45 protein-coding genes, 2 tRNA genes and 2 pseudogenes (2 of these 49 running past the window's edge) are annotated in these 57,671 nt (G+C 37.3%); 23 read left to right on the forward strand and 26 right to left on the reverse strand.

All coding sequences use genetic code 11. From position 1 onward, the window contains the following. Together D1092_RS03285 and glpX are read left to right on the forward strand one after the other, a co-directional pair. Window positions 1-339, forward strand: partial view of a homoserine dehydrogenase gene (locus D1092_RS03285; protein ID WP_120122166.1) — the 3' end only. It extends 978 nt beyond the left edge of the window; only the last 339 of its 1,317 coding nucleotides appear in the window; its start codon lies off the left edge, out of view; its stop codon occupies window positions 337-339. Window positions 340-475: 136 nt separating this feature from the next. After that, on the forward strand, window positions 476-1,462 hold the full coding sequence (gene glpX / locus D1092_RS03290; protein WP_120122167.1) for a class II fructose-bisphosphatase: 987 nt from the start codon (window positions 476-478) through the stop codon (window positions 1,460-1,462). A gap of 114 nt (window positions 1,463-1,576) precedes the next feature. Here glpX and D1092_RS03295 read toward each other — a convergent pair whose 3' ends face one another. Then, window positions 1,577-2,683 carry a branched-chain amino acid aminotransferase gene (locus D1092_RS03295; protein WP_120122168.1) on the reverse strand — a complete coding sequence of 369 codons (1,107 nt, stop codon included), beginning with the start codon at window positions 2,681-2,683 and terminating at the stop codon, window positions 1,577-1,579. A gap of 309 nt (window positions 2,684-2,992) precedes the next feature. Between D1092_RS03295 and D1092_RS03300 the strand changes: the two genes are divergently transcribed. Further along, the gene (locus D1092_RS03300; RefSeq protein ID WP_120122169.1) at window positions 2,993-3,268 is read left to right on the forward strand and encodes a hypothetical protein; all 276 of its coding nucleotides are present in this window, start codon (window positions 2,993-2,995) and stop codon (window positions 3,266-3,268) included. A 158-nt stretch (window positions 3,269-3,426) separates the two neighbouring features. Here the strand turns inward: D1092_RS03300 and D1092_RS03305 are convergent, their stop codons facing one another. The 3 genes from D1092_RS03305 to D1092_RS03315 all read right to left on the reverse strand — a co-directional run bounded on the left by D1092_RS03305 (window position 3,427) and on the right by D1092_RS03315 (window position 9,082). After that, window positions 3,427-5,940, reverse strand: a complete 2,514-nt coding sequence (locus D1092_RS03305) for an SPOR domain-containing protein (protein ID WP_120122170.1) — start codon at window positions 5,938-5,940, stop codon at window positions 3,427-3,429. Window positions 5,941-6,091: 151 nt separating this feature from the next. Further along, the gene (gene argS / locus D1092_RS03310) at window positions 6,092-7,849 is read right to left on the reverse strand and encodes an arginine--tRNA ligase (protein ID WP_120122171.1); all 1,758 of its coding nucleotides are present in this window, start codon (window positions 7,847-7,849) and stop codon (window positions 6,092-6,094) included. A gap of 30 nt (window positions 7,850-7,879) precedes the next feature. Continuing rightward, complete coding sequence (locus tag D1092_RS03315; RefSeq protein WP_148255604.1) at window positions 7,880-9,082, reverse strand: deoxyguanosinetriphosphate triphosphohydrolase; 1,203 nt, start codon at window positions 9,080-9,082, stop codon at window positions 7,880-7,882. A 111-nt stretch (window positions 9,083-9,193) separates the two neighbouring features. Here D1092_RS03315 and D1092_RS03320 point away from each other — a divergent pair, with 111 nt between their 5' ends. The 5 genes from D1092_RS03320 (at window position 9,194) to glmS (ending at window position 14,749) form a co-directional block, all read left to right on the forward strand. Further along, entirely contained in the window at window positions 9,194-9,517 is a 324-nt protein-coding gene (locus D1092_RS03320) for a HesB/IscA family protein (RefSeq protein WP_120122173.1), read from the forward strand. A 40-nt stretch (window positions 9,518-9,557) separates the two neighbouring features. After that, on the forward strand, window positions 9,558-10,541 hold the full coding sequence (locus D1092_RS03325) for a carboxypeptidase regulatory-like domain-containing protein (protein ID WP_174767381.1): 984 nt from the start codon (window positions 9,558-9,560) through the stop codon (window positions 10,539-10,541). Between the two features lie 25 nt (window positions 10,542-10,566). Further along, window positions 10,567-11,373: a cytochrome c biogenesis CcdA family protein gene (locus D1092_RS03330; RefSeq protein ID WP_120122174.1), complete on the forward strand. Its 807-nt coding sequence runs from the start codon at window positions 10,567-10,569 to the stop codon at window positions 11,371-11,373. A 14-nt stretch (window positions 11,374-11,387) separates the two neighbouring features. Next, window positions 11,388-12,752 (forward strand): bifunctional UDP-N-acetylglucosamine diphosphorylase/glucosamine-1-phosphate N-acetyltransferase GlmU, encoded by a 1,365-nt coding sequence (gene glmU, locus D1092_RS03335; RefSeq protein WP_120122175.1) that lies wholly within the window; start codon window positions 11,388-11,390, stop codon window positions 12,750-12,752. Between the two features lie 173 nt (window positions 12,753-12,925). Further along, complete coding sequence (gene glmS, locus D1092_RS03340; RefSeq protein ID WP_120122176.1) at window positions 12,926-14,749, forward strand: glutamine--fructose-6-phosphate transaminase (isomerizing); 1,824 nt, start codon at window positions 12,926-12,928, stop codon at window positions 14,747-14,749. 295 nt (window positions 14,750-15,044) lie between these two features. On the opposite strand, the gene recG is transcribed toward glmS, so the two are convergent. After that, window positions 15,045-17,153 carry an ATP-dependent DNA helicase RecG gene (gene recG, locus D1092_RS03345; RefSeq protein ID WP_148255605.1) on the reverse strand — a complete coding sequence of 703 codons (2,109 nt, stop codon included), beginning with the start codon at window positions 17,151-17,153 and terminating at the stop codon, window positions 15,045-15,047. A 379-nt stretch (window positions 17,154-17,532) separates the two neighbouring features. Between recG and dnaE the strand changes: the two genes are divergently transcribed. Then, window positions 17,533-21,021, forward strand: coding sequence for a DNA polymerase III subunit alpha (gene dnaE, locus D1092_RS03350; protein WP_120122178.1), 3,489 nt, complete (start codon window positions 17,533-17,535; stop codon window positions 21,019-21,021). A gap of 183 nt (window positions 21,022-21,204) precedes the next feature. On the opposite strand, the gene D1092_RS03355 is transcribed toward dnaE, so the two are convergent. Together D1092_RS03355 and D1092_RS03360 are read right to left on the reverse strand one after the other, a co-directional pair. Then, the gene (locus D1092_RS03355; RefSeq protein WP_120122179.1) at window positions 21,205-22,452 is read right to left on the reverse strand and encodes an FAD-binding protein; all 1,248 of its coding nucleotides are present in this window, start codon (window positions 22,450-22,452) and stop codon (window positions 21,205-21,207) included. A gap of 46 nt (window positions 22,453-22,498) precedes the next feature. Next, window positions 22,499-22,747: a zinc-finger domain-containing protein gene (locus D1092_RS03360; protein WP_120122180.1), complete on the reverse strand. Its 249-nt coding sequence runs from the start codon at window positions 22,745-22,747 to the stop codon at window positions 22,499-22,501. A gap of 325 nt (window positions 22,748-23,072) precedes the next feature. Between D1092_RS03360 and D1092_RS03365 the strand changes: the two genes are divergently transcribed. After that, entirely contained in the window at window positions 23,073-25,256 is a 2,184-nt protein-coding gene (locus D1092_RS03365) for an RNA degradosome polyphosphate kinase (RefSeq protein ID WP_120122181.1), read from the forward strand. A gap of 6 nt (window positions 25,257-25,262) precedes the next feature. After that, window positions 25,263-26,780 (forward strand): exopolyphosphatase, encoded by a 1,518-nt coding sequence (ppx, locus tag D1092_RS03370; RefSeq protein WP_120122182.1) that lies wholly within the window; start codon window positions 25,263-25,265, stop codon window positions 26,778-26,780. A gap of 499 nt (window positions 26,781-27,279) precedes the next feature. On the opposite strand, the gene rnd is transcribed toward ppx, so the two are convergent. After that, window positions 27,280-28,434: a ribonuclease D gene (gene rnd, locus D1092_RS03375; protein ID WP_120122183.1), complete on the reverse strand. Its 1,155-nt coding sequence runs from the start codon at window positions 28,432-28,434 to the stop codon at window positions 27,280-27,282. Window positions 28,435-28,567: 133 nt separating this feature from the next. Here rnd and aspS point away from each other — a divergent pair, with 133 nt between their 5' ends. Beyond that, on the forward strand, window positions 28,568-30,361 hold the full coding sequence (gene aspS, locus D1092_RS03380) for an aspartate--tRNA ligase (RefSeq protein ID WP_148255606.1): 1,794 nt from the start codon (window positions 28,568-28,570) through the stop codon (window positions 30,359-30,361). A 1,226-nt stretch (window positions 30,362-31,587) separates the two neighbouring features. Next, window positions 31,588-33,837, forward strand: a complete 2,250-nt coding sequence (gene parC, locus D1092_RS03385; RefSeq protein WP_120122186.1) for a DNA topoisomerase IV subunit A — start codon at window positions 31,588-31,590, stop codon at window positions 33,835-33,837. Window positions 33,838-34,350: 513 nt separating this feature from the next. Here the strand turns inward: parC and D1092_RS03390 are convergent. From D1092_RS03390 to rpe, 10 genes are all read right to left on the reverse strand, one after another. Beyond that, the gene (locus D1092_RS03390; protein WP_120122187.1) at window positions 34,351-35,607 is read right to left on the reverse strand and encodes a multidrug effflux MFS transporter; all 1,257 of its coding nucleotides are present in this window, start codon (window positions 35,605-35,607) and stop codon (window positions 34,351-34,353) included. Between the two features lie 71 nt (window positions 35,608-35,678). Continuing rightward, complete coding sequence (gene grxD / locus D1092_RS03395) at window positions 35,679-36,011, reverse strand: Grx4 family monothiol glutaredoxin (protein WP_120122188.1); 333 nt, start codon at window positions 36,009-36,011, stop codon at window positions 35,679-35,681. A 95-nt stretch (window positions 36,012-36,106) separates the two neighbouring features. After that, the gene (locus tag D1092_RS03400; protein WP_120122189.1) at window positions 36,107-36,340 is read right to left on the reverse strand and encodes a BolA/IbaG family iron-sulfur metabolism protein; all 234 of its coding nucleotides are present in this window, start codon (window positions 36,338-36,340) and stop codon (window positions 36,107-36,109) included. Window positions 36,341-36,402: 62 nt separating this feature from the next. Then, window positions 36,403-38,613 carry a phosphoribosylformylglycinamidine synthase subunit PurL gene (purL, locus tag D1092_RS03405; RefSeq protein ID WP_120122190.1) on the reverse strand — a complete coding sequence of 737 codons (2,211 nt, stop codon included), beginning with the start codon at window positions 38,611-38,613 and terminating at the stop codon, window positions 36,403-36,405. Window positions 38,614-38,902: 289 nt separating this feature from the next. Further along, entirely contained in the window at window positions 38,903-39,574 is a 672-nt protein-coding gene (gene purQ / locus D1092_RS03410) for a phosphoribosylformylglycinamidine synthase subunit PurQ (protein ID WP_120122191.1), read from the reverse strand. Between the two features lie 11 nt (window positions 39,575-39,585). Beyond that, the gene (gene purS / locus D1092_RS03415) at window positions 39,586-39,825 is read right to left on the reverse strand and encodes a phosphoribosylformylglycinamidine synthase subunit PurS (RefSeq protein WP_120122192.1); all 240 of its coding nucleotides are present in this window, start codon (window positions 39,823-39,825) and stop codon (window positions 39,586-39,588) included. A gap of 65 nt (window positions 39,826-39,890) precedes the next feature. Further along, on the reverse strand, window positions 39,891-40,655 hold the full coding sequence (gene purC / locus D1092_RS03420; protein ID WP_120122193.1) for a phosphoribosylaminoimidazolesuccinocarboxamide synthase: 765 nt from the start codon (window positions 40,653-40,655) through the stop codon (window positions 39,891-39,893). Between the two features lie 192 nt (window positions 40,656-40,847). Next, window positions 40,848-41,396 carry an RBBP9/YdeN family alpha/beta hydrolase gene (locus tag D1092_RS03425; RefSeq protein ID WP_120122194.1) on the reverse strand — a complete coding sequence of 183 codons (549 nt, stop codon included), beginning with the start codon at window positions 41,394-41,396 and terminating at the stop codon, window positions 40,848-40,850. Between the two features lie 71 nt (window positions 41,397-41,467). Beyond that, the gene (gene purB, locus D1092_RS03430; protein ID WP_120122195.1) at window positions 41,468-42,775 is read right to left on the reverse strand and encodes an adenylosuccinate lyase; all 1,308 of its coding nucleotides are present in this window, start codon (window positions 42,773-42,775) and stop codon (window positions 41,468-41,470) included. Window positions 42,776-42,785: 10 nt separating this feature from the next. Then, window positions 42,786-43,460 (reverse strand): ribulose-phosphate 3-epimerase, encoded by a 675-nt coding sequence (gene rpe / locus D1092_RS03435; RefSeq protein ID WP_120122196.1) that lies wholly within the window; start codon window positions 43,458-43,460, stop codon window positions 42,786-42,788. A 143-nt stretch (window positions 43,461-43,603) separates the two neighbouring features. Between rpe and D1092_RS03440 the strand changes: the two genes are divergently transcribed. Together D1092_RS03440 and dksA are read left to right on the forward strand one after the other, a co-directional pair. Beyond that, a complete protein-coding gene (locus tag D1092_RS03440; RefSeq protein ID WP_120122776.1) occupies window positions 43,604-44,137 on the forward strand; it encodes a flavin reductase in 534 nt (177 codons plus the stop codon). A 310-nt stretch (window positions 44,138-44,447) separates the two neighbouring features. Next, the gene (gene dksA, locus D1092_RS03445; RefSeq protein ID WP_120122197.1) at window positions 44,448-44,864 is read left to right on the forward strand and encodes an RNA polymerase-binding protein DksA; all 417 of its coding nucleotides are present in this window, start codon (window positions 44,448-44,450) and stop codon (window positions 44,862-44,864) included. Window positions 44,865-44,924: 60 nt separating this feature from the next. Here the strand turns inward: dksA and D1092_RS03450 are convergent, their stop codons facing one another. Next, on the reverse strand, window positions 44,925-45,401 hold the full coding sequence (locus D1092_RS03450; protein WP_120122198.1) for a flagellar biosynthetic protein FliO: 477 nt from the start codon (window positions 45,399-45,401) through the stop codon (window positions 44,925-44,927). 215 nt (window positions 45,402-45,616) lie between these two features. On the opposite strand from D1092_RS03450, the gene D1092_RS03455 reads away from it, so the two are divergent. Next, window positions 45,617-48,160, forward strand: coding sequence for a response regulator (locus D1092_RS03455; RefSeq protein ID WP_120122199.1), 2,544 nt, complete (start codon window positions 45,617-45,619; stop codon window positions 48,158-48,160). A gap of 276 nt (window positions 48,161-48,436) precedes the next feature. On the opposite strand, the gene purN is transcribed toward D1092_RS03455, so the two are convergent. After that, complete coding sequence (gene purN / locus D1092_RS03460; RefSeq protein WP_120122200.1) at window positions 48,437-49,048, reverse strand: phosphoribosylglycinamide formyltransferase; 612 nt, start codon at window positions 49,046-49,048, stop codon at window positions 48,437-48,439. After that, on the reverse strand, window positions 49,045-50,124 hold the full coding sequence (gene purM, locus D1092_RS03465) for a phosphoribosylformylglycinamidine cyclo-ligase (RefSeq protein ID WP_120122201.1): 1,080 nt from the start codon (window positions 50,122-50,124) through the stop codon (window positions 49,045-49,047). Before purM ends, purN begins: the two co-directional genes overlap by 4 nt. A gap of 160 nt (window positions 50,125-50,284) precedes the next feature. Here purM and D1092_RS03470 point away from each other — a divergent pair, with 160 nt between their 5' ends. From D1092_RS03470 to D1092_RS03500, 7 genes are all read left to right on the forward strand, one after another. Continuing rightward, complete coding sequence (locus D1092_RS03470) at window positions 50,285-51,499, forward strand: AI-2E family transporter (protein WP_120122777.1); 1,215 nt, start codon at window positions 50,285-50,287, stop codon at window positions 51,497-51,499. After that, on the forward strand, window positions 51,496-52,185 hold the full coding sequence (hdaA, locus tag D1092_RS03475) for a DnaA regulatory inactivator HdaA (RefSeq protein WP_120122202.1): 690 nt from the start codon (window positions 51,496-51,498) through the stop codon (window positions 52,183-52,185). Before D1092_RS03470 ends, hdaA begins: the two co-directional genes overlap by 4 nt. A gap of 657 nt (window positions 52,186-52,842) precedes the next feature. Continuing rightward, window positions 52,843-52,919, forward strand: a tRNA-Pro gene (locus D1092_RS03480). A gap of 89 nt (window positions 52,920-53,008) precedes the next feature. Next, complete coding sequence (locus D1092_RS03485) at window positions 53,009-53,314, forward strand: ETC complex I subunit (protein ID WP_120122204.1); 306 nt, start codon at window positions 53,009-53,011, stop codon at window positions 53,312-53,314. A 46-nt stretch (window positions 53,315-53,360) separates the two neighbouring features. Next, window positions 53,361-53,437: transfer RNA gene (locus D1092_RS03490), tRNA-Arg, on the forward strand. Between the two features lie 196 nt (window positions 53,438-53,633). Continuing rightward, entirely contained in the window at window positions 53,634-53,915 is a 282-nt protein-coding gene (locus D1092_RS03495) for a type II toxin-antitoxin system RelE/ParE family toxin (protein ID WP_120122205.1), read from the forward strand. A 15-nt stretch (window positions 53,916-53,930) separates the two neighbouring features. Continuing rightward, window positions 53,931-54,230 (forward strand): HigA family addiction module antitoxin, encoded by a 300-nt coding sequence (locus D1092_RS03500; RefSeq protein WP_120122206.1) that lies wholly within the window; start codon window positions 53,931-53,933, stop codon window positions 54,228-54,230. Window positions 54,231-54,285: 55 nt separating this feature from the next. Here D1092_RS03500 and D1092_RS03505 read toward each other — a convergent pair. From D1092_RS03505 to D1092_RS03525, 5 genes and pseudogenes are all read right to left on the reverse strand, one after another. Then, window positions 54,286-55,324, reverse strand: a pseudogene (locus tag D1092_RS03505) (tyrosine-type recombinase/integrase). Window positions 55,325-55,326: 2 nt separating this feature from the next. Further along, entirely contained in the window at window positions 55,327-55,578 is a 252-nt protein-coding gene (locus tag D1092_RS03510) for a hypothetical protein (RefSeq protein WP_120122207.1), read from the reverse strand. A gap of 112 nt (window positions 55,579-55,690) precedes the next feature. Beyond that, window positions 55,691-56,314, reverse strand: a complete 624-nt coding sequence (locus D1092_RS03515) for a lambda exonuclease family protein (protein ID WP_120122208.1) — start codon at window positions 56,312-56,314, stop codon at window positions 55,691-55,693. 1 nt (window position 56,315) lies between these two features. Then, window positions 56,316-56,971: pseudogene (locus D1092_RS03520) on the reverse strand (ERF family protein); the annotation flags it as partial. Window positions 56,972-57,420: 449 nt separating this feature from the next. Next, a protein-coding gene (locus D1092_RS03525) for a helix-turn-helix transcriptional regulator (RefSeq protein WP_120122209.1) crosses the window boundary here: on the reverse strand, window positions 57,421-57,671 show its end. 280 nt of this gene lie beyond the right edge of the window; the window shows 251 of its 531 coding nt (coding positions 281-531); its start codon lies off the right edge, out of view — the gene reads right to left on this strand; it ends in the stop codon at window positions 57,421-57,423.

Raw genomic sequence — 57,671 nt, forward strand, 5'->3', positions numbered from 1 at the left:
CATTATGCACCTGTTTTAAGACGTCCAGCTTTAGAGCTTGCTCCTCATAAAAAAGCACGTATTTCTCATCATGCAGGGGGGTATTTTATACGTTTAAATGTTCATGATCGTGCTGGTGTTTTTGCTGCGGTTGCAAGGCATATGGCTGATAATCATATTTCGTTAGAGTCGATTGTTCAAAGACCTTTTATAGAAAATCAGATTGAAAAAACGATTATTTTAATCACGCATGAAACAACAGAAGTGAATGTACGACAGGCACTTGCAGAAATTGAAAAAGATGGACATCTTGTTGCAAAGTCTCAATTCATTCGTATTGAACGTATGGCAGAGAATTGATATCTTATTTTGATAAGACAAGCTGGAATACTTTTATTTCTTGTGGAAAGTTTTCATCTTTGCCAAAAGCTTTATTCTTAGAGCTTAATTAAGGAATCATATTTTTTCTGGTATTTATTCGGTAGGATTTTTTCATATGCCCACAACTCAGAAGACTTTAAATGGACTTGATCGTATTTTGACACTTGAATTGGTACGTGTCACTGAACGTGCTGCTGTTGCTGCTGCACGCTGGCGCGGACGTGGTGATGAAAAGGCGGCGGACCAAGCTGCTGTAGATGCAATGCGGCGGGAACTTAATCGATTACCTATTGAGGGTACAGTGGTGATTGGTGAAGGTGAGCGGGATGAAGCGCCCATGCTTTATATTGGAGAAAAAGTAGGTCTTCAAAATGGACTGGCGATCGATATTGCACTTGATCCACTGGAAGGAACAACACTTTGTGCTAAAAATCTTGCCAACTCTTTGGCAGTGATTGCCATTGCTGAAAAAGGTAACCTCCTTTATGCTCCTGATGTTTATATGAACAAAATTGCTATTGGTCCTGGTTATCCAAAGGGTGTGGTGGATATAGATGCTTGTCCTACCGATAATATTCATGCTCTTGCAAAGGCTAAAGGAGTGGCTGTTAATCAGATTACTGTTTGTATTATGGATAGACCTCGTCATGAAAAATTGATTAATCAAGTGAGAGCGACAGGAGCATCGATTCGCTTGATTGGTGATGGAGATGTTGCTGCTGTTATTGATACAACTGATCCAGAAGAAACAGGTATTGATATTTATATGGGAATTGGTGGAGCTCCAGAGGGTGTTTTAGCGTCTGCTGCTTTACGCTGTATTGGAGGACAGATGCAAGGTCGTTTGTTGCTTGATACAGAAGAGAAAATTGCTCGTGCAGCCAAAATGGGGATTAGTGATCCCAATAAGGTTTATACAATGGAAGAAATGGCAAAGGGTGACGTTTTGTTCTCAGCGACAGGGGTGACAGATGGTAATATGCTATCTGGTGTTAAATTCACGCCTCGCTGCATTCAGACGGAAACTCTTGTCATGCGTTCTCATACGGGGACAGTTCGTAATATTAAAGCAAAGCATAGAGATCATTCGAAATTTGATTAATGTTTTCTTTTTTCTCATTCCTAAAAATAGATCTCTCTGTTTTTAGTGCATACACTTCCATGAAGGTTGATATATCTTCATGGAAGCTTTTATAGATATGAGAATATCGTCTTATTATGAGAGCTGGACAGAATGAACCCAGCCATTTTTATCTTCTATATTTCCTTTTTGAAGACCAACTAATTGTGTTTGAAGTTGCTTTGTGACTTCTCCAACTGTTTCATTTCCGATAATAAATTCTCCTCCTTTATATCTAAAACGGCCAATTGATGTGACAACGGCAGCTGTACCACAAGCAAAAACTTCTTTAAGGTGTCCACTCTTTGCATCTTCTTGAAGCGATGCAAAAGAATAAGGACGCTCTTCTATCGTTAACCCTATTTGTTGAGCCAACTGTAGAATTGAATGGCGTGTTATTCCCGGAAGGATTGTTCCATTAAGGGGAGGGGTTACGAGTGTATTATTGTCCATAATAAAGCAGACATTCATACCGCCAAGTTCTTCAATCCATCTATGTTCAACCATATCAAGGAAGAGCACTTGGCTACAATTATTTTCAATTGCACTTTTTTGTGCAAGTAAGCTGGCTGCATAGTTTCCACCACATTTGGCAGCACCTGTCCCTCCTGGACCAGCACGACTATATTCTGTTTCAATCCAGACGCTGACAGACTTTTCTTCTCCTTTGAAATAGGATTCAACTGGAGAGGCTATGATACAAAAAAGATATTCTTGAGAAGGACGAACGCCCAAAAAGCTTTCATTACCAAACATAAATGGACGAATGTAGAGGCTTGCGTTAGGATGATCAGAAACCCACTTTTGATCAACTTTTACTAATTGATGAACGGCATCCAGAAAAATATCTTTTGGTAATTCTGGCATGGCTAACCGGTGTGCTGACTCTATAAATCTTTGTGCATTGGCATCAGGACGGAAGAGCAAGATGCGTCCATCTTTTGCACGATATGCTTTTAAACCCTCAAAAATTTCCTGTCCATAATGCAAAACGGTACTTGCAGGGTTAATTTCTAAAGCTTTGTATTGAGAAATAACGGCGTTATGCCAGCCTTTGCCTTGCGTCCATTGAATAGTGCACATATGGTCTGTAAAGAATTGACCAAAACCAGGACTTTTTAGAATTTCTTCACGTTTTTCTCTTGATAGAGGTGATGGGTGCTTTTCTATTGTAAAGGGAAGTGACGATATGGGAGATTTCATAAGAAAAACCTTTTGGGACTGTTTTATTTTTTATTTAATAAAAATAATGAAATATTCTGACCATAACTCTATTATTAGCAAATCCTTTGTGTCAATGTTTTATTGTAGAACTCAAAGGGTTTTATTATAGAGTTCAAAGGTTATGATAGATATTTTAATTCTATTCTCGGTTCTCTTTCCTCACTTTATAAAGGTATCTGGAACCTTTATCTCTCTTTATCGTTTTCTCAAAATAAGTATCTGAATGATTTCATATATGCATATTTTCTAAAAATTTTAAGATTAAGGGGATGAGAAAAGGAATCCACTATGATTGATAAAAATTATCACACATATGAAGAACGTATGGCTGAAGAAAGAAAAAATCATGAACAGCGTGTTTCAATCGCTAAGGGTATTTTTGCTATTCTTCTTGCTTTGGTTATTATTTGGTTTGTTTTTGGTTTTTTAGGATCTTTTTTTGCGAGATCTCCTGAACATAGTTCACGTTATAATACTCCACAAACAAGTCAGAGCATACCAGCGCCCCAAAAAGATTTAAATTCACCCCCTTCTGTACCTTATACCTATAAGAGTACGCAGTGATTTTTTGTAAACATAATCTTTTAAATAAGGCAAAAATTGATGCAGATTACAAAATAAAGTCGGCTTAAATACATAAGCCAAAAAGATGGAGATGATTTTAATTTCTGAAGTTTCCGATACAATCATGTAACGATTTTAACAACCGTTACATGATTAGTTTAGCGTGTTATGAAGCAACTTCCACCAGAGTTTTTAATGGTTTCACAAAGGATTACGGCTTCATCACGATTTTGTGTTTGAATACGAACACGGTAATAGGTTCCTTTTCCTGGTATAAAAGCCGACTGAATATTTAAAGGACGGGCCCCGATAATAAATCCGAATTTGGATTTCATATTTTTCAAAGAATCTCTAGCTAACTCATGCGTTGGTTGAGAGGAAAGTTGCACATAATAACTCTCTGAATTTTGTGATGCAACTCTATTTTCTGATGTGGGGCGAGTGGCGGCGTGCGTTTCGACTTCTGCATTTCTCTCTGCATGGGAAGGAATTGGGATAAATTTTTCTTCAATATCCGCATTAGAAGTATTTTCAGCAATTATTTTATCAATATTATTTTTGAGATCATAATCACTTTCTTGGTCATTTTTATCGGAATTATGCGACAAAACAGCTGATGACTCTTGAATCTCGTCAGGAGTTTGATCAATGGATTGAGTAGATTGATCAGCAGTTTTGCTCTCTGTTTGATGTACAGGAGCCAGTGTAACTGTACCATCTTGATTGACAATAACGGTTTGTACTTCTCGCGTTGGGATAGTGTGATTAATAGCTTCAGTGACTGCATCTTCAACATCAGATTCAGTGGAAGAAGCTGATGCGACATTTGGAGACTCTTCTGGATTTAATCCCTCTAAGCTATCAGGTTTCTCAGAGCTATCGATAAGAAATTGTTGTGTATTTTCTTGTTTGTCATTTTGCCCAGTTGTTTGTTTATAGACATCTAAATTATGAGCAACATCACTTTTTGTCTCAGTTGCTTCTGGTTTGAATTTAAAAGGTGTATTATCAGCGTGGATAATGACCCTTTCTTCATTTTTCTGTGATGACATGAAAAAATAATAATAACCAGTAAACCCAATGGCTACTAAAATAAGAAGAAAAATACCTTTGATGAAAACTTTACCCCAAATAGAATTTTTAAGGGGAGGCGGTGCTGAGGGAGGCGTAGGGTTTCCATCTGAGTTTGTGTATAGTGAATTCTCACTCAAAGAGGGAGAATTATATTCGATATCGGCATTAGAAAAATAGTCGACATTTTGTTCTTTAGAATTTATATAACCGCCTTCTTTTGAATTTTGCATAGTTTGATGAAAAATTTCATTGAAAGTTTCATTTTTCTGTTGTTTTTGAGAAAAATTACTTGTTGGAACATGTCCTACATTGAGTACATCTGCAAATTCTTCTTCCAAACCACCTGTTGGTACATCGTATTCTGGGGCTTCATACGGGACTTCTGGAACCATAATAGGGCCAGTTTTTTCCACGATTTCTTCTGAAAATTTATAAGTATCAACATCGGGTGGGGGAGTATCCCTGTGTGTATAGTTATGGGGGAAAAAACTCTCTGTTTGTTTTGTATTAAGAGGTTTTGATGAGGAAAGATACTCATCTAAATTATTTTGGTTATATGAAATTTCTCTGTTTGGGCTAGAGACATTTTCAGGCTTATTGATGTATTGGGTTTGAGCCTCATTAGATGTTGCAATTTTTTCACTGTAAGCTTCTTGTTGTGAGGGATTTTCTTCAAAAAAATGGGGATAATTGGCTGTATGATCTTCTTGTGAAGATTCCTCTAAATACGATTGTCTGTCAACGTGTGTAGAATTCAAAGGGGAGGAGAAGCCACTTGTTGTCTGATTTTTTGTTGTGTTTTGTTTTTCTGACACAAGGTTAGAAGATGAAAAAGACTTATTTGCTTCCGGAGAAGAGGAAACATCCGTATAATTTTTGGGGGGCAAATTTTCTTGATCCGCTGAAATGTTATAGGGATGGGTTCTGGGAGGATCATAGAAGTTTTGATTAACATCATAAGTTTTTTGTATATTCGAAGTCTCAGGCTGTTGTGAGGTTGTTTGTGAAAAACGATTGGTTCTTTCAACAGTTTCTGTCTCATTTCTCTTATTTTCGCGTCTTTCAGATTCATTGAAAAAGAAATTTTCTGATTCTGATTGTGAGATAAAATTTCTTTTTTCAAAAAAAGGATGAGCACTTGTTGCTGCTTCTTTCTGTTGAGACAATTGATTCTTTTGGATCGGTAATGGGGAAAGCGCGTCTAAAATTTGTTCTTCATCATGACTGGTCGGTGAAGAATATTTTTCTTCAGATAAATTATTTTGTTTTGAATGGTTGAAAGAACCAGTTTGTGCAATATCTGAGGCTGTTGCGTTGCTGGTTGCATGCAAGTTCCATTGCTTTTTTTGATCATCAAACGGTAAGTCATGTGTTAAATTATTTTCAAGTTCTTCTTCTAGAAAAGACAAATCAAAATCATCATCAGGGGATGATGTTTTAGAATGAGAGGTCGAGCGATCTGTCTGTAAAGAAGAGTGCTCATTTTGGTTTCCGCTTTGTTTGGTCGGATTAAAAATGCGCATAAGTCTTTCTAAAGAATCATGGTGTTCATGATCTCGTTTTGTTTCGTGCGGATTTTTGCGATCGTTATCGCTCATAGCTTTTCTCACATAATGATTTGCACTGTCGTGCAATCAATGGTTAATTTTGATTTATTATATTAAAATTATAAATTTTCCCCCTCTCATGCAAGAATACATGAAAAAGTTTACCAATAAAGTACCTATTGTATGTATTTATAGAACTTTTTCAACGCATTTCTATTGGGGCTTCGACTCCTATGATGCTAAGTCCTGATGATAAAATATTGATAACAGCTTGTATCAAGCCCAATCTTGCAAAGGATAACTCTTTATCATTAGGCTGAATAAAGCGTAAATTGAGACTTTCGCTCCCTTTATTCCAATGGGTGTGAAAGCAGGAGGCAAGATCATAAAGATAAAACGCTAATCGATGGGGTTCTTTATGAATGACCGCTTGTTCAATAATACGCGGATATTCAGAAAGTTTGCGTATTAATAATATTTCATTGTCATCTGTTAGTTGATGAAGATGGGGGATCAATATGTCCTCTGAAAAGCTCTCAATATGGAGCACTTCTTGTGCCTGACGAAAGACTGAGTGACAACGTGCACTTGCATATTGTACGTAAAAGATAGGGTTATCTTTTGATTGTTCTGTTACTTTTGCAAAATCAAAATCAAGAGGAGCTTCGCATTTGCGGTATAACATCATAAAACGCACTGGATCACGACCAACTTCCTCAACAACATCTCTTAGAGTGACAAATGATCCTGCTCTTTTTGACATGCGTACAGGTTGACCGTTGCGAAAGAGTTTTACTAATTGACATAAGAAAACACTCAGTCTGGCTTTATCCCCAGAAATTGCTTTTGCCATGGCTTCTAGTCGCTTTACATAGCCTGCATGGTCTGCGCCTAGAATATAAATCATTTCATCAAAATGACGATTAAATTTATCCCGAAAATAAGCAACATCAGCAGCAAAATAAGTGTAAGAACCATCGGATTTAACCAAAACACGGTCTTGGTCATCACCAACATTTGTTGAACGAAACAAAGTTTGTTCGCTTGGTTCCCAATCTTCTATATTTTGTCCTTTGGGAGGGGGGAGTTTTCCTTTGTAGATATAACCATTTAAAGTGAGGTCATTAATGGTGTTACGAATAGCGCGGGCATTATCTGCGTAAAGCATTCGCTCAGAGAAAAAGATATCATGATAAATATTAAGAGCCGCCAAATCTTCGCGAATCATGGACATCATTGCCTGAATTGCCCGTTCTTTTACAATAGATAAGGCTTTATCTTTATCCATGATGAGGAGTTGATCACCAAACTCTTGAGCTAATGATTGACCTAATGGTATCAAGTACTCTCCAGGATAGAGTCCCTCTGGAATTTCATTAATTTTTTGTCCAAGAGCTTCACGATAGCGCAACAGTACAGAGTGAGCGAGGACTTCGATTTGTTGACCAGCATCATTGATATAATATTCTTTCGTGATGTTATAGCCCGTAAATTGCAGCAAATTAGAGAGAACATCTCCAACAACAGCGCCGCGACAATGTCCTACATGCATAGGGCCTGTCGGATTTGCTGAGACATATTCAACATTGACACGTTTTCCTTGTCCTATAGGGATGCGACCATAGGAAAGGCCTAATTCAAGCATGGATTTTACAGCATCTTGCCAAAATAATTTTGTAAGCTTGATGTTGATAAAACCAGGACCAGCAACATCAATATTCTCGATAGAGGAATCATTTTTAAGCAGTTCTATGATTTTATCGGCAAGTATACGAGGACTCATCCCAACAGATTTTGCAAGCACCATAGCAGCATTGGTTGATAAATGACCATGGGAGGAATCACGTGGGGGATCAACGGTGATTTTTGATAAATCTAGATCTTTTCCACTTTTTCCTTTTATATCAGATAATTCAATTAATTTTTTAATTTTTTTTTCGAAGTTTTTAAAGATATTCATATTGAGCTTCCATGATGATGCCAAAAGCCATTAAACGAAATTATCTGTATGGTCAAATAAACGGTGATATTCACGTAAAGCATAGTGATCAGTCATCCCTGAAAGAAAGTCAGCAATCAGACGTGCTAACTCTTGATTTTTTAAGTACACTGTTTTTTTGCACCAACTTTCAGGCATTGTATTTGGATTTTCATAATAACAATTGAATAATTTTTGTACAATGCATTTTGCCTCATTGCGACGACTAAGAACTTGTTCGTGGTAATAAAGATTTTTAAAAAGAAAGTTTTTTAGTTCTTTTTCGTAAATGCTCATTGATGGTGAAAAGGTAACAATAGTTTCTTTTGCTTGGTAAATATCGTTTATGCTGGTTGGTTTGATGCGTGCTAAGTTTTCATGTGATTGTTTGATAACATCTTCGACCATGGTTGTGATTTGTCTTCGTACAAGTGTATAACCGCGTCGTGCTTGGTCGAGGTGGGGATGCTCATCTGTAATATCTTTTAAGATGGCTGCTGTTAGTGCTATGTTTTCAAATTGATCGAGTGTTAAAAATTTCGATCGTAAACCATCATCAATATCATGGGCATTGTATGCAATATCATCTGCAATCGCAGCACATTGTGCTTCTAGTCCTGCAAAACAATCGAGTGCAAGATCTTGCTTTGCATTGTATTGTAAAATGTCGGTGGGAACCTCTTTATTCTTCGCGTGAGGACCTAAAAGGGGCCCGTTATGCTTTACAAGTCCCTCGAGGGTTTCCCATGTAAGGTTGAGACCATCAAAATTTGCATAGCGCTGTTCTAGTTTTGTAACAATGCGTAAGGCTTGTGCATTATGGTCGAAGCCGCCATAATGAGCCATGGCTTCATTAAGAGCTTCTTCTCCTGCATGGCCAAAGGGTGTGTGCCCAAAATCATGTGCAAGAGCAATGGCTTCGGCAAGATCTTCATCAAGATACAGAGCCCGTGCAAGTGTTCGTGCAATTTGGGAAACTTCTATGGAATGGGTAAGGCGGGTGCGATAATGATCGCTTTCATCCGCAATGAACACTTGCGTTTTATGTTTAAGGCGTCGGAACGCATTAGAATGGATAATACGATCTCTATCTCGTTGAAAGGGTGAGCGCGTAGAGCTCATCGTTTCATGGAATAGTCGTCCACGGCTTGTTTGCGGGTGCACACTGTAGAGTGCTCGAGATTGGTAATTTAAGTTGATCGTGCCTATATCCATTGCAAGCTGTCCATTATCATCTTAAAATTGAGAGTGGTTTATGATGAATAAATTTTCTCTTTAATAGTGTGAGATACTCTTTCTTGATGGTTTAATGCAAGGATATATAAAATGAATGTGAAAATTTCAGATGCTGCAGCTCAGCAAATTGTACAGATACTTTTGCGTGAACCTGATAAAATAGCCTTACGCATTTCTGTTGAGGGTGGTGGATGTTCAGGTTTTTCTTATAAATATGACTTGGTTTCAGAAATGTGTAAAGATGACCTTGTTTTAAAAAAAGATGGGGCAATTGTGCTTATTGATTCACTATCGATTCCTTTCATGGAAGGAGCTGAGATTGATTTTGTTGATGATCTTATGGGGCAGTCTTTTCAGATTCATAATCCCAATGCTGTTTCATCATGTGGTTGTGGTGTAAGTTTTTCAATTTGAGAGTGGGGACTTTGTGATATTGTTTATTGAAAAAAATATCATGTTGGTCAACAATGTAAAAATGGCTAGTCTTATAAAAATAGCGCATCGATGTGTGCAGTTATGCGTGGTGCTTACTTTATTGATCTGGAGCCACTATGCTTTTTGTGAAGAAGGAGTAGATCAGCAGCAGGGATCATCACGGAGTTTTATTCTAAAGCCCCAAGAGCAGGAAAAAGGGAGCTTAGAATCTCAAGCACAACTCATTTTGAATGCTCGATTAACAAATAGCCGTCAAGATATTGAGAAAGGGCTTGTTTGGCGGGTTTATGCTCCTATTCTAGGGATTGATAATAAATTACCGTTAGTGGCAACCCATAAGGGGGGAAGTGCGCGTTTTGATTTAGAGCCAGGAAGCTATCTTGTTCATGTTTCATTTGGTCATATGAGTGCTGTGCGCTATATTCGTCTAGAAAATGGGCAGAGTCTTGTGAAAAATTTTTATCTTGAGGCAGGTGGTCTTATTTTAAATGCGACACTGCTCAATGGTGAAATCAATGAAAAGGAATTACGTTTCACGATCTATGAGGATGAAAAAGAAAATGATGATACCGGGATAATTTTATCAAATGTTAAACCTCAATCTGTTGTGCGTTTAAAAGCTGGCCGCTACCATGTTGCTTCCCATTATGGTTCCATTAATGCGACGGTACGTTCGGATATTCAAGTAGAAGCTGGTAAAATAACGGAAGTTACTCTTGAGCATCAGGCTGCTCAAATTGTGTTAAAGCTGGTACGACAAGAAGGAGGAGAAGCGCTTGCCGATACAAGTTGGTCTCTTGCCAATGATTCTGGTGATATTGTTTATGAAACAGTTGGCGCTTATGTTTCACTCGTATTAGCGGAGGGAGAGTATATTGCCATTGCTAAAAATAAAGATAAAATTTATCAAAAGGTTTTTTCTGTCGTTTCTGGTCATGATGAAGATATAAGCGTGGTGGCGAATGAACAAAATATGCAACGAATTGATGAAGATATGGATTGATCGTTCTTCATAGAACTAAACCGTGATGAAAGATGGGGTGTGCGTTTTGATTGAAATTTCAACAGTTGGTGTATTTTTTGCGGGGGCTCTCTCTTTTTTGTCGCCATGTGTTTTGCCATTAGTTCCTCCTTATTTATGCTATATGGCAGGGATTGGTATTGATGATTTTCGGTCAGAAAAACATGATGCGAAAGTCTTTATACGGTGGGCTTTATTGTCTTCTGTTATCGCTTTTGTTCTTGGGTTTACCACTGTTTTTGTTGCTTTAGGTGCTAGTGCAAGTACAATTGGTAAATTCATCGGTTATTATCGTGATTGGTTTGCACTTGCTGCTGGAATAATCATTATTATTTTTGGTTTAAATTTTTTAGGGCTTTTCAAGATTTCGTTTTTATTTCGTGAAGCCCGTTTTCAGACTCATAAAACACCTGCTGGTCCTTTAGGAGCTTATGTTATTGGGTTAGCTTTTGCCTTTGGTTGGACACCGTGTATTGGCCCCATTTTAGGGCCTATTATAACGCTTGCTGGAACAAAAGAAACTGTTGGTGAGGGCGCTATTCTATTAGCAGTTTATGCATTAGGTCTTGCTGTTCCTTTTGTATTGGCTGCTTTATTTTCCAGTCGTTTTATGCGATTTTTAGCAGCTTTTCGTATTCATTTAGGAAAAGTTGAAAAAATTATTGGTGTTGTTCTTATTCTTACAGGGATTTTATTTTTAACAGGCTCTATGCAGGACCTTTCATTTTGGCTTTTAGAACATTATCCTTCATTGAGTTATGTTGAAGATATTCGTTGGCATGATATTATGAACTTTTTGGGATTTTCTCGTTAGTCTTATGTGTTTTTATGGTTAGAAGTTGTCTTTCTATTGTTCTTGCTGCAGGTGAGGGGACGCGTATGAAGTCGTCTCTCCCTAAAGTGCTGCATAAAATTGCTGGATTGCCTCTTATATGTCATGTTCTAAAACAAATAGAATTGGCAGGATCTTCAAAATTGGCTGTCGTTGTGGGATTTGGTGCTCAAGAGGTTGTACATATTGTTCAGTCATTTGTAAAAGATGTGATGATTTTTGAGCAAAAAGAGCGTTTAGGAACGGCGCATGCTGTTTTATCAGCTCGTTTAGCTTTGCAAAAGGGAGTGGATGATGTTCTCATTGTTTTTGGAGATACGCCTCTCATTCAGCAAGATTCTTTGTGTCAAATGCGTGCACAGCTTGCTGATGGAGCAGATGTTGTTTTTGCGGGTTTTCATACTCAAGATCCAACAGGTTATGGGCGCCTTCTCGAGAAAAATGGTCAATTGATCGCAATTGTTGAAGAAAAAGATGCGAGTAATGAAGAAAAAAAGATTTCTTTTTGTAATGGGGGAATACTCGCTATACGTGGAAAACATGCCCTTTCTCTTTTAGAGAAGGTTGATAATAACAATATGAAAAAGGAATATTACTTAACCGATATTGCTTCTCTTGCTTCGCGTGAAGGATTAGATGTACGTGTTGTTGAAGTCCCTTTTGAAAATATTGTAGGAATTAACAACGGTCTTGAGCTTTCTGAGGCTGATTCTTTGTGGCAAAAACGTAAAGCGCGTGATTTAATGTTATCGGGTGTTATACTCTTAAAACCAGAAACAGTCTATTTTTCTTATGATACAGAAATTGAACCAGGGGTAGTGATAGAACCAAATGTTTATTTTGGATTAGGTGTGAAAGTACAATCTGGTGCTGTGATTCATGCCTTTAGTTATCTTGAAGGTTCTGTGGTTGGTCAAGATGCACAGATTGGTCCCTATGCACGTTTGCGTCCTGGAACAGAGTTGGCAAAATCCGTAAAGATTGGAAATTTTTGTGAAGTCAAACAGGCTAAGGTAGGGGAATCTTCTAAAATCAATCATTTAAGTTATATTGGTGATGCCGAAATTGGTACGCATACCAATATTGGAGCCGGTACGATTACGTGCAATTATGATGGATTTAACAAATATAAAACCATGATTGGTGATCATGCTTTTGTTGGATCTAATACGGCGCTTGTTTCCCCATTGGTGATAGGGAATGGCTCTTACGTTGCTTCAGGAAGTGTTATTACTGAAAATATCCCTATGAACAGTATGGCTTTTGGGCGAGCACGGCAGGTTATAAAAGAGGGCTACGCAACAAAATTTCGGGCGCGTTTGTTAGAGAACAGCTTGTCAAAAAACAAACAGAAAAAATGACCATTTTCAGTTTATTTCTTTGTTTTGTACGATCTAACGATGGAGAGGAGCGTTATTCTTAAAGATTGCCGTACTCCATGTTTAAATTATTTTATTATTTATCGTTTTAAATAAAGACTGTTAGATTGTTTTATGAGATTTAAATCTTAAGATATGTGGGTTGGAGCTTTTAAATGTGTGGAATTATTGGAATTCTTGGAAAGAGGTGTGTTGCGTCTTCTTTGCTTGAGGGGTTAAAACGCCTTGAATATAGAGGGTATGATTCATCTGGGGTGGCAACAGTATATAATGGGCATCTTTATCGTGTACGTGCTGAGGGGAAGCTTGTTCATTTAGAAGAAAAATTAAAAAAAACGCCTCTGAAGGGAAATTTAGGGATTGGACATACCCGTTGGGCGACACATGGTGTTGCTGTTGAACGCAATGCGCATCCCCATGTAACCGAAAAGCTTGCGGTTGTTCATAATGGTATTATTGAAAATTTTGTAGAATTGCAAAAAGAACTCATCGAGGATGGTTATATCTTTGAAACAGAGACGGATACGGAAGTTATTGCACATTTAATAACGCGTGCATTAAAAAGTGGTCTTTCTCCGCAAGAAGCTATGCGTACCAGTTGGAAAAGACTGCAGGGGGCTTTTGCACTTGCTCTTATTTTTGAAGGTGAAGATAACCTTATGATTGCGGCTCGCTCTGGTCCACCGTTGGCAATCGGTTATGGAAAAGATGAATTTTTTGTAGGATCAGATGCTATTTCTTTGGCTCCATTCGTTGATCATATTAGCTATTTGGAAGATGGGGATTGGGCTGTTCTTACACGGGAAGGCGTCACAATTTATGATGGAGATAATCAACCGGTAAAACGTTCTGTGACAGCCTTACTTGAAGAAGCATTATTGATTTCTAAGGGAAATCATCGTCATTTTATGCACAAGGAAATGTTTGAACAACCTGAAGTGATTTCTCATAATTTGGCGCATTATCTTGACCTTGGAAATTATACCGTTCGACCTTTTGAGAACTTGATTGATTGGACAAATATTAATCGGATTATTTTTACAGGCTGTGGAACAGCTTATTATTCAACCTTAGTTGCGCGCTATTGGTTTGAGAAATATGCCGCTTTAAGTGTTGATAATGATGTTGCTTCGGAATTTCGTTATCGTGAATCCCCTATAACCTCTGATGTATTATCTCTGTTTGTTTCTCAATCTGGTGAAACAGCTGATACATTGGCTTCTTTGCGTTATTGTCGTGAGCGGGGTGTGAAATCAGCAACAATTGTGAACGTTGAGCAATCAACAATGGCAAGAGAGGCTGATTTTATTTTCCCAACACTTGCTGGACCGGAAATTGGTGTTGCTTCAACAAAAGCTTTTACCTGTCAATTGGCAACGCTTGCTTCCATAGCACTTAGTGCTGCTAAACAACGTGGCTATCTCACGGTTCAAGTGGAACAGCAATTGGTTCAACAGTTGGCAGAAGTTCCTCGTATTTTAAATGAGGTCTTAAAATTAGAAGGAAAAATTGAATCTCTTTGTCGTAATTTGGTGAATGCAAATAGTGTTCTTTATCTGGGACGTGGAACTTCTTATCCGATTGCTTTGGAGGGAGCCCTTAAACTGAAAGAGCTTTCTTATATTCATGCTGAGGGTTATGCGGCGGGGGAGTTGAAGCATGGACCAATTGCACTGGTGGATGAGACAATCCCCGTTATTGTTGTAGCACCTTATGATAGGTGGTTTGAAAAAACTTTGTCTAATATGCAAGAAGTAGGAGCGCGTAATGGTCGTATTATTTTAATAACCGATGAAAAAGGAGCAGAAGCAGCTTGTCTTAAGACTTTATCAACGATTACTTTGCCCATTGTTCCAGAATTTATTACTCCTATTATTTATGCGCTCCCCATTCAGTTAATCGCTTATCATACGGCTGTTTTATTAGGAACAGATGTTGATCAACCACGTAATTTAGCAAAATCAGTCACCGTTGAATAAAAATAGATTGTATATTTCTGAACTTTGAGAGAATAAAAAAATATTTTTTTAAGCAATCAAAAAATGGATCAGATGTATAAAGATAAGGGTTAAAAGAGCATATTATGCTTCTCCTCCTTTAATACAAGAGTTAATCCCCCAGATGGGGAGAGAAGGCGCTGCTGTTGGTTTGTTATTCTTTTATGAAGCATAAATGGTGTAGGGAGTGTGTTAGATCATTTATGAATGATCTAAGAAAGAAAAATATATTTGCATGGGAAGTATTTTTATTTTTATCAAAATTTTTTTTCTATCATTATCCTGCTCGTAAGAGGCGTGTAGCGTTGTCGTGTCCGAAAAGATAAAGGAGTAACCTTAAAGCTTGTCCTTGCTCAGAAGAAAGATGAGGATCACGTTGTAAAAATAAGCGTGCATCCTTTCTTGCTATTGATAAAAGATCACTGTGAACAGCAAGATTTGCTATATGAAATTCAGGGGCCCCGGATTGTTTTGTTCCCAAAAGTTCTCCTTCGCCTCGCAAGCGCCAATCTTCTTCGGCGATTTCAAAACCATCTTCTGTATTACGGATAATATTCAAGCGTTTTGCTGCTGTTTTGGTGAGTGGATCTTTATAGAGCAAAATACAGGAAGATTTTTTATCGCCTCGTCCTACACGTCCACGCAATTGGTGCAATTGTGAAAGGCCAAAATGTTCTGCATGTTCGATGATAATAATGGAAGCGTCTGGAATATCCACGCCTACTTCAATGACGGTCGTTGCAACTAAAATACGTGTATTTCCGCATTTAAAAGATGCCATAGCTGCTTCTTTTTCTGCTGTAGACATTTTACCATGGATCATCCCAACACGTGCTCCAAAGCGTTCATGAAGAAACGCAAAACGATTTTCAATTGAAGTGAGATCAAGAGCTGTCGATTCCTCCACTAAAGGACAAATCCAATAGAGTTTTTCTTCTTTTTCGAGTGCAATTGCGATTCGTTCTATAAGCTCATGCATACGTTTTAAAGAAAGCATTGCTGTTGTAATGGGTTGTCGTCCCATGGGTTTTTCTGTAATTTTGGATACATCCATGTCGCCAAAAGCTGTTAAGACAAGTGTGCGGGGAATGGGCGTGGCGGTCATGACCAGCATGTCCGGTTTATTGCCTTTTTCTGTAAGTGCAATACGTTGATGCACACCAAAACGGTGTTGTTCATCGATAATGGTTAAGGCGAGATTGTTATAAGTAACGCTGTCTTGTATAAGAGCATGGGTTCCAATGACAATAGAAACTTGACCTGACAAAATATCATTCAAAATATTTGTTCGCAATTTTCCTTTTTCTCGTCCTGTTAAAAGCGTTGTTTGTAAGCCTATCTTTTCGGCAAGAGGGGTAATGGTGGCAAAATGTTGCCGAGCAAGAACTTCTGTGGGGGCCATTAAAGCTGATTGACCTGCATTTTCAGCAATTTGTGCCATTGCCATTAATGCCACGATTGTTTTTCCTGCGCCTACATCGCCTTGGAGCAGTCTTAGCATCGGTTCTGGTGAAGAAAGATCATTGGCAATGTCTTCTATTGCTTTTATTTGTCCTTTTGTGAGTTGAAAGGGGAGAACATTAAGCAATTTTTTCGTATAAATTCCCGTTGATGGTCGAGGGGTCCCAACAAGAGATTTGGTTTTCAAACGTACAAGACCTAGCGCCAATTGACAAGCGAGAAGTTCATCATAGGCAAGACGTTTACGTGCTGTACTTTCTAGAGCTAGATCATCGGGATTAATAGGGGCATGGATACGGCGTAAAGCAACAGAAAAGGAAGAAAAGTTTTGCTGTTTTTTAACATTTTCATCTATCCATTCTGGGAGAAGAGGAATAAAATCGAGAGCGTTTTGTATAGCACGTCTTAACGTTTTTGAGGCGAGTCCAGCGGTAGAGGGATAAACAGGTTCGATGAGAGGAATCTGATTTGATTGTTCGCTCGGGATGATATGGTCGGGATGGGCCATTGAAAGTTGCCCATTAAACCATTCAACTTTTCCTGATACAATGACTTTTTTCCCCTCAGAGAGTTGTTTTTTGAGCCAAAGAGGCTGAGCATGAAAAAAAACTAAATTTATTTTTCCTGTTTGATCATGGGCAATAACACGATAGGGAATTCGATTATGACCACGGGGTGGAGGCTGGTGTTGATCAATGACAATTTCCAGCGTAACAGTCTCTCCTTCTTTTGCATCAGCAATGCTGGGACGCATTCTGCGGTCTATAACAGAATGGGGCATCAATTGAAGAAGGTCAATAAGCGTTGCTTCACGTTGTGTCGGATTAATATTTAAAAGTTTTGTCAGTAAGCCATAGACCTTAGGTGTAATACCAGAAAGGGTTCGAATGGAATTAAAAAGAGGGGTAAGAAGACTTGGAGGCATGAGGAAATTTAACCTGCTCTTTTTGTTTTTTCTAGACCTTTAGAAGAGCTTTTTTGGGGATAAATTCATAAAGAGAAAGTTGTTTTATTAACTTTATTGAGTGTTAGGGAAGAAAAATGAATATTTAATGAGAAATACAATAAAAGAATACTAAAATTAAAGGGCTTATATGAGATATATTTTTCTTCTTTTTATTTTAGGCGTTTATTTGCTGTGAATAGAGGTCTTTTCTTGATAGAACTCTCTTATAAATATCAGTAAAATTGGGATATTTTCCTATGTGGGATGATAAATTTATAGCTTTAACGTTATGTTAGTGTGAAATTTTTTCTTTAAGGGGTGCTGTTTTGCATTTAGTTTGTAATAGGAAATTGTGAGAGTGATCAAAGATAAAAATAAACTGCAAAAAGACAAAAATTCTCTTCCTCGCTTTATTCATTTGAGAGTGCATTCAGCTTATTCTTTGCTTGAAGGGGCTTTAAAAATCCCGCAAATTATTCAACAGGCGATTTCAGATCATGCACCAGCGGTTGCTATTAGTGATACCAATAATTTATTTGGGGCTTTGGAATTTTCGCAGTATTGTCTTTCTCATGGGATTCAACCTATTATTGGTTGTCAGCTTACCGTTGATTTTTGTGATGAAAATAATCATTCACGTTTGGTTAAAGGACGGAATGCTTCTGATTTTTGTTCTATCGTTCTGTTGGCTGCTAGTAAAACCGGCTATGCTCATTTGGTTCGTCTTGTAAGCCGTGCTTATCTTGATAAATGTGATACGGATCCTCCTCATATTAAAGCTGATTGGCTGGTGGCACACAGTGAAGGCATCATCGCTTTAACGGGTGGTAAGGGAGGACCTATTAATCTTTCCTTGGCAGAAGAAAAAAAAGAACGCGCTGTTGAGCGCCTAATTTATTTGAAAAAAACTTTCTCTGATCGTCTTTATGTGGAATTACAACGGCATGGCTCTTATGACAGAGGGGTAGAAGCAGATCTTATTGAATTAGCTTATGCGCATGAAGTTCCTCTTGTTGCAACGAATGAAGCTTTTTTTCTGAATAGAGAAGGGTATGAAGCTCATGATGCATTAATGGCTGTTTCAGAAGGACAAATCGTCTCTAATCCAGATCGCAAGCGGGTGACTCCAGATCATTATTTGAAATCACAAAATGAAATGGTTGCACTGTTTTCTGATCTTCCAGAAGCTTTAGAAAATAGTGTTGAAATTGCATTACGTTGTCATATTGCAACGCCTCTTCGAAAACCGATATTGCCTCGTTTTATAGAACAATCTGCTAGCTCAGAAACTACTTTAGAAGCAGAAGATAATGAGCTGTTAAGTCAAGCTAAAGCTGGTTTAGAGATGCGACTTAAAACGATTGGATTGGCTGAAGGGTATACGATCGCAGATTATGAACAGCGGCTTAATTATGAGGTCTCAGTTATTACGCGTATGCAATTTTCTGGATATTTTCTTATCGTTTCAGATTTCATAAAATGGGCGAAGATTCATGATATTCCTGTTGGTCCAGGGCGGGGTTCTGGTGCTGGTTCACTTGTTGCTTATGCATTGACGATTACCGATGTTGATCCATTGCGTTTTTCTCTTCTCTTTGAACGTTTTCTCAATCCAGATCGTGTTTCGATGCCAGATTTTGATATCGACTTTTGTCAAGAACGGCGTGAAGAAGTTATTCAATATGTTCAAAAAAAATATGGACGTGATCAAGTTGCTCAAATTATTACCTTTGGTAAGTTACAAGCCCGTGCGGTTTTGCGTGATGTAGGGCGTGTTTTAGAAGTACCTTATCGTCAGGTGGATTATCTTACAAAATTAATTCCTGCCACACCAGGAAGTCAGGTAGAATTAGCGGATGCGATTAAGGATGAACCTAAATTTGAAGAGGAAAAGAAAAAAGATCCGCTCGTAGGACACGTATTAGATATAGCACTTCAGTTGGAGGGACTTTATCGTCACGCTTCTACTCATGCTGCAGGGATTGTTATTGGAGATCGTCCGCTTTGGGAGCTTGTCCCAATGTATCGTGATCCTCGTTCTGATATGCCTGTTACACAATTTAACATGAAATATGTTGAACAGGCAGGGCTGGTAAAGTTTGATTTTCTTGGGTTAAAAACGCTTACTGTTTTGAAAATGGCCGTTGACTTTGTTGCTAGACAAGGGATCAAAATAGATTTGTCAAATATTCCTCTGAATGATGAAGCAACTTACGCTATGATGGCGCGGGGTGAAACGGTTGGCGTGTTTCAGGTGGAAAGTTCTGGTATGCGCAAGGCGCTGATTGGAATGAAGCCAGACTGTATTGAGGATATTATTGCGCTGGTTGCGCTTTATCGTCCTGGTCCAATGGAGAATATTCCAACCTATAACGCACGCAAACACGGGGAAGAGGAAATTGCTTCTATTCATCCTAAAATAGATCATCTGATTAAAGAAACACAAGGTGTTATAGTCTATCAAGAACAGGTGATGCAGATTGCTCAGGTGCTGGCTGGTTATTCGCTTGGAGAAGCTGATTTATTACGTCGTGCTATGGGGAAAAAAATTCATGCAGAAATGCAAAAACAGCGTACACGTTTTGTCAATGGAGCCGTTGCTGGTGGAGTTGATAAAGAGCAAGCTGATATTATCTTTGATCTTTTAGCAAAGTTTGCTGATTATGGATTTAATAAATCGCATGCTGCTGCTTATGCAATTGTTTCTTATCAAACAGCTTATATGAAAGCTAATTATCCCGTTGAATTTTTAGCTGCTTCAATGACGCATGATATGATGAATACCGATAAGCTCAATGATTTTCGGCGTGAGGCATTAAGGCTGGGTATTGAAGTTATTGCACCTTCTATACAAACATCTCATCGTATTTTTGAGGTTGCTGGTAACTGTATTTATTATTCTCTTGCTGCCATTAAAGGGGTGGGAGAAACAGTTGTCGATCATATCGTCGCTTGTCGTGGAAATAAGATTTTTAAGGATCTGGAAGATTTTTGTGCACGCGTTGATCTTCGTATTGTTAATAAGCGTGCAATGGAAAGTTTAGTTTGTGCCGGCGCTTTTGATTGTTTTAATATTGCACGTGAGGTTTTATTAGCCAATCTTGGAACACTTCATGCACGGGCACTTCGTATTCTCAATAACAGCTCTAGCGGGCAGGTTGATATATTTGGAATGGAAGGCGGATTAAAAGAACCATTAATTTTATCCCAAACGACTCCTTGGTTGTTGGCTGAAAAACTTTATAGAGAATTTCAAGCAATAGGCTTTTACTTTTCTGCTCATCCATTGGATGAGTATCAAGTTATTCTTACCAAAAAACGCGTTCAGACTTGGAGCAATTTTGCCAATGCTGTTAAAGGAGGGGCAACAGCTGCACGGCTTGCTGGAACCGTTGTGGCAAAAAGTGTACGCAAAACAAAGTCTGGTAAAAAAATGGGAATTATTCATTTCTCTGATACAAGTGGGCAATATGAGGCTATTCTCTTTTCTGAAGTACTTTCGGATTATGAGGAGATGCTAGAACCTGGAAAATCTTTTATTATTACGGTGAGCGCAGAAAATCGCTCTGAAGGGATTAGTTTGCGAATTGAGACAATTCAGTCTTTGGAAAAGGAAGCATTACAGCAGCATAAAATGATGCGTCTTTTTATAAAAACAGTTGATATGCTTCCACAAATTGAACAAAACTTAAAGCTTGGGGGACATGGAGAGGTTGGACTTATTTTAATTCAAGAAGATGGATTGCGAGAAGTCGAAATTGCACTTCCAAAGCGATATAAGGTCAATTCACATGTTGCAAATGCTATGAAATTAATTCAGGGTATTGTCGATGTGGAATTGAGTTAAAATGAGATTAAAGATAGAGGCTATATGGGGGGCTTTTTTTGCTTTTGGAAAAGTTGAGCTTTAAAAATCAGATAGGTGATTTCGAAAGATCTTGCTTTTATTTTAGTAAATTATCATGGACTTTCAGTGCCATAAAGTCAAAAAATCTCTTTCTTTGGTAATATTCAAAATACTGAAAGAATTTTATAATTTTTTATCATTATTTTTTATGGAATTCATCGCATCATACATATAAAGCCAATGGAGGCTTGACATAATGCTCTCAGGTGTACGAATTTTCATCATGAGATTACGTGCAATGGCTATGGGGCCGATTGCATGATAAGCTAATCTGTTGAAATCTCCACGTTTTTTGACTGCTGCGATACGGGGAATACGTGTTGCTTCGTAAAGCAAAAGTGCTTTTGTTAATGAAAGATCTTTCAATGAAAGTACTTCTGCTAATGTGGCAGCATCTTCGATTGCCATAGCAGCCCCTTGCGCTGCAAAAGGTAAAGCTGCATGCGCACAATCGCCAACAAATACTTGTCTCTTTAAGCCTAGAAAACGATTTTGTTTCATGTGAAAGAGCGGCCAATATCTCCATTCATCAATATGATCAAAGATTCGTAATATTTTTGAATTCCAACCTTTAAAAAGAGATTTGAGTTTTTCTTTATCTCCTTTATGGGCCCATCCTTCTTTTGAATTTTCTCCATGCGTAATAGCGACAAAGTTAAAAACTTTTTCTGATGACTGAAGGGGATAGACAACAAGGTGATTGTTTGGTCCCATCCATGCTGTGATTGTCTTCATATTTTGTAACGAAGAACGAAAGTTTTGGGGAAGATTATCACATGCTGTTGTTGCACGCCAAGCAATAAAGCCACTAAAATTTGCTTTTTCATGAAAAGGAGATTGTTGCCGTAGTGTTGACCAAACGCCATCACATCCGATCAGGAGGGGCGTTGTATAAAGCTGTTTTATTGCTGTATCTGTTTTTATTGTCGTTATTTTAATGTTGGTTGCAGAGTGGGTAGAAGATATGATTGTTTCGCCTGCTTTGTATTTAATCAGAGGATTTTCAATTACTGCATTATATAAAATTTTTTGTAAAGCCGCACGATGAATGGTCATATAAGGGGCTTTCCAATATTTTTTTGTTAGATTGATAAGATGAGCATGTAGATGTGTTTTTAAAGATATTCCATCTTTTAACTCAAGAAAATCTGGGATTATTGCGACTTCAGTGAGTTTGTTAAGAAGGTTCCAGTGAGCAAAAATAGATGTTGCATTCGGAGTGAGTTGAATACCAGCACCTATCGTTTCAAGTTGCTTACACTTTTCGATAATGGTGCTTGCAATTCCTTTATGAGCGAGTGCTAAAGCGGTGCTTAAACCAGCAATTCCTCCTCCAACGATAATGGGTGATTGCTCCACAAATGATTTCATACTAAATAAGAAAAACTAAAAGAATGGTAGAAAGCCCGATAACGCATTATACTAACTCTTCTGGATGATATAAACATCCTGTTGGGTTTGTTTGATCGTAGGAGAGTGAGGGAACATAACGATAAAGGGTTGAGCAATAAGGGCAGATTTTTTCATCAGCTGCCCCCATATCGATAAAGATATGGGGATGATCGAATGGTTGTGTCGCCCCTACACACATAAATTCTTTCACACCAATTTCGATTGTTTTATATCCAAGATCATTTTGGAAATGGGGAATGTTATGATCAGCCATGGTGTATAAACTCCAGAATAAATTGTTTCATCAGCTATGATAAGGCTCTTCTATTTTACAAGCGTGAGTTTGTAATAATGCTTATAATAATGCAAGATGCTTTTTAAGGTAAAGTGCTCTTCTTTTATGCTATATAGAATAATTGTCATGTGTTTAGCACTTTGCATAGGGAACTTGTTTCTAAGTATTTTTAAATATTAAATGGGAAAATAATAATAAAAATGAGACATTGATGTATTATGAAGCTGATAACATATTATAGAATGTTATGTGAGGTATTTCATCAAGGATTTTAGAAAGTATAAAATAAGCTTAATGAGCATATATGGAACAGAGGGTGACAGATAAAATTTCTATATCAGATATAACAATGAAAAATCCGGTACGATTTATTAATCGAGAGTTTTCATGGCTACAATTTAATAATCGTGTTTTGATGGAAGCGGCTAATTCGAAACATCCTTTATTAGAACGCTTACAATTTCTTTCGATTTCAGCAACAAATCTTGATGAGTTTTTTATGGTTCGTGTTGCTGGTCTTGTAGCTCAAATTCGTGCTCATGTTACAGCGCGCAGTGCAGATGGGTATACTCCACAAGAACAACTTGATGTTGTGTTAGCTGAGATTTCACAGTTGCAGGCTCATCAACTACGGGAATTGAATGTTTTACGTGGTGAATTAAAAAAGAATAATATTGAAATTATTTGTTCTGATGATCTTTCAGAAATTGAAAAATCATGGCTTGAAAAATATTTTCTTGATACAATTTTTCCTGTTTTAAAACCTTTACCTGTTGATTCTACACATCCTTTTCCCTTTATTCCTAATTTAGGGCTTTGTCTTGCGTTTCAATTGTTTGAAGAGGTAGATCAATACGCATATACAGTTTTATTGCCCATTTCAAAGCTTTTGAGGCGTTTTATTCTTCTTCCTCAAGAGGAAGGGCATCATTTTCGTTTTATTGCATCTGAAGATGTTATTTATCTTTTTATCAAATATCTATTTCCTCACTATGAGATTAATGAAATTGGTATATTTAGAGTGATTCGTGATAGCGATATTGAAGTAGAAGAAGAAGCGGAGGATCTTGTTCATTTTTTCGAAAAGGCCCTTAAAAGGCGGCGGCGTGGTCAGGTTATTCGTGTTGAATTTGACGCAAAAATGCCAGAGAATTTACGCCAATTTATAGCAAATAGTCTTGCTGTTCCTGATAACTGTATTCATGTTCTTGATGGGCCTTTGGCACTTAATATGGTTTCAGAAATTGTTTCTATTCCCCGTGATGACCTCAAATTTATCCCCTATATTCCTCGTGTTCCGGAATCTCTTCGTAAACATAATGGAGATTGTTTTGCGGCTATTCGTGAAAATGATATTGTGATTCATCACCCTTATGAAACATTTGATGTTGTTGTCCAGTTTTTACGTCAAGCTGCCCACGATCCTGATGTTGTGGAAATCAAACAAACACTTTATCGCACATCAAATGATAGCCCAATTGTTAGTGCTTTGATTGAAGCCGCTAAACGGGGAAAGTCTGTGACTGCTTTGGTAGAACTTAAAGCACGTTTTGATGAGGAAGCAAATATTCGTTGGGCACGGGATCTTGAATGTGCTGGAGTTCAAGTTATTTTTGGTTTTATTACTTTAAAAACACATGCCAAGATGTCTCTGGTTGTGAGACGTGAGGGAAAACGTCTTTGTTCTTATGTTCATCTTGGAACAGGAAATTATCATCCCGTTAACGCTAAAACTTATACGGATCTTTCTTTTTTTTCCACGGATGATGATATCGCTCATGATGTTGTGTTATTGTTCAATTATATTGCGCAATATGAGCGTCCACATGAAACAATGAAGATTGCGTTTTCACCCTTAACTTTGCGTGGTCGTATTCTTCAACATATTGAAGAAGAAATTGCTCATGCCCAACAAGGAAAGTTTGCTGCTATTTGGATGAAAGTAAATGCATTGGTTGATCCTGAAATTATTGATGCTTTATATCGTGCTAGTCAAGCAGGGGTACAGATTGATTTGGTTGTGCGGGGGATATGTTGTTTACGTCCTCGTATTCCAGGAATTTCGGATAATATTCGTGTAAAATCAATCGTAGGGCGTTTTCTTGAACATAGTCGTATTTTTTGTTTTGGGAATGGTCAAGATTTGCCTAACGAAAATGCACTTGTTTACTTAGGCTCTGCTGATATGATGCCTCGTAATCTAAATCATCGTATTGAAATATTGGTTCCAGTTTTTAATAAAATGGTGCGGCGGCAGATTCTTTTACAAATTATGGTAGCTAATCTCATTGATAATCAACAAAGCTTTGATATACTCAAGGATGGAACATCAAAACGTATCATACCGCAGAGAGGTGAAAGTCCGTTTAATGCGCAGGAGTATTTTATGGCCAATACAGGTTTTGCGGGGGAGAATGAGTCTTTTGAATCTTCCATTTCGCGCTTGGTTGCATTGCGTCGACAACAAGCTGAAATGTATAAAGACTGAAATCCAATGACATATAGAGATGCTCAAGGCCGGTTAAAAGGGCGTAAGCCTGTTGCTGTTATTGATATTGGATCAAATTCTGTTCGTTTAGTTATTTATGAGGGGCTTGTTCGCTCACCAACGGTTTTGTTTAATGAAAAGATCCTTTGTGGTCTTGGTCATGGTGTGGCAAAAACAGGTTTTTTAGAAGAAAAAGCGATGAAAATGGCGTTGCGAACACTCAAGCGGTTTCGTACGCTTTGTCAACAAATTGGGGCTGATGAGGTCTATACTTTAGCAACGGCAGCAGCACGAGATGCAAAAAATGGCGTCACGTTTATTCAAAGTGCTGAAGATATTTTACAAAATAAAATACATCTGCTTTCAGGAAGTGAAGAAGCGATGTATTCAGCCTATGGGGTTGTTTCTACTTTTTATCAACCAAAGGGACTTTCTGGAGATCTTGGTGGTGGAAGTTTAGAACTTATTGATATTGATCATTCTGATGTCGGTGAAGGGATAACGCTTCCATTGGGTGGTTTACGACTACAATATATGTCAAATAATGATAGTGCTATTGCTGCGAAAATTGTACATGAGCAATTTTATAAATCTTCTGTTTCACGTACACGTAAAAGTATGGCACGTCATTTTTATGCTGTAGGGGGGACATGGCGTAATTTGGCAAAACTTCATATGGCAATGAAACACTATCGGCTCCCTGTTATGCATGGCTATGAAGTTGATGCCATGGAAATGGAGAGTTTTTTACGTCTTGTCGCAGGCGGCAATATTGATAATATGAGGGGGATTGCGGCGGTTTCACAGAATCGTCGGAAACTTTTATCGTATGGAGCAATTGTCCTTATTGAACTCATTCAGTGTATGGGATTTGAAAAGATAATCTTTTCTGGTGCTGGCGTTCGTGAAGGTTTTCTTTATTCACGCTTGCCACAGGCGATTCGGCTTTCAGATCCTCTCATTGCTGCCTGCACAGAAATGGCTATTTTACGGGCACGTTCTCCAAAACAAGCAGAAGAGCTTATTGATTTTACGACGAATGCCTTTGATGTTTTTGGAATTTCAGAAACTGAAAATGAATGCCGTTATCGTCAAGCGGCTTGTCTTCTTGCTGATATTGGTTGGCGTATACATCCGGATTATCGGGGTAATGAAGCAGCTAATCAGATAGCATTAGGGTCTTACCCAGGAATTTCTCATGAGGGGCGCCTTTATGCAGCGCTTGCTGTTTTTTTTCGCAATACGAGTGTACTGATTGATAAAGAATCTCTTCCTATTTTTCAATTAGCAAAGCAAAATCTCATTGAGAAAGCACGTATTCTTGGTGAAACCATGCGTATTGCTCATCTGTTTAGTGCTTCTGTTGCAGGGATTTTACCTCATTTACTGTGGCTTAAAAAAGAAGATCATATTGTTTTGCAGATTCCAAAAAATTATGCTGGATTATTAGGAGAACGTCCTCTTGGACGATTAAAGAAGTTATCAAAAATAATAAATCAACCTCTTGCTTTTGAAATTTCTTGATTTCTTCTGCTAATTTATTCGCGTTTTAGATCTTAAAAGATTAGGTATTTTAGTTTTCATGCTCGCTCATTTTTAATGATTGGATTGCAATTTTGATTAAGATTTTTTTTTAAACTTTTATGAAAAGCTTTGTGTTTTTTAGATTTTTTTAACAAGATGGTTATTTGGTTGATTTGACAAAGATTAAGCTGTTCTCTTTAGTAAGCATAAGCATTTGCGATTTAAGTTTTTAAATTTGTCAGCAGCAGATTTTATTTATCTTATTTGTGTTATCCTATAAAGCATAGCAGTTGATGTGGATAATAAGGAGCGTAGAGGATTTTTTAATGAGAATATTTTAAATTCACTCAAAAAATTCTTTCATATTATTTCAAGTAAAATTGATTTAAGAAGATACGATTACAATTTTTTTAATCCTTTGATTTTCCGCTCATCGTAATTACAATAAACCTCTTTTAGGAGATTTTATGGAAATCTTAGAATGTGGGGGAAATGTACATTAAAGCTGTTTTGTGCTTATTTTTCCATCGTTAAAATAAAAACCTATCTGCCCCTTTAGAAGCTGTTCAGCTTTTTGACCAAATATTTCATAGCGCCAGCCATTCATAGCGGGGATATTTTTCTTTGTTCCTCCATTGGCAATTTTTTCTAAATCATTAGATGTTGCAATAATTTTAGGAGCAATGTTGTTTTCGTTTGCAACAAGTTTTAATAATACTTTAAGCAGATCAATAACAGCCGCTGTCGTATCATTGAGTGGATTATGTTTGGGAATGGGAGGTAAAGTAGAAAGGTCGACCTCTAAACCTTCATGGACAGCTTTTATTAATGATTGTGCAATTGAGCGTTTATCCCAATTTTTATTAAGACTGCGCAATCGTTTTAATGCAGTTTCATCTTTTGGTTGTTGGGTTGCTATTTCTATAAGACATTCATCTTTCATGATATGGCGACGGGGCATATTGTATTTTCGTGCTTCACGTTCACGCCAAGCCGCTATCTTTTGTAATACAGCAAGTTCACGTTGCTTTTTAACTTTTCCTTTCACTTTTTTCCATGCTTCATCTTCTGGCATATCATAGGTTTTAGGATTTAAAAGGATTGTAATTTCATCATTCATCCAGTGAGTCCGTTGATTTTTTTCTAACCTTTTTTTTAAGAGGAGGTAAACATCTCTTAGATGAGTGACATCAGCAAGGGCATAGAGCAGTTGTTTTTCAGACAGCGGGCGACAACTCCAGTCTGTAAAGCGGGAGGATTTATCAAGATGATGTCCTGTGCAGCGTTGTACAATTTGATCATAGGAGATAGAATCACCAAATCCACAAATTGATCCTGCTATTTGTGTGTCGAAGAGAGGGGAAGGAATAACACCTCCAAGATGATAAATTGTTTCAATATCTTGGCGGGCAGCATGAAAAACTTTGACAACTTTTTTATCGATCATAAGGTCAAAAAAGGGTTGTAAATCAATATTTGGTGCTATGGGATCAATGAGAACTGTAACATCTGGTGATGCGAGCTGAATTAAACACAGTTGAGGCCAAAAAGTTGTTTCGCGGATAAATTCAGTATCAACGGTTACAAAGTCAGAGGTACGTAGAGTGTTAAGTGCAATTTCAAGATCTGTTGTTTGTGTAATAAGATTCATCATTCTATTATAATTCAATAAATTTAAATTTGTATTTTATTGACTTTATTTTCGCGTTTTTATTGTCATATCTTGACAAATGGTTATTAAAAAGCGTTTGTAGCGCATGTGAATATTATAATCAAAGGCAAAAAACATGCACCGTTATCGCAGTCATCATTGTGCGGCCCTTCGTAGATGTGATGTAGGAACACAAGTTCGTCTTTCGGGATGGGTTCATCGTGTTCGTGATCATGGAGGAATTCTTTTTGTGGATTTACGTGATCATTTTGGAATCACACAAATTGTTGCGGATCCAGCTTCTCCGGCTTTTAAAGTTATTGAAAAAGTGCGTTCTGAATGGGTTATTCGTGTGGATGGGGAGGTATGTGCACGGTCTGATGAGGTTATTAATGCAACGCTTCCAACAGGTGAGATTGAAATTTTTGCACAAGAGGTAGAAATTCTTTCAAAATCTGAAGAGCTTCCTTTACCGGTTTTTGGTGAGCCTGATTATCCAGAAGATATCCGATTAAAATATCGTTTTCTTGATTTGCGTCGGGAGACTATGCACAAAAATATCATGCGTCGGACTGAAATTATTGCGGCTATGAGACGGGCTATGCAAAATAATGGTTTTACGGAATTCACAACACCGCTTTTGACAGCCTCATCGCCGGAAGGTGCTCGTGATTTTTTGGTTCCAAGTCGTGTTCATCAGGGAAAATTTTATGCACTACCGCAAGCACCACAGCAGTATAAGCAGTTGTTGATGATGTCAGGTTTTGATCGTTATTTTCAAATCGCACCATGTTTTAGAGATGAGGATCCACGGGCTGACCGTCTTCCTGGTGAATTTTATCAATTAGATATTGAAATGAGTTTTGTTGAGCAGGAAGATGTTTTAACAACTATGGAACCCATTATGCGTTCTATTTTTGAAGAATTTGCAGATGGAAAAACAGTGACACAAAACTTTCCTCGCATTTCTTATGATGAAGCAATGCGGAAATACGGTTCTGATAAGCCGGACCTGCGTAATCCGATTATTATGGAAGATGTTTCTCAGCATTTTTACAATTCTGGTTTCAAAGTTTTTGCCCAGATTTTAGCGAATGATGAGAATGCACAAGTGTGGGCTATTCCAGCTAAAACGGGTGGAAGCCGTGCTTTTTGTGATCGTATGAATGTATGGGCACAAGGTGAGGGACAACCAGGGCTCGGTTATATTTTCTGGCGTGAGGAGGACGGAAAATTTGAAGGAGCAGGGCCTATTGCCAAAAATATTGGTGAGCAGCGAACTGAAGCACTTCGTATGCAACTTGGACTTGAAAGTGGTGATGCTTGTTTTTTTGTAGCTGGAGATCCAAAAAAATTTGCATCTTTTGCTGGAGCAGCTCGCACACGGGTAGGAGAAGAATTAAATCTTGTCGATAGAGAGAGTTTTTCTTTAGCGTGGATTGTTGATTTTCCATTTTTTGAATGGAATGAAGATGAGAAAAAGATTGATTTTGCCCATAATCCTTTTTCTATGCCTCAAGGAGGAGAAAATGCTCTTGAGTGTCAAGATCCTCTTACGCTTAAAGCTTTTCAGTATGATCTTGTTTGTAATGGTTATGAGATTGCATCCGGTGGAATTCGTAATCACTTACCTGAAATGATGCTTAAAGTTTTTGAACTTGTAGGACTTTCTAAGGAAGTTGTGAAAGATCGTTTTGGTGGTCTTTATCGCGCATTCCATTATGGAGCTCCACCTCACGGCGGTATGGCTGCGGGAATTGACCGCATCATTATGCTGTTGCAAGGTGTTAAAAATTTACGTGAAGTTGCTTTATTTCCTATGAATCAACAGGCACTTGATCTTTTGATGAGTGCGCCATCTGATGTTTCCTCTACACAATTACGTGATTTAGGAATCCGCATGGCTCCTCCTCACAAAAATAATTCATAAAGTCGATTTATGTCGTCTCTTTCTCAGTAGTGTGAAGTTTTGATGCCTCTCGAGAGCATATCTGTTGTTTATAGACTTAGAGAGGTAAGAAACGCTATTGTATTAATCCTTCAAGAGGCATTATTTATAAAAAATATCTCTCAATGTAGGCGATCGCGTGTTATGATGCTCGCTTGTGAAGGATATAACTTAAAACATCATGAGTGGTATAAAGCCATTGCCATCTTTATTGATAAAGGATAAGTCGTCATTTTCCTTTTTAAGTTTTAATATTGCTGATAATTTTTGTATGCAAAGGGTTTCAGTGTTGTGGTTCCTTTCTTAGATAGTTGCTCTTCCCTTTGTGATAAGTAGGAAAATGATTGTTATTGATTTATCATGAATAAATTAAAAATGAGAAAAATTTAGAATATTGGGGATTTTATTTAAGTTATAAATGAATAAATTATTTTATATATCAATATATTATTTATATTTTGTTGAAGTTTTTATAACATTATAAAATATAATTATCTCTCTTTGCGTTTATGAAAATAATGTATTTTAGCTTCTTATGGACTTAAGCTTGAGCACTCTATAATTTTTGAATATTTTTTAAGTTTTTCATAGAAAAACGTGATGAAGTTGTTATACAATTTGCCTTTATACTAAAAGATGATTTTTAAAAGGTGCTTTTGTTATTCCTAAAAGGATGAAATAGCGCTTTATAGCCGTTAAATTATATCACTGGATTTAGTAAAGCTTTTGATAAGCTTTTTGTTGAGAATAATCTGTATTCAAAATATTTTTTGGAAGAAATTGTTGTTGTCGAAAAAATAAAAAAAATTTATTTCATATCGTTTTGAAAAATTATATCGTAACTCCAGCTTGCTTAATAATAATAGCATAGTTTTTTAGATTTTTATTTATTTAAAAATACTTGTTGCTTTCCTTAACAATGAAAATATTTTCTACTTCTTTTGGTTTATTTTGTTTTTTACCTTTTAAGGAGGATCTTGAAAGAAGTTTTCGATAATGTATTAAATATTTTCATATATTGTTTAGCATAATAGAGAAGAGATATGTATAAATTTTTCAAATTGATATAATTTTCTGTTCATGTTCTAATTACAACGTTTATTTTTATGTCGTTGACTTTTAATAAAAAAGTTTACTCATAAAAGTTTGCATTAAATAAATCCTACACAATAATTTCTTATTATTGTGGGAATTTTTGTTCTAATATTATGTCTGATAAAATGAATTTACCTTTTGATGATGAACATATTGAGCCAATAGAATTACGTTCTGCTTTACAGGAACGCTATTTAGCTTATGCACTTTCTACGATTACGCATCGTGCATTGCCTGATGTGCGTGATGGATTGAAACCTGTCCATCGTCGGATTGTTCATGCAATGCGTCTTCTCAAACTGAACCCTGGACAATCTTATGCAAAATGTGCGCGGATTGTTGGTGATGTCATGGGAAAATTTCATCCTCATGGAGATGCTTCTATTTATGATGCTTTGGTGCGTTTGGCTCAAAGTTTTGCGGTTCGTTATCCGTTGGTTGATGGACAAGGCAACTTTGGTAATATTGATGGTGATAATGCTGCGGCTATGCGTTATACTGAGGCACGCATGACTGAAGTAGCTGCGTTGTTGCTTGAGGGAATTAATGAAAATGCTATTGATTTTCGTTTGACCTATAATGAAGAAGATGAAGAGCCTGTTGTTCTACCAGGTGCTTTCCCTAATCTTTTAGCCAATGGTTCTTCAGGTATTGCTGTTGGTATGGCAACATCTATTCCTCCTCACAATGTTGCTGAGCTCTGTGATGCAGCGCTGCATTTGATTGCACATCCGGATACGCGTGATGAGGATTTAAACCAATTTGTGCTGGGACCTGATTTCCCAACCGGTGGTATTTTGGTTGAACCTAAAAGGAATATTGAGGAATCTTATCGTATAGGGCGGGGTTTTTTTCGATTACGTTCACGTTGGCATCAGGAAACTGGTAGCCGTGGTTCTTATGTGATTGTTGTAACTGAAATTCCCTATCAAGTTCAAAAGTCACGCCTTATTGAAAAAACTGCGGAATTGTTGCTTGCGCGACGCTTACCAATGCTTGAGGATATTCAAGATGAATCAGCAGAAGATATCCGCATTGTGCTTGTTCCTAAAAATCGGTCGGTTGATCCTGAACTTCTTATGGAATCCCTTTTTAAATTGACTGATTTTGAAGTAAGGTTTCCTCTTAATCTTAATGTTCTATCTTTGGGAAAAAGACCCAATGTTCTCTCGCTGCGAGAAAGTTTGCAACAATGGCTTGAACATCGTCAAGAAGTACTTATTCGACGCTCTCACTATCGGCTTGATCAAATTGATGGCCGATTGGAAACTCTTCATGGCTATCTTATTGCCTATTTGAATCTCGATGAGGTTATTCAGATTATTCGTGAAGAAGATGAACCGAAAAAGGAGTTGATTAAGCGTTTTGAATTAACAGAAAATCAAGCTGAAGCTATTCTTAATATGCGTTTGCGCTCTCTACGTAAGCTTGAGGAATTTGAAATTCGTAAAGAATTTGAAAATTTAAAGGCTGAAAAAGAAAAACTACAGAATTTGTTAAGTTCTCCTATAAAACAATGGAAAATGATTTCAGAAGAAATTAAAAAAGTTCGTAATACTTTTGGTCCTGAAACGCTTTTAGGAAAAAGGCGTACGACATTTGAAGAAGCGCCAAGACATGATCTTGACGATATTCAACAAGCAATGATCGAAAAAGAACCGGTGACTGTTGTTATTTCTGAAAAGGGATGGATGCGTGCTTTGAAGGGACATTTGAACGACTATAAAGCGCTTTCTTTTAAAGAAGGAGACCGTTTAAAGTTAGCATTTCCTGCGTTTACGACCGATAAGATTGTGCTGATAAGTACTGGTGGAAAGTTTTTTACACTTGGTGCAAATAGTTTGCCTGGAGGACGAGGACATGGTGAGCCCATTCGTCTTGTCGTTGATATGGATGATGAGCATGATGTTCTTACAGCTTTTGTGCATCATGCAGAAGAAAAATTGCTCTTAATTTCATCTCAGGGCAATGGCTTTATTGTTCCTGCTACAGAAGTGATTGCCAATACACGAAAAGGAAAGCAAGTGATGAATGTGAAGTCTCCTGATAAGGTAAAGCTTTGTGTTTCGGTCAATGGTGATCATGTTGCCGTGGTTGGTGAAAACCGCAAAATGCTTATTTTTTCTATAGAACAAATACCGGAAATGAATCGTGGTAAAGGAGTTCGTTTACAACGTTACAAAGAGGGTGGTATTGTTGATGCCAAGACTTTTAATTTATCAGAAGGCTTAAGTTGGCAGGATACCGCTGAACGAATCTTTAACCGTCAAGCTGGAGATCTCATTGAATGGATGGGAACACGTGCGGGTGTCGGACGTCTGGTTCCAAAAGGATTTCCAAAATCAGGAAAATTTACCAATTAAATAATAGAACGTTTTTATTTCAAGCCTATAAAAGCGTAAAAGAAATGCTTATGTGTTTTTAATATATGATAATATATTGATTTATAATAATATTATTTTCATCTCAAATAAGAGGCTATAATATCTATAGGTTTTCTTATTTCAACCTTCTTGATGTTGAAACAATCAAAATGATCTGTTTGTACACCACAAGTGAATTGGTATTATAAATAGAAATTTATAAAGAAAAGAATTAATTTTTTTATGAGTTTGTTTCAAGTACCAAGAGCTGTTGTAAGATTAGGAACAGTAAAAATAGGTTTACACGCTTCATAAGTGTGAAGATGGTAGAAAGTTTATATCATTCATAAAGGCTATCGTGAAATGATTTGATGCTTTGAGAAGTGTATTATCTTTAAAACAAATATACAAATATTCAAGTCAAGGGTGTCCTATTTGGAGGCATTCTGTTTTGTGTGAAAGGCATCTCTTTTTTGTTCAAAAGAGATTTTATTAATTTTTTCTTAAGCATGATTATTCGTTAGGATTATGATGATATTGCCTGAAGAGATGACCACGTTCAGCCCATAAGACAAGAAGGATAGCAATGAGACTGAGAAAGAAAAATCCTGCCGAGTTTGGAATGGTTGTTTCATTAAATTGTTGGGCTATAAAAAAGCTCAGTCCTGCACCGATCGATGTTTGGAGGAATCCGGAGACAGAAGAGGCTGTACCAGCAATTTCGCCCACAGATTCGAGAGCAAGTGTATTGAAATTGGCCATAATACCACCGCAGGTAAACATTAATATACAATATAACGTCATATAAAAAGGAAAAGGAAGAACACCACCTGCTAAAATAGATCCAATAAACCAAATGCATGAAGAGCCACAAAAAAGTAGAAGCATCGTATGTGCAATACGCCGCATTCCAAGACGCCCAACAAGTTGAGAATTCATGAATGATGAAAAAGCTTGAAATGCAGCACCGATGGCGAATGCTATCGGAAACCAAAAGCCTAAATTATAAATTCCTTCATAAGTTTGTTGTGATGTATTAACAGCAATAAAAATGCAGCCTAAAATGATGGACGTTGCGAGTGTGTAGCAAAGTGTTGTACGATTTGTCACAACAACCCATAAGTTGTGTTTGACTGAAGAAAAGGAAAGAGGGCGTTGTTCATGTAGTGTTTCAGGCAAGCGAAATAGAATCCAAATCATCAACCCAAAACTAATCATTGCCATGAAAACAAAAATAAATTGCCAGTGCCCGAGCAGTAAAATGATTTGTCCTGTTGCGGGACCAACCATTGGCGCAACAAGAAAAACCATCATAACAATAGACATGACTTCTGCCATTTTGCGACCACTGTAGAGATCACGGACGACTGACACTGTAAGGACGCGCATAGATGCTCCTCCAATGCCTTGCAAGACACGCAAAATAAGTAAGAGAGAAAAATCAGTTACAAAGGCACAACCAATCGCCGTAAATGAATAAAAAGCAAGCCCAATAAGCATAAGTTTGCGTCGCCCATATCGATCACTGATTGGGCCAAAAAATATTTGAGCAATACCATAACTAATAAGATAACTCGAAATGATATAATGTTGATCATTCTCGTTGAGAACATTTAAACCGTTCAAAATATCGGGCATAGCTGGTAACATGATATCTACAGCTATAGCGTTAATAGCCATGAGTGAAGCAATTAGGATAACAAATTCTTTATAACCAATTTTTTTTCTAATCGCATCACTATGCGTTTGTTCATCAACTGAATATGACATATGGCATCCTTGAAATAAAAATCTCTTCTGAAAACAGCTCTTTTAAAGAGTCTGAATAAAATGAAAGATACCTATGACTGATTACAAGGAATATTCTTTTCTTTCAAAAGTTTTTGTAATTCATTGTTTTGAAACATTTCTTTAACAATATCACAGCCTCCGATAAATTCACCTTTGATATAAAGCTGCGGAATTGTTGGCCAATTTGAATATTCTTTAATCCCTTGACGCAATTCGTCGGAAGTCAGAATATTAATCCCTTTATAACTTAATCCTAAATAGTTGAGGATTTGAACAACCTGCCCTGAAAAACCACATTGTGGAGCATCAGGTGTTCCTTTCATGAATAAAATGACGTCGTTTGCTTTAATTTCGTTGTCAATAAAATCACGAATAGTGGTCATTTTTATCCCTCGATATTTAAGATTTTTATAAGTGCGTAATGTTCGTAGTATTTTTTAATCTTATTGAATGAATGAATGCAAGAAGAAATTTTAGATTATTTTGGGATATTTGTTTGCAACATTAAGGCATGAAGTTCATTTCCCATATTACCTTTAAGCGCATCGTAGACCATTTTATGTTGCTGAACACGGGTTTTACCACGAAAACTTTCAGAAATAACTTCTGCAGCATAATGTTCCCCATCTCCAGCAAGATCACGAATTGTTACAATAGCATCAGGAATACCTTCACGAATAAGCTTTTCAATTGCATGGGCACTCATTGCCATCATTATTCTCCTATGTCGTTCATTTTTTCGTAAGAGTTGTTTTTAAGAGAAAGAATAAATTTTTACGCTTCACCCATAAACTGTGGAAACCAGTTTTCATAAGCTTGTGTAAGATTTTCTACTGAAAGTGTGAATATCTCATCTATATTAAGGGAATCTCCTTCAACATGACCTAGCTCTATTAAAGAAACGGCATGGTTTTGTGCATGCTCTTTAAGACTATTGAGAGCATCAGGCTTGACGGCTAAAAGATAACGTCCTTGGTCTTCTCCAAACAGTTCTGCATGGTGGGGAGATTTATTGCTTAATTTTACCTTGATTCCTTTACCTGCTTTAATGACCATTTCTGCAAGTGCAATCGCTAGTCCTCCATCAGAAATATCATGAGCGGCATGAACAAAACCGTTATGAATGACATCTCGGACAAACTGACCATGCTTTTTTTCAAGTTGCAAATCTACAGGGGGAGGGGCACCTGCATCAATATTTAAAATGTCACGTGCATAGATTGATTGTCCTAAATGAGAGCCGCAATCTCCCACTAAAATGATGCTATCTCCATTTTGCATACCACTTATTGTTACCATTTTTGACCAATCACTTAGAAGTCCTACACCAGCAATTGTGGGGGTAGGAAGAATAGCTTCTCCATTTGTTTCGTTGTAAAGAGAAACATTGCCTGAAACGATAGGGAAGTCGAGGATTCTGCAAGCCTCTCCGATGCCTTTAATTGCAAAAACGAGTTGTCCCATGATTTCAGACTTTTCAGGGTTTCCAAAATTGAGATTATCTGTCGCAGCCAGTGGTGTTGCACCTGTCGTGCTAATATTTCTCCAGCATTCTGCAACAGCTTGTTTCCCTCCCTCATAAGGGTCTGCTTCACAATAACGTGGTGTTACATCAGAAGAAAAAGCAAGAGCTCTTTTACTCTTATTACTGACGCGGATAACGCCTGCGTCACTTCCTGGACAAATGAGGCTATTTCCTTGGATAAGCGTATCATATTGTTCATAAACCCATCGTCGTGAACTTTGATTAGCAGAATTTAATAAGGTCAAAAGCACATCACCAAGATTCTCGACTTTTTTGACGTCTTCTGCTTTCAGAGGTGTTTTTTTTGCAGGTTCACTCCAAGGACGATCATAAACAGGTGCTTCATCACCAAGTTCTTTGATAGGAAGATTAACAACTTCTTCTCCCTGATGAAAGACACGGAAACGTAAATCATCAGTGGTTTTTCCAATAATGGAAAAATGGAGCCCCCACTTATGAAAAATCGCTGCTGCTTGTTTTTCTAGTTCTGGTTTAAGAACCATGAGCATGCGCTCTTGACTTTCAGAAAGCATCATTTCATAGGCTGTCATGTTTTCTTCACGAACGGGAACTTTATCGAGATTAAGCTGTATACCTAGATTTCCTTTAGCACCCATTTCAACGGCAGAAGAGGTGAGACCTGCGGCCCCCATATCTTGAATAGCAACTACGGCTCCAAGTTCCATGAGCTCTAAACATGCTTCAAGAAGACATTTTTCTGTAAAAGGATCACCAACTTGAACAGTTGGGCGTTTTTCACTGATTGAATCATCAAATTCAGCAGAAGCCATTGTTGCTCCACCAACACCATCTCGCCCCGTTTTTGCACCAAGATAAACAACAGGGAGTCCGACTCCTTGTGCTTTGGAATAAAAAAGAGCATCTGTCTTTGCAATACCGGCGACAAAAGCGTTAACGAGGATATTGCCATTATAGCGCTCATCAAAATTGACTTCTCCACCAACTGTTGGAACACCAAAAGAATTGCTATAACCACCTATTCCAGACACAACACCAGAGACAAGGTGGCGTGTTCGAGGGTGATCAGGAGCACCAAAACGCAATGCATTCATCGCTGCAACAGGACGGGCACCCATTGTAAAGACATCACGTAAAATACCACCAACGCCTGTCGCAGCACCTTGATAAGGTTCAATATAAGAAGGATGATTATGACTTTCCATTTTGAAAACAACACATTTCCCTTCACCAATATCAACCACACCAGCATTTTCACCAGGACCTTGAATAACACACTTTCCTTCTGTGGGAAGCGTTTTGAGCCATTTTTTAGAGGATTTATAGGAACAATGCTCGTTCCACATTGCAGAAAAAATTCCCAGTTCAGTAAATGTTGGCTCTCTCCCGATTAATGTCAGGATACGCTGATATTCATCCTCTTTTAAGCCGTGTTGTGCAATGAGCTCTGGTGTAATCATAATGTTATTACAAGGATTCATGAGTATTTACCCGTCAAATTAATCGAAATTTAGCATTTTAATTTTTTTAACCTAGCAGCTTAGATTATGAAAAACTATGTGGTTTAATAAAAAATATTCATCTGTAAGCTGAAGATTTTGTTCGTTAGATTGAATGGGTTTCAAGACCAAAACAATCTTAAATAATTATGTTTTGAGAGAATAATATCCATTGTTATTTGTATAGAATTTCTGTTTATAAGTTTATAACATGAAAAATGATATAGACCTTTGTTTTTTTAAGTTATCGAGCACAAGGATTTTTGTAGCATCACCTATTGACTAATTCTAAAGCACTTTGAAAAAATAAACGACCGTCAATCCCTCCATGAGCAGGTTCAATAAGATTTTCAGGATGAGGCATCATACCAAGAATATTACCAGCTTTATTAACAATACCAGCAATATCTTTTATTGAGCCATTAGGGTTTGTATTTTCTGCATAGCGAAAAACAATTTGTTCATTATCTTCCATCTGTTTTAATGTTTCGCTGTCAGCAAAGTAATTTCCGTCGTGGTGGGCAACAGGACAACGAATAATTTGTCCTTTAGAATAATATCGAGAAAATTTTGTCTTGGCGTTAACGACTTCAAGTTTGATTTCACGACAAACAAATTTTAAGGAAGCATTACTCATTAAAGTGCCTGGTAATAATCCAGCTTCCAATAAAATTTGAAATCCATTACAAACACCTATTATCGTAATCCCTTTTTGTGCTTTTTCACGAATAGCTTTTAAGATGGGGGTTCGCGCTCCAATAGCTCCACATCGCAAATAGTCACCATAAGAAAAACCACCTGGAATAATAATAACATCTACATCTGGAATTGTTGTTTCTGTTTGCCAAATTTTTAAGGGCTCAGCTCCTGTTATATGATGCAATGCTGCAACCATATCTCGATCACGATTTAATCCAGGAAATTGAATGATGGCAGTTTTCATAGGTGTTCCACTTAGAGAAGTTCGATAGTATAATTTTCAATGACAGTATTTGCGAGTAATTCTTCACACATCTGCTCAAGTTTTTTCTTTGCTGTTTCAGAGGGGTGATCATCAAGAACAATATCAAAAACTTTTCCTTGACGAATAGAGTGAATACCTTCGAAAGCTAAACTTTTTAAAGCACCGGCGATTGCTTCTCCTTGTGGATCAAGAACGCTTTCTTTTAAAGTAACTGTAATGCGTGCTTTCATTTTTTGCTTCCTGTTTTTAAAAGAACCTCTTCTTTGAAGAGAGGTGTATTGATAGAAAGGGGTAATTATTTTACCAAGACAGGACCACTTGGCCTAGTTGGTTCATTTTCATTCATAATACCAAGGCGTTTGGCAACCTCTTGATAGGCATTAATAAGTCCTCCCATATCACGACGAAAACGATCTTTATCCATCTTTTCTCGTGTTTGCATATCCCATAGTCGTGCAGAATCAGGTGAAATTTCATCAGCAAGAATAATGCGCATTGTTTCATCTTCCCACAGGCGGCCAAACTCCATTTTAAAATCAACTAACTGGATATTGACACCGGCAAAAAGCCCAGAAAGAAAATCATTAATACGGATTGAAAGTTGCATGATATCTTCTAGCTCTTGTGGAACAGCCCACCCAAAAGCAGTGATATGTTCTTCTGTCACCATCGGATCATCGAGAGAATCATTTTTATAGTAGAACTCAATGATAGATTGCGGGAGTGGGGTCCCTTCTTCTAGTCCTAAACGCTTTGCAAGAGAGCCAGCCGCGATATTGCGAACAACAACTTCCAGTGGAATAATTTCCACCGCTTTAATAAGCTGTTCGCGCATATTTATGCGTTTGATGAAATGTGTTGGGATACCCAAACGTCCAAGATGGCTAAAGATATGTTCCGAAATTCGGTTGTTTAAAACCCCTTTTCCGTCAATAATTTCATGTTTTTTTGCATTAAAGGCCGTGGCGTCATCTTTAAAAAACTGAATATAAGTCCCTGGTTCAGGCCCTTCATATAAAATTTTAGCCTTGCCTTCATAAATACGGTGGCGACGATTCATTATAATTCTCTATTTATCTTGAGAGGTTTTTAATAACATTATAAGTGATACTATCCTAATTGATCGAAATTCTCAATGATATTACTATGATACTCTTATAATTTTTGTCATAGTATATCGATTCAAAGAGAGAGATAGAAAGCAATGAGAAAAGGATACCTTCTTTGAGATCAAATTTCTGCAAGTCTTGGATCAGATTTTTGCAAGAAATTGAGAAAGAACCATAAGCCCTTCAGGCCAAGGTCCGTGTCCAGATTCTGCGTTAATATGGCCAGAATAGCCGGCATCAACAAGGAGAGAACCCCAGTCATGGGCGATTTTTTCTGCTACTGAAAATTGACAAAATTCATCGTTGCGGCTGGCTATAATAATAGAAGGAAAAGGTAACTTTTGACGATGATAAGGGCCAAATGTCATTAAATGTTTGGGACGTATTTTCTCATTAGCGACATCGGGAGGCGCAACAAAGAAAGCGCCACAAATTTTTTCTGCATTTTGTACAGTTGCTTGAAGTGCGGTAGGAACGCCTAATGAATGAGCAATAATCATAACGGGCCTTTGAGCTTGTGCAATGGCGGCTTTAACTTCATTAACCCATTCGTCACAAACAGGTTTTGACCAATGGGCTTGTTCTATACGGCGGGCTGTCGACAGTTTTTTCTCCCAACGTGTTTGCCAATGATCAGGGCCAGATCCTTTGTAGCCAGGAACAATAAGAATATCGAGTTGATTCGCTTTCATGAATTATTATTTTCTTTATTACAATAGTCTTGTGATCATAGAGGGAATAGATTTGGGCTTTCTATGCTGTTCTATTGTTGTTCAAAAACACGTTTAAAAATCGTGTTGATATGTTTGGTGTGATAAGAAAGATCAAATTTTTCTCGAAGCTCTGCCTCACTTAAAGCTTTGCTAACATCTTTGTCGTTGAGTAGTTCTTCTAAAAAATCTTTTCCTTGTTCCCAAACCTTCATCGCATTTCGTTGTACAATCCGATACGCATCTTCGCGACTGATTCCTGCTTGTGTGAGTGCTAAAAGTACCCGTTGTGAGTGAATAAGACCACGGAATTTATTGAGATTTTTTTGCATATTTTCTGGATAGATAATTAAATTCTCAATGACGGATGTGAGGCGAGAAAGAGCAAAATCAAGTGTAATCGTTGCATCAGGGCCAATATAACGCTCAACAGATGAGTGAGAAATATCGCGTTCATGCCAAAGTGCTACATTTTCCATGGCAGGGAGTGCAAATGCACGGACCATACGGGCTAATCCCGTTAAATTTTCTGTTAAAACTGGATTGCGTTTATGAGGCATTGCTGATGAACCTTTTTGCCCTGGTGAGAAATGTTCCTCTGCTTCGAGAACTTCTGTTCGCTGTAAATGGCGTATTTCTATTGCTAACCTTTCAATAGAGGACGCAATAACACCAAGTGTTGCAAAAAACATCGCATGACGATCTCGTGGTATAACTTGGGTGGAAACGGATTCAGCACGCATCCTCAAGGCTTTTGCAACGTATTCTTCAACGCGTGGATCGATATTGGCAAAAGTTCCTACAGCACCTGAAATCGCACAAGTAGAAATTTCTTCGCGTGCAGCAAGAAGGCGTTTGCGACAACGGGAAAATTCAGCGTATGCGAGAGCGAATTTGACTCCAAATGTTGTTGGTTCAGCATGAATGCCATGACTTCGCCCAATAGTGATGGTTTCTTTATGCTCAAAAGCACGTCTTTTTAAAGCTTCAAGAAGTTGGTCTATATCCTTGAGCAAAATATCACTTGCACGCATCAATTGAATGCTCAGCGTTGTATCAAGAACATCAGATGATGTCATACCTTGGTGGATAAAACGTGCTTCGGGGCCAATGAATTCAGCAAGGTGGGTTAAAAAAGCAATAACATCATGTTTGGTAATGGCTTCAATTTCATCAATACGATTGACATCAAATTCAGCGGCCCTCCCTTTTTCCCAAATAACTTTGGCGGCTTCTTTTGGAATAACCCCCAGTTGAGCAAGAGCGTCACAGGCATGAGCTTCAATTTCAAACCAAATACGATATTTCGTTTCGGGAGACCAAATTGCTACCATTTCAGGGCGGGAATAACGTGCGATCATTATTTTTTCCTTATTGTGAGAGAAGTGCGGCTTGGCGTAATGCACTCATGCGTGTTTTGTAAAGCTCTTTGTTTCCGTTTTTATAAATTGCAGAGCCTGCGACAAATACATTTGCACCAGCTTTTGCAGTTATTCCAATTGTATCAACGGTGATACCACCATCAACTTCAAGATCAATAGGGCGATTTGTAATCATACTTTTAACGCGCTTAATTTTATCTTTTATTTCTGGAATAAAACTTTGTCCACCAAAACCGGGATTGACCGTCATGATGAGGATGAGATCTAATTGATCAAGCAAATATTCAAGGACATGTTCAGGAGTGCTTGGATTGAGTGCAATTCCTGCTTTTTTACCCATTGCTTTGATTGTTTGGAGTGAACGATGAAGATGGGGACTTGCTTCAGCATGAATGGTTATAATATCTGCACCTGCTTTTGCAAAAGCTTCCAAATAAGGATCAACTGGTTTAATCATTAGGTGGACATCAAATATTACTTTTGTTAACGGACGCAGAGCTTTGACGACTTCAGGGCCAAAGGTGATGTTAGGAACAAAGTGCCCATCCATAATATCGAGATGAAGCCAATCTGCACCAGCATCAACAACATCTAATATTTCTTGCCCAAGTTTAGAAAAATCAGACGCCAAGAGCGAAGGTGAAATGAGATGAGAATGGGGCATAAAAATCTCCTTGATTGGCTATTTTAGCATGTCGCTGTGTATACACAAATATCTTTTGTGTTATGACGAAAAAGAAAAATACGTATTATAGATTTTTTTATACAAAGATCGCTTGAAATTTTAAAGTTTGATAAGTGAAAGATATGTCGAATCATAAAACATGTTTGAAGCCTGAACTTCAAGATAATATTACTGTTTCTTCGCAAGAATATCGAGATGCGATGAGCTATTTTGCAGGCGCTGTGCATATTGTGACAACAGATGGCATTAAGGGAAAGCGTGGGGTGACTGTTTCGGCGTGTTGCTCTTTATCAGATGATCCTCCAACTCTTCTTGTTTGTCTCATGCGCCATAACCTGAAGAATCATGTGTTTATGGAGAATGGAATTTTTTGTGTTAATAGCTTGGCAGGAAAACATCGTCCATTAGCGGATATTTTTTCGAGGCGTTGCAATGTTACACAAAATGAGCGTTTTGATATGGCTCGATGGGGAACTTTGCAGACGGGGGCGCCTAGTCTTTCAGATGCTATAGCATCTTTTGATTGCCGTTTAATTTGTTGGCATGAACATGCAACTCATTGTGTATTGATTGGTGAAGTTGTTGCAATCAACCGTAGTCAAGAAAAAGATGCTTTGATGTATTTGAAGCGTGGATATCACACTTTGCCTTTATAAAGATTTTTATTTTTTGCATGGATGAAATGATTCATTAGTGTTCCATTTAAATTTAGTGCACTGAAGAAGGAGGAGGGGGATGATTCTAAACTTTGAATTTTCTTCTTTTTGAGATCTCTCAATAAATGAGAAAGATGATTTTGGGATGATCTTTGATCAAAAGTCCAAACTTAGACAAAAAAGTAGTTAAAGCTAAATAAGAGCATTTGGACATATTTGTAGATTGTTATGAAAAATATTTTATTCTTGTGTTGATGGGTATTGCACAATATATAGACCCCACAGAGCAGATGTGGAGGTTTTTTATTGCATGAGCGAAGAGATTGATGGTCAATATCGCCCTAGTGAAGATGAGCCTTTTATGAATGAACGGCAGAAGGCGTATTTTCGTGCTAAATTGGTTTCTTGGAAAAATGATATCTTAAAAGAAGCGCGTGAGACTTTGGAAAACTTGCAAGAAGAGAATGTTGGTCAACCAGATTTGACTGATCGGGCATCTTGTGAAACTGATCGTACAGTTGAATTACGTGCTCGTGATCGTCAAAGGAAACTTATTGCAAAAATAGATGCTGCCTTGGAGCGAATTGATAATGGGACATATGGTTTTTGTGAAGAAACTGGCGAGCCTATTAGTATAAAGCGTCTTGAGGCTCGGCCGATTGCCGTTTTGTCACTGGAAGCACAAGAGCGTCATGAACGACGTGAAAAAGTTTATCGTGATGATTGACAATTAAAGTCATGAGAACGATAAACGAATGAAGTTACATGAGTAATCAAATTGTATATTTTATTTTGGAGTGGTGGGGATAAACAAAGATGGTTCTTGTCTCCCTTCAATTTCAGCCGTGATGGCAGAATCTTTTACTACTTGATTCGTAAAAGAAGAGGAGATTTTATCTGGCATCTCGTTTTTTTCTGTGAGGGGGGGAGTAGGATGGGGGGGGATTTCTCTCTTTTCTGTTCTGGATTCGCTGGTAATATCGGATTCTACAACCATATCTGTTAATCCACCAATAAGGAGTAAATGTTCTTTATTATCACAACGGACTAAAACAAGGCGGCGTGTTCGATCTATAGAAATTGATTCACATAATGCTAATCGTGATAGACTTTTTTTTCTATTACTGGTGAACCTTTTCATATTTAAACGGCGTAACAACAAGATAATTACCATAAGAGCTATGATTGTTATTATAAAAAACAAAAAACTTATCGTTATGTTTTCAGCAGATACACCTATTTGGTCTGACAACCAGATAACCATAGATTTTCTCCCATTGTGGTATGGAAACTACCGTTTTTTATTGAGATAAATTTACAAACACCGTCTTATAAAAGATCCACTTAAAGACAAGAAATAAACTTTTTAACATTAAGTAAGCTTCCTTAGAGAGATGATATCATAGTATATATTTTATAACAATGAATATAAAGGAAGTTTCTTGATATAAGAAACAGCTAAATCTAAGGCAAAGAGAGATGGATAAAGATTTTGAGAATAATGAAAGATCAGCATCTTCGTTTTCTGTTCGTCGAATAGTTGTGATTTTAGGTGTTATTTTTATCTTCGTTTTCCTTTTCACTGTGGGCATTTTAGATTTTTTTTATCCACAAAGTTATCTGCAAAAGGCTGTGGTGGCATCTTTTTTGATTCTAGCAACTATCGGTGTTGCAACACTTATTTTAAGTGGAATGGGAATTTTAAGGTACCACGCATTGTGGCTGCATGAGGATTTTGATTTTAACATCTTTAATAAGAGCGATGATGCAATTGTAATCTCTGATCTTTCTGGTTTTGTTTATTATTCTAATCAAAACTATCAAAAAATTCTAACCTATAAGCCTGAAGGGTCTTGTTATAGGGTTATTGCTGATCTTCCAGGAGCTGGTGCACTTTCCTATCGCTTAAAAGTTGCAGCCTGTAATAACTTTGCTGCGCAAGAAGAGTTAAGAGTAGAGCAACCAATTTTTACCGATTCTACACAAAAAAAATCTGTTTGGTATAACATCTCTGTTCAACCTATTACAAAACAGAAAAAAAAGCTTTTATTTTGGCGCATTAGCGATATTTCGCATTTACAACAAACCCGAGAAGTTTTTTTCTCTAACCTTCAAGAGGCGATTAATCACTTAGATCAAGCTCCTGTTGGTTTTATATCCGTTAATACACAAGGTACACTTCTTTATGCCAATGCGGTTTTTGCCGAATGGTTCTCACTTGATTTAGCAAATTTTTTGGTTGGCCAATATCATTTTGATCCATTATTTGAGAGCGTTGGCGCTAAGAGTTCATGGAGTGATATTTGTTTACAAATCAACAGATATCAAAACTCAGGTTACTCTTTACCTTATAGATTTTCATTATGTTTAAATTCACAAACGATAGGAGAGAAAATATTTCATTGTTTTATTTCTGCTTCTTCTCTCTTAGAGGAGGAAGCCGTTTATCGTATTGTGATTATTCCACAACAAATACAAAAAGAAGATGATGATCAATCAAAATTACCGAGCATATTAGAAGAATATTTTGATGCGAGTCCTTTTGCAATAGCTGTGGTAAATCAGGAGGGGCAATTGATTCACATGAATAATGCTTTTTCATCACTTACGGAATGTATGGATAAGACTATCAATTTTTATGATATTATTTCTCGTCGTGATTGTATACAGTTAGAGCGTGCCTTTCAAAAAATTGCGACCAATAAAAATTATTTTGTTTCTTTGGAAACGGTTTTAGAAAAGAATGAAGAACGCCATTTACGCCTCCATGTGATGTCTATACCACCCTATCATGGTGATACTCTACAAGATTTAGTTATTATCTCTGTCATTGAAACAACAGAACAAAAAACACTTGAAGATAAAATGATGCAAAGTCAGAAGATGCAAGCTGTTGGACAATTGGCAGGCGGCATTGCTCATGATTTTAATAATGTTTTGACAGCAATTTTAATGTCATGTGATCTTCTTTTAAATACGCATCGTAGCTCTGATCCTGCTCATGCTGATCTGATCAATATTAAAAATAATGCTAATCGTGCAGCTGCTCTTGTCCAACAATTACTCGCTTTTTCTAGAAAGCAAACACTTAGACCTGAAGAGGTTGATTTTACAGAGTTTTTATCAGATATTCGCAATCTTATTTTACCACTTTTGGGGAATAATATTCAGCTAAAAATTATCCATGGAAGAGATTTGTGGAGCGTTGAAGTCGATCAGGCATCTTTCCAGCGTGTGATTATGAATTTGGTTATTAATGCGCGTGATGCCATGTTTGATGGAGGTATTGTTACGATTGCTACAAACAATGTTACAAAACAACAAAGTGCTGAATTTAATCATCTTGGTTTAGCAATTGGTGAATATGTGCAATTGACTATTTCAGATACAGGAACTGGGATATCTGCTGCTATACAAGAAAAAATGTTTGAGCCATTTTTTACAACCAAAGAAGTTGGAAAAGGAACAGGCCTTGGTTTATCTATGGTTTATGGAATTATCAAGCAGAGTGGTGGGTATATTTATTGTGAAAGTAAAGAGGGAGAAGGAGCAACATTTCATATTTTTCTGCCCCGTTATATCCCAGATGTAAAAGGAGAAACTTCTCAAAAGATTGAAAAAGAAGAAGAGAAAGATAAAAATATAGACTTAACAGGATCTGCGACTGTTTTATTGGTTGAAGATGAAGATGCGGTCAGAATGGGGGGGGTAAGAGCTCTTCAAATGAGAGGATATACGGTTTTAGAGGCGGCAAGTGGGGTGGAAGCCCTTTCTATTCTTGAGGAAAAAAAAGGCATTGTCGATATTATTGTTTCCGATGTGGTGATGCCAGAAATGGATGGGCCCACTTTATTGAAGGAAGTCCGTAAAAACTATCCTGATATCAAATTTCTTTTCGTTTCTGGATATGCAAAAGATGCTTTTGCTAAGAATCTTCCAAAAGATGCTGTTTTTGGTTTTTTATCTAAACCTTTTACACTCAAGCAGTTAGCTCTAACAGTTAAAGAAACACTTTCATCATGACACAAAAATAGATGCGATAAAAAAATTAGTATTTTAAGATTTTTTAGGGGAAATAGAGAGTATTTTGATCAATAGAGAGCGCATGGTTATATCCAAAAAACGAAATGAAGAAGAAAGATCTGGAAATTTAAATAAAACTCAGAAAAAACTGCACATTCTACGCAAGAACTTATGAAGAAATAAACTCACCCTGTAAACTTTAAGGTTTTTTTTATGATAGGCCTAAAGATAAACTGTATTTATAACGTTAAAAAATGCTACAGATTACTGATACATTCAAAAGGATAAGAGTTGTTGTTGCGCATCGACTATACCACTCTTTCCTTCAATAAATGCTTTTAAGGCTTCTGGATAGAGTTTATGCTCTGCTTTCAGAACTCTTTGCGCTAAGCACTCAGCGGTATCATCAGGATAGACTGGAACGGCTGCTTGGGCAAGGATTTTTCCAGCATCCATGTCTTCTGTAACAAAATGAATAGTGCAACCTGTGATTTTTACACCTGCTTGTAAAACTCTTTCATGCGTGTTTAAGCCTTTAAATGAAGGTAAAAGAGAAGGATGAATGTTTAAAATTCGTCCTTCATAAAGTTTTACAAAACGCGATGAGATAAGGCGCATATACCCCGCAAAGCAGAGAAAATCCGGCTTATATTGATCTAAAATCGTGAAAATATCTTCTTCATGCTCTTCTTTCGTTTTGTAGATTTTACGATCAACAATATGAATAGGTAAGTTATGATTTTGTGCTTTTTGAATACCGTTTGCACGTGGATTATCGCAAATAACTGCGACGATTTCAGCAGGATATCCCTTTTGTTGGCTCGCTTGAGCAAGGGCGACCATATTGGATCCATTACCAGAAATGAAAACGACGATTTGTTTTTTCATAAATGCAGTACCCCTTTATAAAGTATTCCCTTACTTTGATCTTGACGTTTTGTTAAAATGCCAAGAGGAGTTACAGCTTCTCTATTTTTTTCAAGAGCTTGCGTAATTGTTTCAGCGGTATGCTGTGCTACGATAATGATCATGCCAATACCACAATTGAATGTTCGTAACATTTCTGTTTCTTCTATGTTACCTTGTTTGGCAATCCATGAAAAAACGGAGGGAACATTGATATTAGAAAGATTAATTTCAGCGCAAAGAGAAGAGGGAATGACACGTGGAATATTTTCAAGAAAGCCTCCACCCGTAATATGCGCTAGAGCTTTAATTCCTTCGTATTCTCGCATGATGGGAAGAAGCGATTTCACGTAAATGCGTGTTGGTGTCAGGAGTGCTGTACCAAGGCTGTTTTGGGGGGCAAAAGGGGCAGGGTCATTCCATTTGAGATGATTTTGTTGAATGATTCGTCGAACAAGCGAAAAGCCGTTGGAATGAACTCCAGAGGAGCTTAGACCTAATATAATATCACCTTCTGTCAAGTCTTTTGAAGGGAGCAGCATGCTGCGTTCACATGCGCCTACAGCAAAACCTGCTAGATCATAATCTCCTTCTGCATACATTCCTGGCATTTCTGCAGTTTCTCCCCCAATAAGAGCAGCACCGGCTTGTTTACATCCTTCTGCAATGCCAGAAACAATTGCCACACCTTGTTCAGGATCAAGTTTTCCAGTTGCAAAATAATCCAGAAAAAAAAGAGGTTCCGCTCCTTGTACAAGTAAATCATTGACACACATAGCAACCAGATCAATACCTACAGTATTATGGTGACCACCTTCAATGGCAATCTTTAGTTTTGTTCCCACTCCATCATTGGCTGCGACTAAGATAGGATCTGTAAACCCGGCTGCTTTTAAATCAAAAAGTCCACCAAAACCACCAATTTCTGCATCTGCTCCGGCTCGTTTTGTCGCACGTATAAAGGGTTTAATTTTTTCTACCATAGCATTACCCATATCGATGTTTACACCGGCTTTTGCGTAGGTAAGATTATTATTTGTAAGATCTTGATTGCTCATTGGAGCCTTCCTTTAGTGGAAAATCAGGTTTTGATGTTATTCAATGCCATGATAGAGTTTTCTCTGCAAGAGATATTGGTAAGAAAATAAGCAACTTTACTTGTACCTTATTTTGAAGATGTTTATAATTTTTGTGAAGAATTTTTTTTTAGGATATTTTATGAGCAAGATATCAGATAATCATGGACAGTCTTCGTGGGAACTTATGAAAAAGAAAGGGAGTGAGAACACATCCCGTAACCGTTATAAGACTTATATGCCAGCATATACACAATTACCTTTGCCGAATAATATGAAAAGACAAATCTTTTTTTGGCTGGGAGCGCTGATTTTTTTTATTCTTTTTATGTTCGTTTTTGGATCAATTTTGCTTCCTTTTGTAGCAGGAATTGTATTGGCTTATTTTCTTAATCCAATTGTTCAATTGCTTGAAAAGTTTGGTATTCGTCGTGTTTTTGGTACTGTCCTCATTACCTTATTTATTGTTATTATCTTTGTTGCTGCTTTAGTTATTCTGATTCCTATTATTAGTTCGCAAATACAGCAATTTGTGAGTGATGGCTTACCTGTTTATATTAATCGTATTCAAACCTTTTTTGTTGAACATGATTTTGATTGGATAAGGCACTATTTTGGAAGTGATCCAAATGAATTACGGAGTAATATTAAAGGGCTTTTAGGAGAAGGTTCTGATTTTATTACATCTCTTTTGAATTCACTTTTGAAATCAGGAAAGTCTATCGTTAATATCGTTAGCCTATTTGTTGTGGCACCTGTGGTAACATTTTATATGTTATTAGATTGGCCACGTATGGTGACAGCAATTGATTCGTTAATACCACGAGATCATCTTGAAACCGTTCGAAGTATTTTTTATGAAATGGATAGAGCTATCGCTGGATTTGTTCGTGGACAAGGAACCGTTTGCCTTATATTGGGGGGATATTATGCTATTGGTTTAACGATTGCAGGGCTCAACTTTGGTCTTTTGGTTGGTATGTTTATTGGCCTTATTAGCTTTATTCCCTATATTGGAACAATGAGTGGTTTTCTCCTTTCTGTTGGGATTGCATGGGTCCAGTTTTATCCCAATAATTGGGGGGGAATCATTATTGTGATGGTACTTTTTTTAATTGGTCAATTTATTGAAGGTTATATTCTTCAACCAAAACTTGTTGGTTCATCAGTGGGATTACATCCCGTGTGGTTGATGTTTTCGCTTTTTGCTTTTTCTTCACTCTTTGGTTTTACTGGTATGCTTGTTGCTGTTCCTGCAGCGGCGGCTGTGGGCGTTTTAGTTCGTTTTGCCCTTCATACTTATCTTAGTTCTCAGATGTATTCGCGAAGTGGAAAGTCGGAGCCGCTAATAAAATGAATGGGCGAGAAACGCAATTATCTTTAAATTTCCCTCATGAACCGATTTTTCAATTTGATGATTTAATCGTGACGGATAGCAATCGTATGGCTTTTCAGCTTATTGATCATTGGCCCAATTGGAGCTTACCTATTGCTGTTTTAGTTGGAAAAGAAGGAGCTGGAAAAACGCACTTTTCGAGTATATGGCTGCAAAAAGCAAATGCATTCAGGATTCAGCATAATAAAATTGATCAGGCTGTTGCTATGGCTTCTTTAGGTAGATCATTTTTAATAGAGGATATTGATACTGGTGAAATTAGTGAAACAGAACTTTTTCATTTAATTAACAGTGTTAAGCAAGCAAATGTTGATGCACGACAAGCTACTTTATTGATGACAGCACGAACACTCCCTTCTGCTTGGAATCTAAAGTTAAATGATCTAAAAAGTCGTCTTAATTCTGTGATGTTCGTTGAAATTAATCAGCCTGATGATGCATTATTAACAGCCGTTGCCTTTAAGCTTTTTTCCGATAGACAGCTTATTGTACATCCAGATACAGTTTATTATCTTATCAGCCGTTGTGAACGTTCTTTATTTTCATTGAAGCATGTTATTGATTCTGTTGATCAATTGGCTTTACAAAAAAAAAGAAAAATAACGCGTGCTGTGATTGCCGAAGTTTTGAATAGAAAAAAAATGTAAACATTTCTTATCATGGCTTTACATGTTCTTCCTTTTATTATTGTTTGAATATAAGGAAGGACAGGTCATTTAAGTTTTCTGCTTTTAATATCTGTTAAAAGTGAAGGATATTATTTTTACTTTTTCATGCGTATCAGAAATGGCTTTGAGATTTTATTGGATGAGTATTCTTTTCATCACTTTTACAAGCTATATATTTTTGTATTTGAAAAAATGTTTATTGTTTATGGGCTTGAATTACAGAAAAAAAGAGATTTTTTCATCTTTGGGAGAATAGAAAAAGAGGGGAAAATACTTAATAGAGATGACTTTTATAGTGAGTATAGTGGAGATATTATATTTTCTTTAGGAGAGTCTTTTGTGACATTTAAGTCGTTTTTTCACTCTAGCTGTAGAATGTGTTCTGATACAGTGGATAGTTTGCTTAAAGAAAAATAAAATTATGAAATTCTTATAAGAGGTGCATTATTTTTTTATATCGATTAGATTTTTGTACAGATTCTATTTTCGCGAATAAATGTATTATTGAGGAGAAAAAAATTTAAAAACATTCTTTTTTTGTAAAGAAATACAATAAAATTGAAAAAAAATGCGTTTTTCTCTTGCACTTCTATTATTAAAATTTTAGGAAATGTGCATCAAATAAATGTAAAATAGCGGAGCGTAGCGCAGTCTGGTAGCGCACCTGATTTGGGATCAGGGGGTCGTAGGTTCGAATCCTATCGCTCCGACCATATTTGATGAGGTATATGAGGATGAACCAGTTGGGTACGTGTGGTGAAAAACGATCATTAAAGTATTGTATAACCTGAAGGGAAAAGGCATGATCGCACGTATTTATAGTCCTGCTAAAACAGCCATGCAGTCAGGTAAGGGGAATACAGGCTTTTGGATTCTACAGTATGAGCCGATAAAACCAAAAATGCTAGAGCCTCTTATGGGTTACACGGCAACGTCTGATATGAATAGCCAGGTAAGAATCCGATTTAATAGAAAGGAAGAAGCCATTGCTTTTGCACGCAAGAATGCTATCCCTTATCGTGTAGAAAAAACACATATATCGATTCGGCGTGCTGTTTCTTATTCTGATAATTTTCGCAGTGATCGTCAGCAATCTTGGACACATTAAGTTAAAGATGCTATTTTAAATTGAGAAAATAATCAGTTGGGTGTTGGGTCCCGTAGCTCAGCTGGATAGAGCAACGGCCTTCTAAGCCGTGGGTCACAGGTTCGAATCCTGTCGGGATCACCATATTTAAAAAAATTAATAGATAGAAGTACTTGGGAGTTTTTCTTTGATTCTATTAATTTATTTTCTGTCAGCCCTAAATCTTTTTATAGATTATTTTCAACCGTTTTATCCAAATATGAAACTAAATTTGATTGTATAGCGTTTGACTCTTAATTTTTATTGATCGTATAGTGACGATATACGATAAGGGGCAGTAATGGCAATTGTGAGTTTCAAACATAAGGGCTTAAAATTATTTTATACAACAGGGGCTACAAAAGCTATTAGAGCAGATCACGTAAAGAAATTACGCGTTATCTTAACGGCTTTAACAAGTGCTACGACGCCTGAAATGTTGAAAGCACCTGCCTTTAAAATGCACCCTCTTAAAGGTGAACTTACAGGATATTATTCTATATGGGTGAATGGAAACTGGTGTGTTACTTTTTGCTTTATAGGAACAGATGTGGAGCTTGTTGATTATCAAGACTACCATTGATGAAAGGAGCAAAATATGATGCATAATCCTGCACATCCGGGTGAAGTTCTAAAAGTAGCTTTCTTGGAAGAAATGGGGCTATCAATACAAAAATTAGCCGACCACCTCCATATGACAAGAGCTTCTCTATCAAGAGTGATTAATGGGCATGCTTCTATGAGTACAGAGCTTGCAATTAAATTAGAATTAGCTGGTTTTAGTAAAGCTAAATTTTGGTTAGATATGCAAACAAACTATAATTTATGGAAAACAATGCAACAGACACAACCGCTTATTTCTCCTCTAGTTTCTGAGGATAATCAAACACCGCTTTGATTTTGTTTATAACTTTTATGGTGCTTTTCTTTGTTTTTAGCTGCTACCCATTGCCTTAGTTTTTTTGAAGTTTTTTAATTGCTTCTATTGCTAGGCGTTTTCTATCGGCTGTTTTGGTATAAAGGGATGCCATTTTATCTTCTGTCCAGCCAAATAGTGCTTTCATTTGTGAAACTGTAGCACCAGCATTAGCAGCGCGTGTTGCTGCTAATTTTCGCAATCCATGTGCTGATTTTTTAATTCCCGCCGCATTACATGCTTCACGAAATAGATTGCCAAAACTTTTTTTTACGAGTTTATTTCCGTTTTTTCCGTATATGAATGTTTCATTACCTATAGGACCAATTTTAAGAGTTTCTTCTAATTCAGGTAAAATTGGTAAAAAAAACGTCTGTTTTAAATTGGCTCTTTTCTGCTTTGAGATGAATAATATTATCTTTAACATCTTTCCAGCCAATGCGAACGGCATCACCACGGCGTAACCCGGTATAAAGAAGAACATCAATCCATACGCGCTCATGGGTACCGACAGACCAATGTTGATAATATTTATCTATGTCCTCTTCTAGCCATGGTCGCAATCCTTCAGTGTTAAGAGATTTCGGGGCTTTGATATTAAAAGCGGGGTTTCTGTTTAAAAGAGCATTATCAACCGCCCAATTAAAAAGACCATTTAAAGCCGTTAAAAAGTGTCTTGCAGCTGCGGGAGTATTGCGTCTTCTTTCTACAGCATCAAGAATATGTTGTTTTTCTATGCTTTTATAGGCGCGATTACCAATATGTTTAGAAACATTATTCAGAATTCGATATTTAACTTTTTTTGTTGACTCTGATTGATTATGCCATTGCATGCTTTGTAAATACTGATGCAATAACCAGTCAAAAGACCCTTCTGTAAGCTTAGTGCGTTTCATTATCTTAGAAGAGCCATTTTGCGCTTGCTTAAGGGCAAGTGTATAATTGTCAACGAATTCTTGTGTTCCGTAAGTTCCTTCAATGCGAAACCGTGGTCCATGACCAATACGTACATACCATATGATTTTACCATGGCGTGTACGTTCACGAACAAGATAGGGTGGACGACGCTTTGGCATGGTTAGAATTCTATGCCGTCAACAGAGGGGCAAGAAGGGTGATTACTACATTCTTCTTGTTCATTTTCAAGAGGAGGAAAATCTTCAATACTGTAAGCATTATTCCTTGTTGTTGGTGATGTTATAGTTTTATTGATATGAATTAATAATTCTCCGGTAGGTTTTATTTCTACAACCTCTGCGCCTTGTTTTTTGGCTTCTCTTAAAGCGTGCGCAATGGCTGGTTGTGTTATGGTAGGTGGGCGCTGTGCCATGTCAGTTCCCCTTAAATTTAGGTGCAATTCACCCGTGTTGTGAATCATGATTTTTTTTGAAAATTGTGGTAAGAGGGTGGGGGTGCTGGGAGGAGAAAGCACCCCCATAACATCAAGCGGCTTTCGCTAAAATCTTTTGCATCTCTTGGTCTATTTCTGCTAAAAAGATTTCGACCGCTTGATTGATTTGTTCGATTTGTTCTTCATCACGATTGATGCGTTTGATCTTCATTCTCAAACCAGTGGATTTGCCTACAAAGTTTGGATTATAGCTCATGAAATCACACCATTTACGTCCCGTACAAGCCATTTGGAATTGCATTTGTGTGATATATTCGGGCTTGATATTACTATCTATAAAGAAGCGTAGATGATTTGATGATTGTGGGCATTTAATCTCAATTAAACCGTCCTCACCAATAAGCCCATCAGGACTAGCACCAGCCATTTGGATTGTAGGATGTTGAATGAAACCACACCTTGTGACCTCTGTATCATAAATGAATGCATATTCTCTCAAGGGATCTTCTTCATAGTCAATGCCCCATTGCATAGCGGGCGTTATATAAGATTGGCTTATTTCTTCTGTTAATCGCTCTGTCATAAGTTTTATTTTGTAGTCTTCATATTTGCTTGTAGGCATTCCCTTGGCTGTTTTACTGAGTACGTTATAAACGTTTGAAGCGGTGACTTTACCTAAACGGGCTTGAAACCATTCTGCTGTTCTTTGTTCCATTTCACACCGCCTTTTGTTGCTCTTGTTGTGCTTTATTCATTTGAGAGCGTTTCTTTTTTCTCAAAGCAAACAAAACGGTTTGGGCTTGTTTAAAGACATCTGTGTGAGATTTTTTACGCCTATAAAAGCAAGAATATCGTTTTCCTTTGTTTGTGTATGTTCTATTAATTCTTTGATTTCATTCATCTGTTCAGAAGAGATACCAGCAAGAATTGTGGCTCCATCTGTATCGTCTTCTTTTCTTGCTACATTAAGAAGCATGCCTAAGAGATATCTGCGTGCGTAGGTGATAGTGGAGCCAACCGCTTGTATGCTGTTTTTGCTCCCTGTAGCGTCAAAGGGAAATGTTCCTTGTGTTGATATTTCATGTCCCAATATATGCTTTAAAGTCATTTCTACGGTTATACCGTTTGAATCCTGTTCTTTGATCTGAGAAAACAAGGCAAAGTGATGTTTTGCAAGAGTTTTCTTGATTGCATCAATATATTTATCAAGCGTTGTATAGATACTTTTAGTATGTGTATTAAGGGCATTTTGTTCGATGTTTTTATATTCCATTTGCATAGTAGAAAGATCACGGACAAAGTTCTGGCGCTCTTGTCGTTCTATCTCCTTTTCTCGCAATTCGAGAAGGCTCTTGAGACGGTGTAGTTTGACACTAGGTTTTATACTAAGTGGGATTAGGTGGGATTAGATAGGAATACGTGATAATTTATTGTTTTTATGTATAAAATTTAGTATTAAATGTGTGTTTTGTCAAAATAGATTTTGACACCTAAAATTGCAAAAAAGTGACAAAAAGAGCGAAAATCGGAATTTGAGCGTAAAAATGAGAAAAGGCTTTGAAAGGTTTTTGAAAACCCTTTGAAGATTTTTAAAAAGTCTGTGAAAGCCCAGAAAATCGCCTTTGAAGACCCTTTGAAAAAAATCAATTCAAAAGTTCAATTGACTCCAAAATTAGCCAAAAATGATCAAAAAAGCAAAAAAGATATGCGCCATATGGCGCGTTTCTATTTTTTGTAAAAATAATTATTTAAAAACAATGTGTTATTTAAGTTTCTTGATGTAAAGAGAAACGCGCCTGTATTTTTCCTTTTAAAGGAGCATTAAGCCGTATCTTGTGTAGTTTTGGAATGTTCTTTTTCAGCTTCTATTTGGCGCTTTAAATGCAATTTTAGAAGAGGCAAGGTAAGCTCGACTTCTTCCATGTCGTTGATGTCTTGAACCAGCTCTTGCAGTTTTTTATAAAGTTCCGCCGCGAGTTCCGCTATATCTTCAGGGGGGAGTTTTATATTTTCATCGCGATAGGTTGTATAAGCGATGCGACCAAGTTTTTTCATGAGACCAGCAGGGATAG

It is taken from the genome of Bartonella krasnovii (genome assembly GCF_003606345.3).
Lineage (GTDB): Bacteria > Pseudomonadota > Alphaproteobacteria > Rhizobiales > Rhizobiaceae > Bartonella > Bartonella krasnovii.

Bases quoted from the DNA above. Each gene is read 5' to 3' on its own strand.
- D1092_RS03450 (WP_120122198.1), bottom strand. From the start codon at position 45,401: ATGGTTATCTGGTTGTCAGACCAAATAGGTGTATCTGCTGAAAACATA.
- aspS (WP_148255606.1), top strand. From the start codon at position 28,568: ATGCACCGTTATCGCAGTCATCATTGTGCGGCCCTTCGTAGATGTGAT.
- D1092_RS03455 (WP_120122199.1), top strand. From the start codon at position 45,617: ATGGATAAAGATTTTGAGAATAATGAAAGATCAGCATCTTCGTTTTCT.
- D1092_RS03355 (WP_120122179.1), bottom strand. From the start codon at position 22,452: ATGAAATCATTTGTGGAGCAATCACCCATTATCGTTGGAGGAGGAATT.
- glmU (WP_120122175.1), top strand. From the start codon at position 11,388: ATGGTTAGAAGTTGTCTTTCTATTGTTCTTGCTGCAGGTGAGGGGACG.
- recG (WP_148255605.1), bottom strand. From the start codon at position 17,153: ATGCCTCCAAGTCTTCTTACCCCTCTTTTTAATTCCATTCGAACCCTT.
- D1092_RS03360 (WP_120122180.1), bottom strand. From the start codon at position 22,747: ATGGCTGATCATAACATTCCCCATTTCCAAAATGATCTTGGATATAAA.
- purQ (WP_120122191.1), bottom strand. From the start codon at position 39,574: ATGAAAACTGCCATCATTCAATTTCCTGGATTAAATCGTGATCGAGAT.
- argS (WP_120122171.1), bottom strand. From the start codon at position 7,849: ATGAATATCTTTAAAAACTTCGAAAAAAAAATTAAAAAATTAATTGAA.
- ppx (WP_120122182.1), top strand. From the start codon at position 25,263: ATGACATATAGAGATGCTCAAGGCCGGTTAAAAGGGCGTAAGCCTGTT.
- purS (WP_120122192.1), bottom strand. From the start codon at position 39,825: ATGAAAGCACGCATTACAGTTACTTTAAAAGAAAGCGTTCTTGATCCA.
- D1092_RS03515 (WP_120122208.1), bottom strand. From the start codon at position 56,314: ATGGAACAAAGAACAGCAGAATGGTTTCAAGCCCGTTTAGGTAAAGTC.
- D1092_RS03365 (WP_120122181.1), top strand. From the start codon at position 23,073: ATGGAACAGAGGGTGACAGATAAAATTTCTATATCAGATATAACAATG.
- purN (WP_120122200.1), bottom strand. From the start codon at position 49,048: ATGAAAAAACAAATCGTCGTTTTCATTTCTGGTAATGGATCCAATATG.
- glpX (WP_120122167.1), top strand. From the start codon at position 476: ATGCCCACAACTCAGAAGACTTTAAATGGACTTGATCGTATTTTGACA.
- purB (WP_120122195.1), bottom strand. From the start codon at position 42,775: ATGATCGCACGTTATTCCCGCCCTGAAATGGTAGCAATTTGGTCTCCC.
- D1092_RS03500 (WP_120122206.1), top strand. From the start codon at position 53,931: ATGATGCATAATCCTGCACATCCGGGTGAAGTTCTAAAAGTAGCTTTC.
- purM (WP_120122201.1), bottom strand. From the start codon at position 50,124: ATGAGCAATCAAGATCTTACAAATAATAATCTTACCTACGCAAAAGCC.
- purC (WP_120122193.1), bottom strand. From the start codon at position 40,655: ATGAATCGTCGCCACCGTATTTATGAAGGCAAGGCTAAAATTTTATAT.
- D1092_RS03510 (WP_120122207.1), bottom strand. From the start codon at position 55,578: ATGGCACAGCGCCCACCTACCATAACACAACCAGCCATTGCGCACGCT.
- D1092_RS03330 (WP_120122174.1), top strand. From the start codon at position 10,567: ATGAAAGATGGGGTGTGCGTTTTGATTGAAATTTCAACAGTTGGTGTA.
- D1092_RS03425 (WP_120122194.1), bottom strand. From the start codon at position 41,396: ATGAAAGCGAATCAACTCGATATTCTTATTGTTCCTGGCTACAAAGGA.
- hdaA (WP_120122202.1), top strand. From the start codon at position 51,496: ATGAATGGGCGAGAAACGCAATTATCTTTAAATTTCCCTCATGAACCG.
- dksA (WP_120122197.1), top strand. From the start codon at position 44,448: ATGAGCGAAGAGATTGATGGTCAATATCGCCCTAGTGAAGATGAGCCT.
- D1092_RS03400 (WP_120122189.1), bottom strand. From the start codon at position 36,340: ATGGCAATGAGTGCCCATGCAATTGAAAAGCTTATTCGTGAAGGTATT.
- parC (WP_120122186.1), top strand. From the start codon at position 31,588: ATGTCTGATAAAATGAATTTACCTTTTGATGATGAACATATTGAGCCA.
- rnd (WP_120122183.1), bottom strand. From the start codon at position 28,434: ATGATGAATCTTATTACACAAACAACAGATCTTGAAATTGCACTTAAC.
- rpe (WP_120122196.1), bottom strand. From the start codon at position 43,460: ATGCCCCATTCTCATCTCATTTCACCTTCGCTCTTGGCGTCTGATTTT.
- D1092_RS03325 (WP_174767381.1), top strand. From the start codon at position 9,558: ATGTTGGTCAACAATGTAAAAATGGCTAGTCTTATAAAAATAGCGCAT.
- D1092_RS03305 (WP_120122170.1), bottom strand. From the start codon at position 5,940: ATGAGCGATAACGATCGCAAAAATCCGCACGAAACAAAACGAGATCAT.
- D1092_RS03320 (WP_120122173.1), top strand. From the start codon at position 9,194: ATGAATGTGAAAATTTCAGATGCTGCAGCTCAGCAAATTGTACAGATA.
- D1092_RS03300 (WP_120122169.1), top strand. From the start codon at position 2,993: ATGATTGATAAAAATTATCACACATATGAAGAACGTATGGCTGAAGAA.
- D1092_RS03495 (WP_120122205.1), top strand. From the start codon at position 53,634: ATGGCAATTGTGAGTTTCAAACATAAGGGCTTAAAATTATTTTATACA.
- D1092_RS03390 (WP_120122187.1), bottom strand. From the start codon at position 35,607: ATGTCATATTCAGTTGATGAACAAACGCATAGTGATGCGATTAGAAAA.
- glmS (WP_120122176.1), top strand. From the start codon at position 12,926: ATGTGTGGAATTATTGGAATTCTTGGAAAGAGGTGTGTTGCGTCTTCT.
- D1092_RS03485 (WP_120122204.1), top strand. From the start codon at position 53,009: ATGATCGCACGTATTTATAGTCCTGCTAAAACAGCCATGCAGTCAGGT.
- D1092_RS03470 (WP_120122777.1), top strand. From the start codon at position 50,285: ATGAGCAAGATATCAGATAATCATGGACAGTCTTCGTGGGAACTTATG.
- purL (WP_120122190.1), bottom strand. From the start codon at position 38,613: ATGAATCCTTGTAATAACATTATGATTACACCAGAGCTCATTGCACAA.
- grxD (WP_120122188.1), bottom strand. From the start codon at position 36,011: ATGACCACTATTCGTGATTTTATTGACAACGAAATTAAAGCAAACGAC.
- D1092_RS03315 (WP_148255604.1), bottom strand. From the start codon at position 9,082: ATGGATATAGGCACGATCAACTTAAATTACCAATCTCGAGCACTCTAC.
- D1092_RS03440 (WP_120122776.1), top strand. From the start codon at position 43,604: ATGTCGAATCATAAAACATGTTTGAAGCCTGAACTTCAAGATAATATT.
- D1092_RS03295 (WP_120122168.1), bottom strand. From the start codon at position 2,683: ATGAAATCTCCCATATCGTCACTTCCCTTTACAATAGAAAAGCACCCA.